The 57,671-nt window shown below is 58.6% G+C and carries 46 protein-coding genes, 2 tRNA genes and 1 pseudogene (1 of these 49 running past the window's edge); 26 read left to right on the top strand and 23 right to left on the bottom strand.

Going from position 1 to position 57,671, the window contains the following annotated elements:
* Both WBG04_RS04725 and WBG04_RS04720 read right to left on the bottom strand, forming a co-directional pair.
* Positions 1–2,251, bottom strand: a pseudogene (locus WBG04_RS04725) (arylsulfatase); it reaches 725 nt to the left of the window's first position.
* A 1,116-nt stretch (positions 2,252–3,367) separates the two neighbouring features.
* Complete coding sequence (locus WBG04_RS04720; RefSeq protein ID WP_424313227.1) at positions 3,368–3,772, bottom strand: RrF2 family transcriptional regulator; 405 nt, start codon at positions 3,770–3,772, stop codon at positions 3,368–3,370.
* A gap of 197 nt (positions 3,773–3,969) precedes the next feature.
* Between WBG04_RS04720 and WBG04_RS04715 the strand changes: the two genes are divergently transcribed.
* The 3 genes from WBG04_RS04715 (at position 3,970) to WBG04_RS04705 (ending at position 6,168) form a co-directional block, all read left to right on the top strand.
* The gene (locus tag WBG04_RS04715; protein ID WP_424313226.1) at positions 3,970–4,419 is read left to right on the top strand and encodes a group III truncated hemoglobin; all 450 of its coding nucleotides are present in this window, start codon (positions 3,970–3,972) and stop codon (positions 4,417–4,419) included.
* 487 nt (positions 4,420–4,906) lie between these two features.
* On the top strand, positions 4,907–5,590 hold the full coding sequence (gene ric, locus WBG04_RS04710) for an iron-sulfur cluster repair di-iron protein (RefSeq protein ID WP_424313225.1): 684 nt from the start codon (positions 4,907–4,909) through the stop codon (positions 5,588–5,590).
* Positions 5,591–5,718: 128 nt separating this feature from the next.
* Positions 5,719–6,168, top strand: coding sequence for a hypothetical protein (locus tag WBG04_RS04705; RefSeq protein ID WP_424313224.1), 450 nt, complete (start codon positions 5,719–5,721; stop codon positions 6,166–6,168).
* A gap of 110 nt (positions 6,169–6,278) precedes the next feature.
* Here WBG04_RS04705 and WBG04_RS04700 read toward each other — a convergent pair whose 3' ends face one another.
* The 10 genes from WBG04_RS04700 to WBG04_RS04655 form a co-directional block, all read right to left on the bottom strand.
* Positions 6,279–7,526, bottom strand: coding sequence for an NnrS family protein (locus tag WBG04_RS04700; RefSeq protein ID WP_424313223.1), 1,248 nt, complete (start codon positions 7,524–7,526; stop codon positions 6,279–6,281).
* Positions 7,527–7,558: 32 nt separating this feature from the next.
* The gene (locus WBG04_RS04695) at positions 7,559–8,824 is read right to left on the bottom strand and encodes a hypothetical protein (protein WP_424313222.1); all 1,266 of its coding nucleotides are present in this window, start codon (positions 8,822–8,824) and stop codon (positions 7,559–7,561) included.
* Positions 8,821–9,468, bottom strand: a complete 648-nt coding sequence (locus WBG04_RS04690; RefSeq protein WP_424313221.1) for an SCO family protein — start codon at positions 9,466–9,468, stop codon at positions 8,821–8,823. The genes WBG04_RS04695 and WBG04_RS04690 overlap by 4 nt, the downstream gene beginning before the upstream one ends.
* A complete protein-coding gene (locus WBG04_RS04685) occupies positions 9,465–10,271 on the bottom strand; it encodes a formylglycine-generating enzyme family protein (protein ID WP_424313220.1) in 807 nt (268 codons plus the stop codon). Before WBG04_RS04685 ends, WBG04_RS04690 begins: the two co-directional genes overlap by 4 nt.
* A 26-nt stretch (positions 10,272–10,297) precedes the next feature.
* Entirely contained in the window at positions 10,298–11,728 is a 1,431-nt protein-coding gene (gene nirK / locus WBG04_RS04680) for a copper-containing nitrite reductase (protein ID WP_424313219.1), read from the bottom strand.
* A gap of 361 nt (positions 11,729–12,089) precedes the next feature.
* Positions 12,090–15,332, bottom strand: coding sequence for a glycoside hydrolase family 9 protein (locus WBG04_RS04675; RefSeq protein ID WP_424313218.1), 3,243 nt, complete (start codon positions 15,330–15,332; stop codon positions 12,090–12,092).
* Between the two features lie 119 nt (positions 15,333–15,451).
* Positions 15,452–17,380, bottom strand: coding sequence for a hypothetical protein (locus tag WBG04_RS04670; RefSeq protein WP_424313217.1), 1,929 nt, complete (start codon positions 17,378–17,380; stop codon positions 15,452–15,454).
* A 150-nt stretch (positions 17,381–17,530) separates the two neighbouring features.
* Complete coding sequence (locus WBG04_RS04665; RefSeq protein ID WP_424313216.1) at positions 17,531–18,178, bottom strand: response regulator; 648 nt, start codon at positions 18,176–18,178, stop codon at positions 17,531–17,533.
* A 49-nt stretch (positions 18,179–18,227) separates the two neighbouring features.
* Positions 18,228–20,309, bottom strand: coding sequence for an ATP-binding protein (locus WBG04_RS04660; protein WP_424313215.1), 2,082 nt, complete (start codon positions 20,307–20,309; stop codon positions 18,228–18,230).
* Between the two features lie 97 nt (positions 20,310–20,406).
* Positions 20,407–21,171: a DeoR/GlpR family DNA-binding transcription regulator gene (locus tag WBG04_RS04655; RefSeq protein WP_424313214.1), complete on the bottom strand. Its 765-nt coding sequence runs from the start codon at positions 21,169–21,171 to the stop codon at positions 20,407–20,409.
* Positions 21,172–21,259: 88 nt separating this feature from the next.
* On the opposite strand from WBG04_RS04655, the gene pduL reads away from it, so the two are divergent.
* The 11 genes from pduL to WBG04_RS04600 are packed head-to-tail and all read left to right on the top strand — an operon-like array spanning position 21,260 to position 28,500.
* The gene (gene pduL, locus WBG04_RS04650) at positions 21,260–21,931 is read left to right on the top strand and encodes a phosphate propanoyltransferase (RefSeq protein WP_424313213.1); all 672 of its coding nucleotides are present in this window, start codon (positions 21,260–21,262) and stop codon (positions 21,929–21,931) included.
* A 34-nt stretch (positions 21,932–21,965) separates the two neighbouring features.
* Positions 21,966–22,238 carry a BMC domain-containing protein gene (locus WBG04_RS04645; RefSeq protein WP_424313212.1) on the top strand — a complete coding sequence of 91 codons (273 nt, stop codon included), beginning with the start codon at positions 21,966–21,968 and terminating at the stop codon, positions 22,236–22,238.
* Between the two features lie 35 nt (positions 22,239–22,273).
* Positions 22,274–22,546 carry a BMC domain-containing protein gene (locus WBG04_RS04640; RefSeq protein WP_424313211.1) on the top strand — a complete coding sequence of 91 codons (273 nt, stop codon included), beginning with the start codon at positions 22,274–22,276 and terminating at the stop codon, positions 22,544–22,546.
* Between the two features lie 21 nt (positions 22,547–22,567).
* Complete coding sequence (locus WBG04_RS04635) at positions 22,568–23,749, top strand: acetate/propionate family kinase (protein WP_424313210.1); 1,182 nt, start codon at positions 22,568–22,570, stop codon at positions 23,747–23,749.
* A 25-nt stretch (positions 23,750–23,774) separates the two neighbouring features.
* A complete protein-coding gene (locus WBG04_RS04630; RefSeq protein ID WP_424313209.1) occupies positions 23,775–24,080 on the top strand; it encodes a BMC domain-containing protein in 306 nt (101 codons plus the stop codon).
* A gap of 22 nt (positions 24,081–24,102) precedes the next feature.
* The gene (locus WBG04_RS04625; protein WP_424313208.1) at positions 24,103–24,405 is read left to right on the top strand and encodes a EutN/CcmL family microcompartment protein; all 303 of its coding nucleotides are present in this window, start codon (positions 24,103–24,105) and stop codon (positions 24,403–24,405) included.
* 18 nt (positions 24,406–24,423) lie between these two features.
* Positions 24,424–25,905, top strand: coding sequence for an aldehyde dehydrogenase family protein (locus WBG04_RS04620; RefSeq protein ID WP_424313207.1), 1,482 nt, complete (start codon positions 24,424–24,426; stop codon positions 25,903–25,905).
* A gap of 4 nt (positions 25,906–25,909) precedes the next feature.
* Positions 25,910–26,170 (top strand): EutN/CcmL family microcompartment protein, encoded by a 261-nt coding sequence (locus WBG04_RS04615; protein WP_424313206.1) that lies wholly within the window; start codon positions 25,910–25,912, stop codon positions 26,168–26,170.
* Positions 26,170–26,475, top strand: coding sequence for a EutN/CcmL family microcompartment protein (locus tag WBG04_RS04610; protein WP_424313205.1), 306 nt, complete (start codon positions 26,170–26,172; stop codon positions 26,473–26,475). Before WBG04_RS04615 ends, WBG04_RS04610 begins: the two co-directional genes overlap by 1 nt.
* A gap of 14 nt (positions 26,476–26,489) precedes the next feature.
* Positions 26,490–27,566, top strand: coding sequence for a class II aldolase/adducin family protein (locus WBG04_RS04605; protein WP_424313204.1), 1,077 nt, complete (start codon positions 26,490–26,492; stop codon positions 27,564–27,566).
* 7 nt (positions 27,567–27,573) lie between these two features.
* Positions 27,574–28,500, top strand: a complete 927-nt coding sequence (locus WBG04_RS04600) for an L-lactate dehydrogenase (protein ID WP_424313203.1) — start codon at positions 27,574–27,576, stop codon at positions 28,498–28,500.
* A 23-nt stretch (positions 28,501–28,523) separates the two neighbouring features.
* Here WBG04_RS04600 and WBG04_RS04595 read toward each other — a convergent pair whose 3' ends face one another.
* Together WBG04_RS04595 and WBG04_RS04590 are read right to left on the bottom strand one after the other, a co-directional pair.
* The gene (locus WBG04_RS04595) at positions 28,524–29,510 is read right to left on the bottom strand and encodes a sialate O-acetylesterase (RefSeq protein WP_424313202.1); all 987 of its coding nucleotides are present in this window, start codon (positions 29,508–29,510) and stop codon (positions 28,524–28,526) included.
* Positions 29,507–31,909 (bottom strand): DUF6288 domain-containing protein, encoded by a 2,403-nt coding sequence (locus tag WBG04_RS04590; protein WP_424313201.1) that lies wholly within the window; start codon positions 31,907–31,909, stop codon positions 29,507–29,509. Before WBG04_RS04590 ends, WBG04_RS04595 begins: the two co-directional genes overlap by 4 nt.
* Positions 31,910–32,199: 290 nt before the next feature.
* On the opposite strand from WBG04_RS04590, the gene WBG04_RS04585 reads away from it, so the two are divergent.
* Positions 32,200–32,922, top strand: a complete 723-nt coding sequence (locus WBG04_RS04585) for a glycerophosphodiester phosphodiesterase (protein WP_424313200.1) — start codon at positions 32,200–32,202, stop codon at positions 32,920–32,922.
* A gap of 128 nt (positions 32,923–33,050) precedes the next feature.
* On the opposite strand, the gene WBG04_RS04580 is transcribed toward WBG04_RS04585, so the two are convergent.
* Positions 33,051–33,860 carry an SDR family NAD(P)-dependent oxidoreductase gene (locus WBG04_RS04580; protein ID WP_424313199.1) on the bottom strand — a complete coding sequence of 270 codons (810 nt, stop codon included), beginning with the start codon at positions 33,858–33,860 and terminating at the stop codon, positions 33,051–33,053.
* A gap of 207 nt (positions 33,861–34,067) precedes the next feature.
* Here WBG04_RS04580 and WBG04_RS04575 point away from each other — a divergent pair, with 207 nt between their 5' ends.
* The 5 genes from WBG04_RS04575 (at position 34,068) to phaC (ending at position 38,080) form a co-directional block, all read left to right on the top strand.
* Positions 34,068–34,625, top strand: coding sequence for a polyhydroxyalkanoate synthesis regulator DNA-binding domain-containing protein (locus WBG04_RS04575; RefSeq protein WP_424313198.1), 558 nt, complete (start codon positions 34,068–34,070; stop codon positions 34,623–34,625).
* A 51-nt stretch (positions 34,626–34,676) separates the two neighbouring features.
* Entirely contained in the window at positions 34,677–35,135 is a 459-nt protein-coding gene (locus tag WBG04_RS04570; protein ID WP_424313197.1) for a hypothetical protein, read from the top strand.
* A gap of 91 nt (positions 35,136–35,226) precedes the next feature.
* Positions 35,227–36,408, top strand: a complete 1,182-nt coding sequence (locus WBG04_RS04565) for a thiolase family protein (protein WP_424313196.1) — start codon at positions 35,227–35,229, stop codon at positions 36,406–36,408.
* A 24-nt stretch (positions 36,409–36,432) separates the two neighbouring features.
* Positions 36,433–36,954, top strand: coding sequence for a poly(R)-hydroxyalkanoic acid synthase subunit PhaE (locus WBG04_RS04560; RefSeq protein ID WP_424313195.1), 522 nt, complete (start codon positions 36,433–36,435; stop codon positions 36,952–36,954).
* 46 nt (positions 36,955–37,000) lie between these two features.
* Positions 37,001–38,080, top strand: coding sequence for a class III poly(R)-hydroxyalkanoic acid synthase subunit PhaC (gene phaC, locus WBG04_RS04555; protein WP_424313194.1), 1,080 nt, complete (start codon positions 37,001–37,003; stop codon positions 38,078–38,080).
* Between the two features lie 132 nt (positions 38,081–38,212).
* On the opposite strand, the gene WBG04_RS04550 is transcribed toward phaC, so the two are convergent.
* The 3 genes from WBG04_RS04550 to WBG04_RS04540 all read right to left on the bottom strand — a co-directional run bounded on the left by WBG04_RS04550 (position 38,213) and on the right by WBG04_RS04540 (position 44,842).
* Entirely contained in the window at positions 38,213–40,315 is a 2,103-nt protein-coding gene (locus WBG04_RS04550; RefSeq protein WP_424313193.1) for a DUF5722 domain-containing protein, read from the bottom strand.
* 94 nt (positions 40,316–40,409) lie between these two features.
* Positions 40,410–42,623: a sulfatase-like hydrolase/transferase gene (locus WBG04_RS04545; protein WP_424313192.1), complete on the bottom strand. Its 2,214-nt coding sequence runs from the start codon at positions 42,621–42,623 to the stop codon at positions 40,410–40,412.
* Positions 42,624–42,643: 20 nt separating this feature from the next.
* Positions 42,644–44,842, bottom strand: coding sequence for a bifunctional rhamnulose-1-phosphate aldolase/short-chain dehydrogenase (locus WBG04_RS04540; RefSeq protein ID WP_424313191.1), 2,199 nt, complete (start codon positions 44,840–44,842; stop codon positions 42,644–42,646).
* Positions 44,843–44,966: 124 nt separating this feature from the next.
* On the opposite strand from WBG04_RS04540, the gene WBG04_RS04535 reads away from it, so the two are divergent.
* The 3 genes from WBG04_RS04535 to mqo all read left to right on the top strand — a co-directional run bounded on the left by WBG04_RS04535 (position 44,967) and on the right by mqo (position 48,871).
* Positions 44,967–45,728, top strand: coding sequence for a DeoR/GlpR family DNA-binding transcription regulator (locus WBG04_RS04535; protein ID WP_424313190.1), 762 nt, complete (start codon positions 44,967–44,969; stop codon positions 45,726–45,728).
* Between the two features lie 26 nt (positions 45,729–45,754).
* Entirely contained in the window at positions 45,755–47,239 is a 1,485-nt protein-coding gene (locus WBG04_RS04530) for a rhamnulokinase (RefSeq protein ID WP_424313189.1), read from the top strand.
* Positions 47,240–47,374: 135 nt separating this feature from the next.
* Complete coding sequence (gene mqo, locus WBG04_RS04525) at positions 47,375–48,871, top strand: malate dehydrogenase (quinone) (protein WP_424313188.1); 1,497 nt, start codon at positions 47,375–47,377, stop codon at positions 48,869–48,871.
* Positions 48,872–48,883: 12 nt separating this feature from the next.
* On the opposite strand, the gene WBG04_RS04520 is transcribed toward mqo, so the two are convergent.
* From WBG04_RS04520 to WBG04_RS04500, 5 genes are all read right to left on the bottom strand, one after another.
* Positions 48,884–49,087, bottom strand: coding sequence for a hypothetical protein (locus WBG04_RS04520; RefSeq protein WP_424313187.1), 204 nt, complete (start codon positions 49,085–49,087; stop codon positions 48,884–48,886).
* Between the two features lie 23 nt (positions 49,088–49,110).
* Positions 49,111–49,192: transfer RNA gene (locus WBG04_RS04515), tRNA-Leu, on the bottom strand.
* A 96-nt stretch (positions 49,193–49,288) separates the two neighbouring features.
* On the bottom strand, positions 49,289–50,254 hold the full coding sequence (locus tag WBG04_RS04510) for a hypothetical protein (protein ID WP_424313186.1): 966 nt from the start codon (positions 50,252–50,254) through the stop codon (positions 49,289–49,291).
* Between the two features lie 3 nt (positions 50,255–50,257).
* Entirely contained in the window at positions 50,258–51,823 is a 1,566-nt protein-coding gene (locus WBG04_RS04505) for a sulfatase (protein WP_424313185.1), read from the bottom strand.
* A 221-nt stretch (positions 51,824–52,044) separates the two neighbouring features.
* Positions 52,045–52,130 (bottom strand) — tRNA-Tyr (locus WBG04_RS04500).
* A gap of 391 nt (positions 52,131–52,521) precedes the next feature.
* Here WBG04_RS04500 and WBG04_RS04495 point away from each other — a divergent pair.
* The 3 genes from WBG04_RS04495 to WBG04_RS04485 form a co-directional block, all read left to right on the top strand.
* The gene (locus WBG04_RS04495; RefSeq protein ID WP_424313184.1) at positions 52,522–53,580 is read left to right on the top strand and encodes a M42 family metallopeptidase; all 1,059 of its coding nucleotides are present in this window, start codon (positions 52,522–52,524) and stop codon (positions 53,578–53,580) included.
* A 748-nt stretch (positions 53,581–54,328) separates the two neighbouring features.
* Entirely contained in the window at positions 54,329–55,423 is a 1,095-nt protein-coding gene (locus tag WBG04_RS04490; protein ID WP_424313183.1) for a ribonucleotide-diphosphate reductase subunit beta, read from the top strand.
* 274 nt (positions 55,424–55,697) lie between these two features.
* Positions 55,698–57,671 (top strand): ATP cone domain-containing protein (locus WBG04_RS04485; protein ID WP_424313182.1); only part of this gene is annotated, 1,974 nt, incomplete at its 3' end.

Raw genomic sequence — 57,671 nt, 5'->3', positions numbered from 1 at the left:
ACTGGAGACGGAGCACGAGTTCGCCGTCACCGAAGAAGGGTTTGCTGACGAAGGTGAAGGCGTCGCTTGTTCCGCCGATGCCGGCACTTGAAGTACTAACGGTCCAGTATTCATGGATCTCGGAAGTGTCTGATGAGGTTCCTGTTCCGATGTCGGAAACGGTGAAGCCGACTGGCACCGGGCTGTAGAGTTCGCCGGTGGCCGGGGCTTCATAGCGCATGTGCTGGTTTCCGAGTTGAGAAAGCGTCTGACGATTCGGGTAGGTGCGTGAATTGTTGCCGTAGGTGTCGATCGCCCATTGGTCGTAGAGGGCGGACATCTCGTCGACTTTCGCCGGGAAACGACGAGCAAGATTTCGGGTTTCGGTGCGGTCGTCGGTGAGATTGTAGAGCCTCCATGGACCGCTGCGGAAGGAGACGAGTTTCCAGTCGTCCTTGATCACGGCAAAGCAGTTGTCGCTGAATTCGAATCCCCAGAAATCAGGTGCCGGTCGTCCCGTGCCGTTGAAGATCGGCAGCATGCTCTTGCCATCCATCGGTGGAGCGGGAGCCCCGGTGTTGGTGGTGAGGGAGTCGTAGTCGCAGGAACCGATGTCGACGAGTGTCGCCATGATGTCGACGACGTGGGCAGGTTCGTCGGTGGTGCGGCCGGGCTCGATCACAGCCGGCCAGCGGGCAACGAATGGCGCGCAGATGCCGCCCTGGTCCTGGGCCTGCTTGTAGTATTGGAACGGAATGTTGCTGTAGGCGGCCCAACCCGATCCGGGGTCCCATCGGGAGTTCGGGTTGTTCGGATCGACCTGGCGTTGAGCCAGGCTCGCGTTGTCGAAAGCCTGGGCACCATTGTCGCTGCAGAAGATCACGAGGGTGTTGTCGACCTTTTCCAAGGTCTCTAACAGGTCGAGAACCTTGCCGACATTCTGGTCCATCGAGTCGACCATGGCGGCGTAGACGGCCCGGCGGTGATCCTCACGGTCCTGCGTCACCGCATCGAGCTCATCCCATGCGGGAATGTCTTCGCGACGGGTGGGAAGTTGCCATTGGGGGTCGACCAGTCCGGAGTCGATCTGGCGCTGCTATTTCTCCTGTCGCAGAATGTCCCAGCCTTTCGCTTTGTAGCGGTTCCGGTACTTGTTGATGAGCGGAACGGGAGCTTGCAGGGGTGTGTGTGGAGCGTTGAAGGAGAGGTAGAGGAAGAAGGGCCGGTCGGGATGCTTGGCGACGGAATCATTGATGAAAGCGCAGGCATGATCGCCAATCGCATCGGTCATGTAGTAGCCCGGCGGGAATGAAGTCTGGTAGCTGAACTGATTCGAGCGCCGAGTGAAATGGGAGGAGTCGTGAGGCGAGATGAAGTTCCCGGCTTCCTCGGTATCGAGGGACACGGTAGTCGGCGAAATGGCGGTAGGGAAATAGTTCGAAGACCCGCGGTAGAGTCCGTAGAAGTGATGGAAACCCCGATCAATCGGAGTCCTGCCACTGTCGGCGTCTCCGAGATGCCACTTTCCTGAAACGTAGGTCCGATAGCCTCCGCTGCGCATTGCCTCGCCAAGGGTCGCACCATTCTGAACCTGCAATCCTGAGCGACCGTGATAGAGGCCGGACATCAGGCAGGAGCGCGTGGTCTCGCATTTGGCGTTGTTATAGAACTGCCGCATGCGGATGCCTTGGGCGGCAAGACTGTCGATGTGGGGCGTCTCGATTTCGCCGCCATAACAAGCGAGGTCGGAATAACCCATATCGTCCGCAATAATGAAGATCACGTTGGGGGCGGAAGGGTCTGGGTCAGGATCGGTGGTTCCGCCGGAATCGCCAAAGTCGATCTGCTGGAGTCGCGACCCGCCGACACCGGACGACTGGTCTTTGATAGTGATGGTGGGGACTTCGATCGGTGGGTTGAATTCAATCCGGCCTTTGCCATTTGCAGCGGTGGGGTCCAGGTGGATGTAGGTCCATCCGCTTCCCGTGGCGGCGGTGTTTCCGGTGACACTGATCGCAGGCAGTGCCTCGGATTCGATCTGGACGGCGTCTTCCGCGGCGGCAGCCGCGGTGCCACCAAAATTTCCGAAGGTGATCCCATCCAGACTGATGTTCACCGGGTTTCCTCCGCTTGCGGCGTCGAAGAAATCGAGTCGGATCGATTCCCCGGCGCTGAGTTGATTGCCCCCGGGGTTGCCGACGACTCCAAGGCCCGAGTCATTGACGTGACCGCTGACTTCGGCATTTTCGGTATCGGTCAGAGTGATCTCCATCCAGACGCCCGAATCGATCAGGGTGCGTGGCCGTGCATTGACGTCGATCTCGGCGTTGGCAGTGACACCTTGGAAGACTTCAAGGTCGGCTTGGGAGTCGTCAAAATCGAAGTTGATTGTTCTGGCGGAACAGAGGCCGGCGAGAAGCACCGAAAGAAGCAAAGTGAGTTTGTTCATGGCCTCCATCAGGGAATATCGACTTTTACTCGGAAGAACGCCGGGTCACTGCCAAGGGGTGTCGAAAACTCAATGGTTTTGTCATCGGAGAGGGGTCCGATCAATCCACCTGAATCCCAATTCAAGAGGTCAGCGATGAATGGCACTGTTTTAAGCCCAGCTTCGGGTCGCAAGGTCCAAAGTCTGAAAGTCTGAAAGTCGGAAGGTCCGAACTGCCGAGCGCTTGGGATGATAGCCGACGCACGAACCAAGGGACTTTCGACCTTTGACCTTAAGACTTTGGACCTGTCCCCGGAAGGGCGGTAGATTCTTGAGAACCGGCTTAAAACAGTGGCATTCAGGTCAGTGATTTGTTCTAGGTGGCATCTTCGCCCAGCCCGCCCATCGATGCCTGGCGTGAACTCGGAGTCGGATGAGTCGACGATCAGGGCATGGAGGCGATCGGTGGCTGCAACCCACCCATCGCAAATCCTAGAGGAGTCGCTACCAATATCGGCGGCCGAGAGCCCTACGGGAATCCGTGCTATCTCCGACCAACTCATTTCCAGAGGTTAGTTCCTATCCTGTCTGGCTCCAGCGTATTCTGCGATTGCTTGCCAAGCGTCAAGCCGCCGGAGCAGATTTCTTGAAGACGGGAAACTTGGCTCGTGGTGTGGAGTGCGGAGAGTCTTCAGTGCCGTCCAGAGGCAATCCGCTACTACTGTTTCCATCGTAGGCGAAATGGCTTGTGCGTGTTTTCAAAGACCAGACCAGACCGGACGCCACCCCTCGTTCAGCATGGGATTTCCCGTACAACTTCGAGATTTTGTCGAAGTGCTGATAGATCGAGCTTCGTCCGGGCTCGGGGGGAAGAGCGTGGGTTCGGAAGCAGCCATGTCAGCATGGCGATGCTTGGGCTTAGGGCTCAAGGAGGGGGGCGACAAACCTGTTCTTGGCGCCTCAGGAGCTCTCCTTGGGATGATCGACGAATGGCGCGAAGGTCACCTTTTTGAGAGTGGCCGCCGACTTGTCGGCCATGGCGACCAAGGTGTCGTGGAGGGGGCAGGGCTCTCCGATTCCACACCAGCCGGGGCCGAATGGGCAACTGCTCGGGTCACGATGGCCTTCGAAAATTTCGACAACCTCAAAGACTGAGATTGCCGCCGGGTCGCGAGCAAGTCGGTAGCCGCCGCCGGGTCCGCGTGTACCGTGAACGAAGCCATATTGGGAAAGCTGGGTCAGAACCTTGGCCACAAGAGGCTGCGAAAGGTTCCGATTCTCGGCGACTTGGGCGGAACTCAATCTGATGCCCTTGGGAAACACCTCTGCCAAGGCGCTCATTGCGGCCACGGCGCAGCCACTCATTTTTCCGTATCCGAACATTTAGGAGGTGGTTTGCTTGGGTAGACTCTAGTGTGGGAAGCGATGGTGATTCGAGTTGATCAGCCCGTTACTAGGACCATCAGAACCATTGGTGACGGGATGGATTAAACAAGAAAAAAGAATTTTTATTCTTTAATAAGGTTGATGCTGCGATGGCGTGGCTTTAGGGTGCCCTTGCTATGGCACTGAGCGATATTCGAGGACGGGAAGAGATTGTTCGACTCGTTGACAGGTTTTACGACAAGGTGCGTGAAGACCAGCTGTTAGGGTTCATCTTTGACGACGTGGCTAGTGTCGATTGGGACACCCATTTGCCGAAGATGTATGCTTTTTGGCAGACGGTTTTGTTTCGCGACGGTGGCTTCAGGGGAGATCCGATTGGCAAGCATGCCAAGCTGGTTCCGCTGACGATGATGGGTCGAGAGCAGTTTGATCAATGGTTGCAGGTCTTCGAGTCCACTGTTGATGAGCTTTTTGTGGGTGAGAATGCGACCCATATCAAAGCCTGTGCCTCCGATATGGCGAACGTGATTCACTCGAAGATCAATGGCATTCCCAATGAGAAATTTGATCCCTCGAAACTGACGGACGGGCAGCGAGCGAAGTATGCGGCGTATCGGAAAGAGTAGTCGCTAAGTTTCCGTGCGGCGTGTCAGCCGTAGGCAGGTGCTCAGCGATGTCATGGACCTGTGGCTATCAACGGAGGCTTGGCGCCTGACCCGCAGACTGTGGAATTGCTCCGCAAGCTCTCGCCGCCTGAGTATTGGGATCTGGAATCTGCGCTGCGTGTTATTACACGTGGCGGCGGTCTTTACGGGCGAGAGCCGTTGGAAACTCGGCTGGTATCGAAAGTTGTGCGTTCTGCTGATGAGAGTCGTAAGTCCGGGCCAATTTGGCCGGAGCGAGGATGATGGTTCCTCTGGGGATCGAAGCCACAAGTCTGGGATTGTGAACGCATGGTGTTGGGTTGCCGAGTTCCTGTCCGCATGAATGGGAATGATCCCTTAACAAAAAAGGAATTTAAACTCTTTTAATCTTGTAAAGTAATCTACAGCGGAAGAACGTGCTGCCGATATGAGTCATTCAGCAGTAGTATTTTCTCCGGCGGGAACGCCGATGTTGGAGCGGACGGTGGGCGAGATTGTCGCCGAGCGTCCTTCGCAGTCGCGGGTCTTCCAGTCCTTCGGGATCGACTTTTGCTGTCAGGGCGGGCGCACGTTGCGCGCGGCCTGCGAGAAGAAGGGAATCGATCCCGCTGCGGTCGTTGATCAGCTCGAGGCCGAGCTGCGCGACAAGCCTGCCCCGGAGGTGAATCCCGCGGATTTTCCGCCGGTCGAACTGGTCGATCACATTGTAGAGACCCACCACCGATTCTTGCGGGATGAGCTGCCCCGGATTCACGCCATGGCGCAGCGAGTGGCGCAGGTTCACGGGCCGCACACGCCATCACTGGTGACGGTGTTGGAGGTTTTCGAACCGATGATGATCGAGCTGGCGCATCACATGATGAAGGAGGAAGACGTGCTTTTTCCAGCTATCAAGACGATGGCCTCGGGGGGCTCGGCGGGGATTCCGCTGGACGGGGCCATCGCCACGATGCTCGAGGAGCATGACGAGGCCGGTGCCGCGCTGGCGAAGATGCGCGAGCTGACGAACGGCTTCACGCCGCCGGCCAAAGCCTGCAACACCTACCGGGCGCTGTTTGCCGGGCTGGCTGAGCTTGAGGAGGACCTTCACCGGCACATCCATTTGGAAAACTCGGTGCTGTTTCCGGCAGCACGGCAAATGGCGGAAGCCTGACGATTTCTGATCAGGCAAGGTCGGGCAAGGTCGGGGGCGCGCCACGGTTGGTGGGCGTTCCCGTTCCTTCTTTCATGATGGCAGCGAAGCAGAGGTGAAAAACTTTCGAATCAGCCTCGCAGATCAAGATGAAGATTCACTCCACACCGCTGGTCCTGGCACTTAGCACGGCTTTGCTCGCCTGCCAACGCCCCTCCAAAGACGAAGACATCAGCGCCGATAACAAGGCCTCCGGAAGTTCCTCGGCGTTGGCGTCTCAGTCCGGACAAGCTGCCAAATGGGCCATGCCGGAGACCATGATGCGACACATCCGCAAGCTCGAAAAGGATGTCAGTATGCTTGAGTCATCCGGGGAAAAGGACCACGCGGGGCTCGCGGTGAAGATCGACGGGCACACCGGGCAGTTGATTTCCGATTGCACCATGGAAGGCGAGGGCCACGACGCGCTGCACGACTGGCTGATGCCGTTTCTGCAGCTCAACAAGGACTATGCCTCCGCACCCGATACGACCGCCAAAGCGGCCAGGTTCAAAGAGATTCAGGATTCGCTCACGGCGTTTCGCGAGCGCTTTGAATAGGGGGATGCGGGACAAGAACCCGTAACTCAAGCGTCGCCCTGCCGGGGTGCCATCGTTGGTCTCGACTCAGTTGGGGATCCCGGGCGGAGAAGCGGCTCCGAATCCGTCGCTCAACAGCGGGAAGGATCGGTGGGCGGGCGTCCGGCGCGTTCGAGGGATTTCCTCTTTCGCGGGCAGCGGCTTTTGAGCACGCCTTCTTCAAAGACGGGCTGGCGGAGTTCGCGGCGGAGCTTCCAGGACCAGAAGAGCAGCACGAACAGCCACATCAGGGCGGCGTAGATGAAGTGCGAGACGCGGACCTTGGGGATGAACTCGGAGGTCAGGCGGGTGGCGGCGGTGAAGAGCACCATTGCCCACAGCGCGTGGCACCAGCGCAGCGGGGAACTGAGGCGGTCGTGGCGGTTGTTGTGGCCGAGGATGACCCGGGTGGCGGCAGCGAGCATGAGCAGGCCGGCACCGCCGATGAACATGAGGTGCAGGCCGCCAACACGCAGATGGGGAAAGGCCACGGCAAGCAGCCAGCCGCCGGCGGCACAGGGGACGACCCACCGGACGGCGAGGCCGAGGCCGTTGACCTTGCCCCAGGCGAACAGCCCGGGGACCGAGCGGGCGAGGTGGAGTGTGACGACCACGGCGCGAAGAATGTGTCCGGCGCGACCGTGGCCCCAGGCCTCGAGGGCGAAGCTGGCGATGAGCAGGAGTCCGGCGGCAAGGGATTCGAGGAAGGGACGCATCCAGCCTGCGGGGATCGTGAGGCTTTCGTCGAAGGAATGCGGCGAGGGTTTTCCGAAGAAGCGGGGGAGCAGGTAGGGCGCGACGCCGAGGATGGGCAGCCACAGGAAGCCCTGGAAGTAGAGCAGGCGCAGGAACTGATGGACGGCGAGTGACGTAGGAATGCCGAGGCCTAAAATGATCGCGGCGGTGGCGGCACCGGCGATCCCGAGGACGGCGAGCGGCAGACCGGGCGGCGGGACGTCCTGGCGGGCGAAAAGGAAGCGTCCCAGCAGGCTGGCGAGCAGGCTGATGAGCCAGATGCCGGTGAGCCCGTCGGCGGTGGTGATGCGGTTGACGCCGAGCGCGACCATCACCGCCAGCGAGAGGGCGAGGTGGAGGAGGAGTTCGGCGCGGTGGAAGGGTCGGGTGCCGAGCAGACGCGGGCCGGCGGTGCCGAGGAAGCCGGTGATGAAGCAGCCGCCGAGGCCGATGACCATCCAGCGGGCATGGGCTTCGAGCGGGTAGTAATCGATCCACCCGGCGAAGACGGCGGGCCATAGCAGCACGCCGATGGCGGAGGCGAGGAGTCCGAGCGGAAAGAACAGTCGGAAGGGCTCTTCGGCGAGGCGGGTCAGCTTGATCATGGGATGTTACCCGGTGGATTCGCTTTTTATTGTTAGAAGTGATAGTTGAGTTCGAGGGAAACCCGGGTGGTATCGAAGGGTGCGGGATTCGGGATCGGTCCGGCAGTTGGGCCAGCAGAGTCGAAATAGGCCAGCTTGGTGATGGCGACGAAATGTTCATTGAACTTCTTGGAGAGCGTGAGGTCGTATTCCCAGCCATAGTCGAAGCGTGAGTTGTTGTCGCCGAAGAGGTGGATGGTTTGGGTGAAGTTGAGATCCCAGAAGGGGAGGGGCAAGGCGTGGCGGAGGTGGAGATCGTTGAGGCCAGGATTGGTGACGAGGCCGATCCGGGGGTTGATGAAAGCGTCCGCATATCCGTTGAAACTATGGACGGTTGCCAGGGGAGTGACGAAGCCTGCGCCGAGGTATTCCCAGCCGAGGGTGAAGGTGCTTTCTCCCGCCTCCGCGGAGGCGTAGAGATGGGCATAACCGGTCTCGTCCGGTTTGGTGGGAGGTGAGCTTGAAGTGTTGGTCTGGAGCGCGAGCTCGGCGTAGAGGGTCACGGGGCCGAGGGGCGAGGTGGCGATCAGGCCATAGGTGTTGTTGCTGATGTAGCCTGCATTGGCGGCAGTCTTGTCGAAGTTCATCAGGTAGGCGTAGGCGGTGAGTGTGGCATCGCCAAAACCGGTGTAGGACGCATTGAAGAGATTGATGTCGCCAGCGAAGCTACGCAGGGCACCGGTGGCATACGAACCGAAGATTCGGTTGGCACGGTTGGCGTAAGCGTAGAAGAGTTTGAGGTCGTCGATGCATTCGTTCTGGATACTGAAGGCATCGTAGGTTTGCTCGTTCTGGCGCCAGCCGACGTTCCCCACGAAGGCTGCATTGTCCAAAATGATGCGCTGGCGACCGGCGCGGATGAGTGTGTCCGAGCTGTCGTATTGTAGGTAGGCTTGGTTGAGTTCGTTGGTCTTGGGGTCGTAGATTCCTGTTAGGTTGGGATTGTTTGGGTAGGTGGATGCACCCGGCCCGGAGTCGTATCGATTGGTGATGACTTGCAGGAATTCGCCTTCGATGAGGGCGCTGAAACCGTAGATGTCACGGGTGACGAGGCCGATGCGTTCGCGGACGGTGAGTGCGTTGGCGGACTGGAGAGCTGGTGAGTTGATGTCGCCGTATTCGTAGCGGAGGCGGATATCGAGGGTGGGTGTGACCCAGGGCTCGCTAGGGGTAACGATCGCGGGTGAGGGCGTGGTGTTGCCAGCGTGGGCGAGAAGTCCGAGGCACAAGAAGAGAGCGAGAAAGTGTGCAAATTTCATGGTTTCTCGAGCGGTTTGCGAAGCGCGGTAATGAGATCGGCGGGATCGGTGCCGAGTCCTTCCTGGCGGTGAACGATTTCCCCGGTGGGGGAGAGCAGGGCGATGATGTTGGAGTGGGCGAAGTCGGTCTCGGTGGTCTTTCGGTAGCGGATGCCCAGGGCGACGGAGAGTTCGAGGATGGCGTCCTCGTCGCCGCGCAGGCCGAACCAGCGCTGGTGGTCGACTTTGTACTGGTCGAAGAAACTCTTGATCTGTTCGGGGGTGTCGCGCTCGGGGTCAATGGAGACGAAGACGACCGCAAGGTTTGCGCGTTCTTCGGCGGTGAGTTTTTTCTCGATGCCGAGTAGGTCGGTAGCGAGTCGCGGGCAGGCGAACTTGCAGGTGGCGTAGCCCATGGTGATGAGGACCGGGCGACCTTTGAGGTCGGCGAGGGTCATCGGCTTGCCAAGCTGTGTGGTCCAGGTGGCGTCGAGTTGATAGATCGATTCGGCGGTGGCGGCGTCGGCGTCCTCCTTGTGCTCGCAGCAGGATGGGGTCGCTTCTTTCGCTGGAAGCGCGGTGCAGACGGCGAGACTGAAGAGAAGCGCGAGGGCGATGCGTCCGCCTGAAGGCGGGACTACGAACAGATTGGGTTGAAGATTCATGGTTTTGGTGGAGCGGTTTCGGCATCGCGGGCACCGCGGAAGCCGAGGTTGGTGACGGTGAAGTTGCCTTCCAGGCTGGAGCGGAAGGCGTAGCGCATGAAGGCGGCGTAGTTGGCGGCGTCGGTGGCATTGAGCGCGCCGCCGGCGCAGAAAAGTGCCCGGTCGAGCGAGGCGTCGTTGCGGGCGGCACCGGTGACCATCTGGTTGTTGAAGTCGCGGACCCATTCCCAGACGAGACCGTGCATGCCGGTGACGCCGCGGAAGTCGGTCTCGGCGGTGGTGACGGCGGGCAGGACGGGTGGGTTGGGCTTGCCATACCAGGCGAGGATGCGGGCAAGAAAGGCGGGGTCGGTGGAGGCGTCGGCGCGGGTGGCATCGGCGCGGGCGGCCAATTCCCATTCGTCCTCGGTGGGCAGGCGTTTGCCGTGGGCCTTGAGGTAGGCGCGGGCGGCGAACCAGGAGACTCCAACCACGGGTGCGTCAGGCGGGGCGGACGCACCGAGTTCAAGATCACCGCGCCAATGAGACAGGTAGCTTTCCGCGGCGAACAGGCGGCTGACCTTCGAGCGTTGCCATTTTGGGTGCTCGCGGACGAAGTCGAGGAACTGGGCGTTGGTGACCGGGCGGCGGTCGAGCAGGAAGGGTGCGACGCTGCGGGGTTGGTCGCGGTCGCCGAACATGGGCAGGTAGTCACCGCCCTCGACTCTGGCCATTTCCGGCGGGATGGCCGGGAGGTTACCAGCTGCTTCTTCCCCCCGAAGGAAGCAGCTGGCGAGAGCGAGGATGAGGGCGGCGGTTTTCATCGTGGGATGAAGGTTCGGGTGAGGGGTTATTTTTTCGCAGCGCGGACCTTGGCGACCTGCTCCGGGGTGACTTCGACGCCCTTGTTGTCCCACTCCGAGTAAACGTAGGTGAGGACGTTGGCGACGGCTTCGTCGTTGAGGCCGAGGGTGGGCATGATGGAGTTGAACTCCTGGCCGTTGACCTTGATCTTGCCTTGCAGGCCGCTGATGACCACGGCGATCGAGCGGTCCACGTCCTCGTTCAGGTAATCGGAGTTGGCGAGGGGCGGGAATGCCATGGGTACGCCGCTGCCGTCGGGCATGTGACAGGCGGCGCAGTTGGCGCCGTAGATGGCCTTGCCGGCGGTGATGCGCTCTGCCTTGTTGGCTGCGGGAGGATTCGCAACGACATCGCTCGGGATGGTCTGGAGAGCACCGCCTTCGGGCAGATAGACGGTGTCACTTTTCTGGCCAGAGAAGACGGTGAGATCGGGTTCGCCAGGAACGTCGAGGATGCCGAGGGCTCCTTTGTTGAAGGCGCGAAAGATGGAGTGGTCGACGAGGATGAAGTCACCGGAGGTTTCCAGCCTGAACTCGCAAATTGCGGAGCCACCGGCGGGGATCAGGGTGGTCTGGACGTTCTCGTTGTAACGGCTGCCACCCTCCTGATAGACGCGGTCGAAGATCTCGCCGATCACGTGGAAGGAAGAGACGAGATTGGGGCCGCCGTTGCCGACGAAGAGCCGGACGGTGTCGCCTTTGGAAGCGACCAGTGCCTTTTCTCCGGTCATCGAGCCGACCGAGCCGTTGAAGACGACGTAGTCGGGATTCTCGGCGACCGCCTTTTCCATATCGAAGCCCTGCAGTCCCGCTTCACCGTACTTGCCGGTGGTGTAGAAGTCGCCCTGAACGACGTAGAACTCCTTGTCGACGGGAGCCATGCCTTCCTTTGGTTCGACCAGGATCAATCCATACATGCCGTTGGCGATGTGCATGCCGACCGGGGCGGTGGCACAGTGATAGATGTAAAGGCCGGGGTTGATGGCCTTGAAGGTGAAGTTTGTCTGGTGGCCGGGAGTGGTGAAAGTGGCCTTGGCACCACCGCCGGGACCGGTCACGGCGTGGAGGTCGATGTTGTGGGGCATCTTGCTGGAAGGGTGATTCTTGAGTGTGAAATCGACCTCGTCGTTCTGGCGCACGCGGATGAATTTGCCGGGGACGCTGCCGCCGAAAGTCCAGAAGGTATAACTCACACCATCTGCCATACGCTTGACGACTTCGGTCACTTCGAGGTCGACCTTTACCCGGGTTGGGTGGTCGCGGGTGATCGGTGGCGGGACGTTCGGGGCGTCGGTGAGGACAGCGATTTCCTCGCCCTTGAGTGGTGTATCCTCGGCTGCAGAGGGTGGTTCGGGTGGAGCTCCGAGTATCGGTGTGCCGATCAGTAGAAGGGGAAGAAGGAAGAGTGGTGATTTCATAGTGAGTCAGACGGTTGGGTTGCTTTCTGGTCTTCGAGGACAAATTAAAGCGGATTGGGTCAGTTATAAAGAAAAAAAGAAGAAGAATTCATTAATAGGTTTCAGGCGTGCCGATTGGTTGCCCGCATGAATGGGGTCTGCCCCGAAAAACAAGCTTTCGCAGTTCAAGCTACGACAAATCGAGTAGAAGTGAATGGTCTCTGGATCGCTTCAATGTAGATCAAAATGCATTCACCTCAGCAAGGGGGTGATGCTGGTGTGCTGTCGCGTGAAGGCAAGAAAGGACAGGTCTTTTGACGACTGCAGGGAATAGGGTTCTGGAAAACGTTGGTGCCGTTGGCAGGTCTGACTTTTTTCAGCTTCAGGGAATCTCCACTTTCACTCGGAAAAACTCCGGATCAGTTCCTTTGGGCGCCGGGAAATCGATGGGCCCGTCCTCGGTAAGAGGGCCGACATTCTCGCGTGGACTCCAGTTCGAAAGGTCGATGCTACGTTCCAGACAGTAACTTCTTCCGGCTCGGCCGTCCACTTGGAGGATGAGTTCAGAATCCGCTGGTTCGATGAGCCTGGCATGGAAGCGATCTGCCGCGTTCATGGGGTCCGTGGCGGCGATAAATTCGTCGTAGTTGCTGAACGAGTCTCCATCGCTATCGATCAAGGGGGAAGCGGCGCTGTCGCTGCCGAAGTGGGTGCTTTCCCATTCGTTCGGCAGCTTATCGGAGTCGACATCATCGGGAATGCCAGGATAGCCGATCCGGCTGTGAGAAACCGTGAACTCATCGAACCAGGCGTATTCGTTCTTGCGGGCCTCCCAGATGCTGCTGCTGCTGCCGCCGAAGAAGGTGCTGAAGAACACCCAGGCGATGCTGGCGTTCTGGGTCGGAGCATCGCGGAAATAGAAGTTCGGGTAACTGGCCGCCTTGACGCCGTCGAACCATCCTTCCATCAGCCCGTCGAATTCCCCCGGCGTATTCATCCGCATGCGGAGTTCGATGTGGTGCCAGCGACCGGGAATGAAGGTGGCTTGGAAGCCCTCGGTATTCCACCAGAAGCGATCGCCGGGGTCGTAGTTGTTCTCGGAAGGAACATGAACATAAAACTCGGCCTTGCCGTCCTCGCGCCACATCAGTCGGCCCGACCATTCATGCGTGCGGTCTTCGAAAGACACGGCACCCCCCAGGCCGGGAAGCTTGCCACCCAAAACGAAATCGAAGTTTTCGTCGAAGCGCACCCAGTAGCTCATGTGGAGGTCCTCATATTCTCCATTCAGATTGGCAAACCACTGGGCACCGCTGTTGCCGGACTGTTTTCCTCCTTGAGGATAAAGCGTACGGATCGACTTGCCGCGACCGTCGTGAGAGATGGCATCGTCGACGGAGAGGCGGCCTTCATCGGGACCATTGGCCCATTTGGTTCCCGGCCAAAGGGGGAGCCATGTGTCGTCGGTTTGTGGGCCGGAGGGAAAGTCGTCGGCCGTGACGTGGAGCAGATGAGGTGAGCTCAGATCGGCGAGTGCGTAGCCACCATACTTCCTGTAGAGTCCGGCAAGCGCGCCGGTGAAGCCGGCGTTGAAATCGAGGGCGACTTCATTGGTGGTGTAGTTGCTACGATCATCGACGTAGATATCGTTTTTGTCCGGACCTCCGACCAGCGCTCCAAAGAGCACATGCCGGTTTTGCTGCGGTTGTTCGATGCTTTGGGTCGTCGAGCCGTGGGCGTTCCGGTGATGGGGATTGACGGGCGGGTTGTTGCCAAAACCGCAAACGTAGCTGCGGTTTTCGGGATTGTTTCCCAAGGCGTAGTCGATCTGGCTACGTGCAAAGACGGCGTAGTCGTCTGCCGAATCGCCGACGTGATCGGCATAGACCATCGCGCAGAAAGCCGCATTGGCGGCGTAGCGGAGCGAACCCCATTGATCGAGGTGGGCGAGTCCTCCGGGAGTGTAGCTGATCCGTTGGCCTTCGAAACCGTCGGTCCAGAAATCCAGCCATCGTTCGGCATCGCCGCGGTAGCTGGGAGAGTCATCGAGACAGGCCATCAGGATGTAGCAGCCGTAGCTTTTGTCGTCCCACGAGAGTCCCCAGGTGAATGGCTTCCGGCCCTGCCCGTCGCTTGGAAGAAGGGCGTATTCCGCCCGGGCTTTCTGGAGCCATGTAGGGTCATTGGTGGCCCGATGAAGCCAAATGGCTGCCCACACGAGTTCGTCCTGATAGCCACTCCACGAGTTGTAAAAGTCGGCCGCATTCGGGATCGCATCGCTGTATTTTCCACGATGCGTGTCGGCGAACTCGTAGAGGGCGAGCGCATGGTCGATCAGGGTTTCGGCGTATTCGGGATCCTCCGAAGCAAAGACCATCGAACTGGCGGCGAGTGCGGCGGCCGTTTCAGCGGCGAGGTCGCTGCCGGGCGAACTGGCGTCAATTTTATAGGAAGGACGAGACATGCTCATCGTCTCAGCGGGTGACCACACGGCGTGGTCGAGGTGACCGTCGCCCACCTGCCCGTAGAGTGCCGAGGTACTGCCGTCGGACTCACGCAGGTGGCACTTGATGAAGTAGTCGCAGCCCCATCGAAGGTTCTCTTTCAGGAAATCGATCTGGCCGGTTTCCTGATAGGCCGCGGGGTATTCGATGGCTCCCCATGACAGCATGGTCATCGAGAAGGCCATCGGCAGGCCGAACTTCACATGGTCGCCGGCGTCGTAGAATCCACCTGAGAGATCGATTCCGACATCGCTGCCATCGTCGAGCGCCGAGGAGGAACGCCAGGGAACGCGAAAGCCATCCGGAAGCGCGCCAGAGCGTTGGGCATCGTAAAACCACATCGATTTTTGAAGGGCTTCGGCGTAGTTGAAGGCTCCCGTCTGAGGTTTGCCGGGAAGCAGGTTGTCGCCGTCGTCATCAATGATGGTGGCCGTCGCTTCAGCTCGTGAGATGCTCGCGTTCGAGGGATTGGAAAGCGTGAAGGCGAAGGTCTCGGCGGACTCCTCGATCGCATCGGCCACGATGGATACGCTGACGGTGCGCGTCGTCGTCCCGGGCGGAAAGCTCAGTGTGCCACTGGCATCGATGTAGTCGTTTTCCGCTTCGGCACTGCCCGCGCGGAGCGTATAGGAAACGGTGACCGTGTCATCATTTGCGGCAGGTGAGAGGTTGATGGTGAAAGTGGCGACGGTGTCGGATGCGGTTCCTTCGACGACGGTGAGGTCGTCGACGCGAAGTTCAGGTTCGCGCGTTGGCGTCCAGCCTGGGATCACCGTGCCAGAGAGGGGGAGTGAGGCTCCGTCGTCGGCATCGACAATCAAACCAAAAGTCGTCTGCTCACCGGGCAGCAGTCGCCCGTTGTAGGATTCGTTGGAAACGCCGTATTGGAAGCTGGATAGGAGGCTCTCGTCGTTTTGAATGAGACCTCTCCAAAGACTTCGGACCGGACCTCCCAGGTCGAGCTGGGCCAGCCACGAGTCGATCGTCTGCGATGTGTCGTTGGTGACCGTCGCGGTGGCCTTGTAGGAAACACCGTAATTCTCATCGAGAGTCACAACCACCGTCTGCGCGTGCAGTGGAAGAGCCAGAGCGATCGCGCAGAGGAGTCGCTGGGAAAACATTTTTTTAGGGAGAGAATCGTGCAAAGAAAAAGCCCGGCGATTCCTCATGGAATGGCCGGACTTGAGATTTCCGAACGCCACGCGGAACTCGTCGAGTCCCGCGTAGCTCATATCCACATTCAGTCTTCCGCACGGACGAAGCTCTTCGGCGAGGTCCCGAGGTTGAACTGAACGGTCGCATTGCCGCTCTCGTCGGTTTCCACGCCTTCGCCGCTCAGCATTCCGATGCTGGCACCGGTGAGGGTGATCGGGGTGGGTGTGGTGAAGTCGAGATCCGCCGAACTGGCGAAGGTGTAGACCGTGGTTGGGTTGCCGAGCAGAACGGCTTCCGAAGCTCCGGTGGTGGAATCATACGAAAATGAAGTGATTCTTGGTGCCTCGGTGCTGACGGGAGGACCGTTGGTATAGATACGGACGGCGTCGATGCCGTAGTAGTCACCCGTAGCATCGGTCGAATCGATCCGAAGTGCGCGGAGGGTTCCGGCAACGTTGTTCGTCATGGTGATGCGGACGGTGCCGCCGGCAAAGGGTACCAGAGGAGTGCCTGCCGAGCGTGCGGGTGCCGGGCCCCCGTTGTCGTCGGTCCAGAAAAACTGTCCGGCAGAATCAGGACCGAAGTTATCGGCATAGTCGATTTCGATCACGAACTGCTCCGAGGCCGGGTTGTTGATGGCGAAGGTCGGAGAGGTGAGCCAGGAGTCTCCGCCGGTGGCCTCGACGAAGATACTGCCATCAAAGACTCCGGTGAACTCGTCGTTCGGATCAGCAAGGTTGAGATCTTTCGGAGTCCATCCCTCCGCGTCGTCAGTGATTTCAAAAGTCCACTCTTGTTGGAGCAGGAACTCCGGTCCGAGCGGTGTCTCAGGATCGAGTTCCGTGACTGGAGGTGGGAAGAAAGGAATTTCAGGACCTTCGGAATAGATTCGGATGTAGTCGATGTTCGTAACGACGTCTGTCGTATTACTCGGGTCATAGCGCAGGCCGGTGAGTCGACCGTTGATGACGTCATCAAAATTGACGCGGACGACGTGGAGTTCACCGTCGTTGGGAACGGTCGGGAAGGTGACTCTCTGCGCGGCAGCAGCGCCACCTCCGTCGAGTTTCCAGAAGAGTTGTTTTTCCGCAGTGTCGTTGACGTCGATGACGATCCCAAGCTCGACGATGAAGCGGCCGCTTTCCACATCGAGCACCTCAAAAAGGGGAGATTCGATAAAGGGATCTCCTCCGGTACTGGTGCCGGTGAGGAGCCCTCCCGAAACACCGTTGGGTGGAGTTGTTGCGTCAAACAGTGGGTTTGGCACCCAACCTAGTAGATCGCCATCCGCCGTCCATTCCCACTCTTGTTTGAGGGTGAATTCCGCGGGGATCGGATCGACCGGATCGACTACGACGAATTTTGATTCCTCAATTTTGAAGTAGTCGACTTCGAAGGACGCTCCAAGGTTGCCATTGACGGCGTCGAGGCGCCATGAATTGACGAGAGTGCCCACGCCGCCGCTGAGTCCACCCTCGTCGTTCCAAATGAACAGATGCCAGCCGTCGGCTTGCGCGACGACTTCATCCGCACCCTGAAGGGTGGTGAAGCTGACGTTCCCATTGCCATTTTGTGCACCGGGTGTGACGTAGCTGTTGGTCCCCCAAAAGAGCGAGAGGTTTGGCGCGGTTAGAGCGTCGTCGTAGATATCATTCTGGTTGAGATCGATGCGGGCGCGGATCTCGATGCGACCGACGGAACCTTTTTCAATACCGGGAGCGAAATCGGATCGGACTTGAAGGTCACCGGAATTCGATCGTCCGGCGAGGACGGTTTCGCTGCCACCAACGGCTGTGAAGTAGCCTTCATTGCCGCTGAAGTCGTTATCAATCCGGTTTTGAAAGTCGACCCAGTCGTCATCGCCGATCATGGCGGTGGTGGAGTCGGGATTGTAGCCGTTGCCGGTGCCGTCGAATTCTTCGTTGTAGACGAGGGTCTGGGCTTGGCCGGAGCCCGCAAATGCGAGCGTTCCCAAGAGCGAAAGGCTCAGGAGTTTGGTTCGATAGTTTTTCATGGATGGGTTTGGTCTGGTCTCTTTCTGAAGACGATGGATCGAGAAAAAATCCACCGCCCTTACAGAGAACGTTTCTTTTCGATCTCAGAATGATCCTTCGACAGGATTTGTCATGAGACACGTTCGTGTGTCAGGAGGCTTCGCGGGGGATCAGGAAAGATCGAGGAGGCCGCGGCGGATGGCCGCGCTGACGGCGGCGGGAAGGCTGTGGACGTGGAGTTTGTCGAAGGCGCGTCTGAGGTAGCCCGAGACGGAGTGAGGGCTGATTTCCAATTCGTCGGCGACCTGTTGCTTGGTGAGGCCTTTGGCGACGAGTTGGAGAATCTGTTTTTCGCGCGGAGCAAGTTTCTCTTCTTCGGCGATGGGGCTCAGTTTCTGGAAGGTGCTGAGGACCATCCCTGCAATCTGGGAGTCGAGAGGCGTGCCGCCGTTGATGACCTCGTCCATCGATTCGAGCAGCCGCTTCGTTGAGCCCGCTTTGACGAGGTAGCCATGGGCTCCTGCTTCAAGCGCCGCGAACACGCGGCTGCGGTCGGTGAATGCCGTGAGAATGATGACCTTGGCCTCAGGAAGCAGTTCACGCAGGTGCCCGATGCCATCGATCCCGTCCATCGTTGGCAGGCCAAGATCAAGGAGGACGATGTCCGCTTCCAGGCCATCGGAAACGGCTTCGAAGGCATCCTCAAGATTTGAGAACTGGCCGACACAGTCGTAGTTTTCCGCGGACTCCAAGGTTTTGCCGACCGTTTCACGATAAATCTGGTGGTCTTCGATCAGAAGGATGCGGTGTCGGTCCATGAGTTTGGTTCCAAGGTCTTCAGTAAGCGGTATACCTCAAGCCTAGGGTTTAACTTCGGTTGGGAAACGGATAACGCAAGGAGCGCCTCGATGAGGGTGGCTGAGGTGTGAAGAAGAGCTTGAGTATCGTGCCTCGACCGACTTCGGAATCGACACTCAGTTTGCCTCCGAGTGCCTTGCTGCGTTCCTTCAGGGCACGCAGGGTGCCTTCTTGGTGGAGGCGGTCTTTTGGGATGCCGCAGCCGTTGTCTTCGATATGCAGGCAGAGTTCATTACCGATGCGGTCAATGCTGATCTCGGCGCGGGTGGCTCCGGAGTGGCGGATGAGATTGTGGAGTGCTTCGCGAAAGAAGAGCACGAGGTCTCTGCCTCCTTCATCGCCGACGGCAAAGTCCTCCAGGGTGCTCTCGAAATTCCACTCGATCGAATCGAGGAGGAAGGAAGCGCTTTCCCTGAGATGGGCGATGGTGGAGACGCGGTCCCCAGGCTTTGGGCGGAGTAGCCAGACGATGTCCCGGACCGAAGTGACGGTTTCTGCCGCGATCTGATCAATCAAGCGGAGTTCCTCGTCATTCCTTGGCTTTGATCGGGCGGTTCCTGAAAGCAGCTGGATGCTTCCCAAATTACTACCGACATCGTCGTGGAGGTCGCTGGCGATCCGGTCCCGGATGGTGCGGATTTTCCGGCGCTCGCGCAGCCGGAAGCGGATGGGTAGGAACACCACGGCCAGCAGGCCGCCCACTCCAAGGACGGCGAGCCCGATCGAAGTGCCGACACTCCAACGACGCTCGATGTTTTCCAGCTCGGCCAAAGTATCACGACGGCGAATCTCCAGCTGCTTGCGCTGGTCGAGAAGGTCCAGCCAGGCCTTTCTCGTGAGAAGCTTTCCTTTGGGCCCATAGCCGTCCGTGAGGCTTTCGGCACTCCAGAAGTGTTCCCCGTGGGCAGCAAAAGGGGTCTTGTTTTCGGAGACCCTGAGGGGCTTGCCGAGGGCGAGATTCTCTTCTCCACGGAGGACTTGGATTTCACTGGAAGCCATGAACGCGGGGTAGTGCTGGAAGGGTTTCCAGAGCTTCTCGGCCCGCATGCGCACGAAGCGGGCTCTCACAGGAGGGAAACGGACGGTGATGGGATTGTCTCCGGGATTGGGAAGGTCGAGGACGGTGGGCTCGACCACCACGGAGTAAGAGTCGCGAGCCCCGGTTTGGGAGACTTCGATCCAATAGCGCTGGGGAATTCCAAATCCAGGGACGGTCACCAGCGATGGTCTTTTGGCGGGAAAGAGGCGCAGGCCGTCGACAATTTGCGGGGATTCCAGGTCGACGGTGATCCATTCATTGAAATTCTCAGTGGGCTTTCCGTTGGTGATCCAGCCGATTCTTTTCCATGTCTCGCCGTTAGAAAGGGGTTGCTCCGGGAGGCCGAGCGGAGTGAGTTCATCGGAAATGAAACTTGGATTCCAATAGGGCGTTGAATTCGTGGTTTCATCGTAGTTGAAAGAGATCTCGGCACCCGGGATGAGGTTCCTTTCTCCGGAAAAGCAGAAGAGCTCCGAAATCGCAAAGAAGTGGATCGGGGGACCGCCAGGTTGTGGTGGGCGGAGACGGGTGATGCGCAACTCCACTCCATGAGCTTCCATCGGCTTTTCAAGCCGGTGCACAAACGGGAAGCCCCGGTTGAGCGATGACGAGAGCGTGCCGCGTTCTTCAGCGATTGTGGCAATGACTTTCCCGGAGGAGTCGATCAGCGAGATGTTGTAGTTGTCGGGAAAGCCATACTCAGGAGCGAGGCCCTGCGGTGTGAATTTTCGTGCGGGAATCAAGGCGACGAGATCGACAGGAGCGGATTCTTCCCAAGTAAAGCGGATGGCTGAATCGATCTCCAGATCATGGGTCTGATCGATGGAGGCGTAGTGGCGGGCGTAGGCTTCCATGCCTCCGGAATCGTCCTGAGGGATGTCGGGCAGCGTGAGCAGCTCGCGGTCGATTTCGGCAACCTGCTCTTCGAGGTCGCGGAAATATTGGGAAAAGCGTTGAGCGATCGAAGTCTCAGCGATCAGCGATTGCGCCAGCAGCAAGAGCAGGCTGGCCGCAAGCAATCGCGGCGTGGCAGTCGCGACGCGTGGAGTCATGTCGGAGAGTCTGTCCTTTCTCCCAGACGGGAACAAGCGTGCAGCTCGTACCAATCCGATGCTTTCATCCATGAACTGGGAATGGCGGGCTGCGTTGTTAGAGGGGAGGTGCCTGGACGACTTCGATGTTCAGTTCCCGAACGACCCGGATGAACTGGGGATCCGCATCTTCATTGGTAATCAAGGTGTTGATCTCACGGGACTGGGCGAAAAAGAAGGAGGCCTTGAGGCCGAGTTTGCTGGAATCCGCGAGGAGGCAGACTTCTTCCGAGCAGGCGATGACGCGTTCCTTGAATGCCGCCTGACGGGAGTTGGTTTCGGAGACACCCCTGTCGAGGTCGACGGCACTGCCCGAGAAGAACATGCGGTGGATGTTGTGCTTGCGCAGGGCGAACTCGGCGGAGAGGCCGATGTAGGAGCGTGATCGTTGTTCGTAGAGGCCCCCGGTACAAAAGATATCACCTTCACGGCCAGCCAGAGCGGTGACGACATTGTGGGCGTTGGTGAGAATGGTGATGGGAAAGTCCGGCAGGAATTCTGTCAGAGTCAGGGCGGTGGAGGAGGCGTCGATGAAAATGGTGTCGTTGGGCTGGATGCGCGCCGCAGCGGCGCGGGCGATGGCGCGCTTGGCCTCGCGATTGACCATCTGCCGCTCGGTGAGGGTGAGTTCCGTGCGGGTTCGATCGGGTTTGACGGCGCCGCCGTGGATGCGCTGGAGTTCACCGCGCAATTCGAGGGCCTCAAGGTCCTTGCGGATCGTCTCGTCGGTCACTTCGAGGGCGGCAGCGAGCTCGATGGTTCGGACAGATCCGTGATCGGCGAGGCGCTCGAGAATGACAGTTTGACGTTCAGGTGGCAGCATTGCGACTTGGGAGTTTCTGGGATTTTTCTAAAAATAATTGACTTCCCAACCAAAACCAAGCAAAACCGACCCGTTCTCAGCGAATTTGATGACAAAACCCAATATTCCCCGAGCCGTGGTCGAACACCTTGTCCGAGAGCAGGTGTATCAGTCGATGGGTATTCCGCTTCCGACAGCCGCTTCGGCGCCGAATCCTTTGGTCGTGAACGTCAGTGCCCGCCACTGTCACTTGTCACAGGCGACGGTTGAGAAGCTGTTTGGGAAAGGCCACACGCTGACGCCGATGAAGTCGCTCTACATGGACGGCCAGTATGCGGCCAAGGAGACCGTGACGTTGGTGGGTCCCCGCAGTCGGGTGATTTCCAATCTCCGGATCCTCGGTCCTTCGCGGGATTTTGATCAGGTCGAACTGGCTTTCACGGATGCGATTTCCCTTGGCTTCGATATTCCGGTCAAGGCGTCGGGTGACATCCAAGGCACGCCGGGTGCGATGCTGATGGGTCCGAATGGTTTTCACGAAATGCCCAATGGCGTGATCCGGGCGATGCCCCACGTGCACATGCATCCTGACGATGCCGCCTACTACGGCGTGAAGCACATGGACATGATGAAGATGAAGGTCCACGGCGTTTGCCCGGTGACTTTTGATGGCATCCTGGTCCGCGTGGACAAGAGTTTTAAGCTGGAAGTGCACATCGACACCGATGAGGGCAATGCCTGCGGACTGAAGTCCGACACTTTCTGCGAACTGATCAAGTAAGCAAACAACGACAATCCAATAACAAAACAAGAAGATGAGCCAAGCCCTTGGACTGATTGAAACGAAAGGCTACGTAGGCAATGTGGAGGCCGCTGATGCGATGTCCAAAGCCGCCGACGTGGATCTGGTGAAGCAAATACAGAGTGGAGGCGGATTCCTCACCATCCTCGTGCAGGGTGATGTCGGAAGCGTCAAAGCGGCTGTCGATGCAGGTGCGGAAGCTGCAAGTCGCGTTGGCGAATTGCTCAGCGCGCACGTGATTGCCCGCCCGCACAGCGAATTGCTCAAGCAGTTCGGCCTCGCCTGAAGCCCGAATCCATTAACTTACAACTAACTAATACCATGGCAAAACAAGCACTTGGAATCATTGAGGTCAAAGGCCTGGTCGCCTTGATCGAAGCTTCCGACGCGGCTCTCAAGGCTGCAGATATCACAATGGTCGGCTGGTCGAAGATCGGCTCCGGAATGGTGACCGGTTTCTTCGCTGGTGACGTGGCTGCATTGAAGGCCGGCATCGACGCCGCTGCCGACGCTGCTTCACAAGTCGGTGAAGTCAAGGCGGTGCACGTCATCCCGCGCCCTCACGACGACCTCGAAGGTCTGGTCGAACTCTGATCGTTTCGAAAGATCCGCGCCATGCTCGTTCTCATCGCCAATCTCGGCTCCACCTCCTTCAAGTACCGCCTGTATGACATGGCGGCGGGTGAAGGTCGTGTGCTTGCGAAAGGTGGATTCGAACGGGTTGAGGACCACGGAGTCGTGATTGAAGCCGCCTTGAAGGAACTCGAGGAATCGGGTGCCGTCGGGTCGCGCGGCGAGATCGATGCGGTGGGCTTCAAGACGGTGCTCGGGCGGAACCTGAGTGGCTGTGTGGAGGCGGACGAGCAAGCGCTGGCGGCGCTCGATGGGTTTGCCGAAGTGGCGCCCGCCCACAATCCGCCCTATGCGGCAGGGATCCGGCAATTCGCGCGGATTTTGCCTGACGCACGACTGGTCGCACTTTTCGAGACGGCCTTCTATCAATGGATGCCTGAGAAGGCTTTCCGCTACGCCGTGCCACAGAGTTGGTTCGACGCGGGAATCCGCCGTTACGGTTTCCACGGAGCCAGCCACAAGTTCGTGGCGGAGCGTTCTGCGGAACTACTAGGTCGCGATGACGTGGCGGAAGTGGTTCGCGCTCTTTACCAAAATGGTCCATCGGCGGTCGAGAAGCCGCTGCGGGTCATTTCCTGCCACTTGGGTGGTAGTAGTTCGGTAACCGGCATCCGCAATGGAGTCGCGATCGGAACCAGCATGGGATTTTCGCCTCAGAGCGGTCTCCCGCAAAACAATCGGGTCGGCGATCTCGACTCGGGAGCGATCCCCTATGCGGCGAAAGCACTGGGCCTGGATCTTCCTGAAATCGAACGCCAGCTCACCAAGGAAAGCGGACTACTCGGTGTTTCCGGTGTCAGCAATGATCTCAGGGATATCGAAGACGCTGCAGGAAGTGGCAATGTGAACGCCCAACTGGCGATCGACATGCTCATCCACGAAACCCGTCGTTGGGCCTCGTCCTTCCTTTTCGATCTCGGCGGGCTGGACGGCTTGGTCTTCACCGCCGGCATCGGCGAAAATGGAGCGGAGCTGCGCGCGGCGGTGTGCGAAGGCCTCGAAGGCTTCGGATTGAAAATCGATTCCGAAAAGAATGCCGCCTGCAAGGGCGAGGAAATGGAGATCAGCACGGCGGATTCGGCGGTGAAGGTTTTCGTGATTCCCGCCAACGAGGAACTCGTGCTGGCGCGCGAAGTAACTCGCAAGATTTCATCTCTCAATTAATTCAAACTCACAACCAAACAGAACCATGGCAAAACAAGCAATTGGACTACTCGAAACACGCGGACTCTGCTGTCTCGTGGCGGGCATCGATGCCGCCCTCAAATCGGCGAACGTGCAACTCGCAGGACCGATGAAGAACGTCGGCAGCGCGCTGTGCAACGCGGTCATCGTCGGTGACGTCGCCGCAGTGAAAGCCGGCATCGACGCCGCCGCTGAAGCCGCCTCCCAGTTGGGTGACGTCGTCAGCGCACACGTGATCGCCCGTCCGGACGACGCCATCGACTCGGTGATTCCATCGAATACAAAAACCGCAGCCCGCGCGAAGAAGTAATTCGGTCTGAACGCTCACCGAGATGTTTTTGGCAGAAGTCATAGGTCAGGTCGTGGCCACCAAGAAGGACGAGAGCATGGTGGGGCAGAAGCTCCTGGTGCTCCGTCCCCAACTGGTGGATGAGGCCAATCCGGCGAAGTTCCGCAACGGCAGCAACACCATTGTTGCTGTTGATACGGTTGGTGCCGGAGAAGGTGATCTGGTGATGTTCGCCCAAGGCAGTTCGGCACGACAAGCGAAAGGCATGAAGACCATCCCCGTCGACGCCGCCGTGGTGGCGATCGTCGACAGTGTGGATATCCTCGGGAAACGGATTCACGGTTAAGGCAGTTGATATAAAGCAATGAGTACACTCGACCAAGCAGCCCTGAAGGGGGTGGTGGAAAAAGTTCTGGCGGAACTGAGCAAGACAGGCGCGGTCGCTGCGACCCCGGCGGCAGCTCCAGTGGCGGAAAAGAAGAACTGCGGTTGTTCCTGCAATGGAATGGGCGTGGGCAAGGAGGGTGTGTTCGGTTGTGTGGACAAGGCGGCGGAAGCCGCGGATCTCGCCTTTCATCAACTCAAGGCACTCGGTGTCGACGGAAGACGCCGGGCGATCGAGATCGTCAAGGGTCTCTGCGCCGCCAACAAGGAAGCCTGGGGCAAGTTCGAACTCGAAGAGACGAAGATCGGCCGCCTCGATCACAAGATTGCCAAGCTCGACATCATGGACCGGGTGCCCGGAGTCGAATGGCTCCGTCCCGATGCGATGAGCGGCGACTTCGGCATCACGCTCGAAGAGTATGCTCCCTACGGTGTGGTCGGCGCGATCCTGCCGGTGACTCACTCGGTTCCGACGCTGACTGGCAACGTGATCAACATGGTCGCTGCCGGCAACTCGGTGCTTTTCAATCCCCATCCCGGCGGTGCCAAGAGTGCGGCCATGGCGGTCAGGGAATACAACCGCGCGATCAAACGTGAGCTCGGTATCGAGAACCTGATCTGCACCATCGAAGAGCCTTCGATCGAATCCTTCAATCAAATCTGCGGCAACGAGCAGGTCGCTATCTTGGCGATCACCGGTGGTCCAGCCGTGGTGAAAGCCGCGATGAAGTCGGGGAAACGCGCGATCTGCGCCGGTCCGGGCAATCCCGTCGTCGTAATCGATGAGACGGCTGATCTGGCCAAAGCCGCCCGTGCCATCATCGAAGGGGGTGCCTTTGACAACAACCTCCTCTGCATCGGCGAGAAAGTCGTCTTCGTCGTCAGCTCGGTCTACGACCAGTTCATGACCGAAATGGAGCGTGCCGGTGCGGGACGCCTGAATGCCGGTCAGCTCGAGCAACTGACCGCCGCCGCGTTTACCTACAAGGAGGACGATGGCGGATGTTCTCATGCCGCCGTGAACCGCGACCTCATCGGGGCCGACGCCGCCGTGCTTGCCCAACACGCCGGGGCTTCAATTCCAGCCGGCTGTGAGCTTCTTTTCGCGGAGACCGATGCGGATCATCCTTTCGTCCAGGAAGAGCAAATGATGCCGATGATGCCGATCGTCTCGGTGCCCGATTTCGAAACCGGCGTGGAACTGGCCAAGCAGGCCGAACACGGCTATCGCCACTCGGCGATCATTCACTCCACCAACGTCGCCCACATGACCCACATGGGCCGTGAGATGGATACCACGCTCTTCGTCAAGAACGGTGCCTGCGTGACCGGGCTCGGTCTGGGTGGAGAGGGTTACCTCAGCTACTCCATCGCCACGACAACGGGTGAGGGAATCACCACACCAAAGACTTTCACGCGGATTCGCCGCTGTGTGATGGTCGAGAACCTCCGAATCGTCTGAAATCATGTTGCTGTGCCGAGTCGTGGGAAAGGCAGTCGCGACCTGCGCTCATCCAAGCTTAAAAGGACATACGATGTTGTTATGCCAGAGAGAAGATCAGAACGGAAAGGCCTCGGACGAGCCGCCTTTCGTGGCGATCGACCTCTTCGGAGCAGGGATGCATCAGCGGGTCTTCGTCAGCACGGACGGGATCGGCGCGCGGCACATCGTTCACGACGAGCACTCACCCATCAGAAACTTCGTCCAAGGGGCGATCGACGACTAATGAGAATCGGGCAAGTCATCGGAAAGATCACCATGAGCCGGCAGGACCCCGCTTTCAAAGCGGCGCGTTGGTTGATGGTGAGTCCTGTGGATGCCCGTGATCTCAATACCTGCTGCAACAAGCCGCCGCGCCTCGGCAAGGGATCGTCGGTGGTCGTTTACGACCGGCTTGGAGCAGGCACCCATGACATCGTGGGCTTTGTTGAAGGTGCGGAAGCGACCGCGCCCTTTGATGAGCCCACCCCGATCGACGCCATCACCGTCGCACTTTTCGACCAAATCAACTATCAGCCTTACAAGGGCTGACACTTTTCAAACTCATGAAGAAAGTATTCACCGGTAAAGATGTGGAAGCCCTGCTCAAGCAGGGAAAGGGCGCGGAAGCGATCCCCAAGGGAGCCCTTCTAACACCTTCAGCCAAGGATCTCCTCAAGGGAGGCTACTCCGCTGATCTGTCAGCAAGTGCGGCGCCTCAGTCTTTCGGCGAACCGATCATTCCCGACTACGAATTTCACTGGAAGCCCGGCTCCGATGCCAAGACTCCCGCTGAGATCCAGGCTTTCTTCCATTCCCCCGAGATCGAACTGATCAAGGAGCGGATGTGTGACATGGGCCGCCGGATGTGGGCGAAGGATTATACCGACGGAAACGGCGGCAACCTGACCGTCCGCGTAGGCGACAATTTGGTGCTTTGCACCCCGACCCTGATTTCGAAGGGCTTCATGAAGCCGGAGCAGATGTGTCTGGTCGATATGGAGGGCGTACAACTTGCCGGCAAGTTCAAGCGGACCAGCGAGTGCATGACCCACCTCGCGATCATGAAGCGTCAGCCAAAGGCCAAGGCCTGCTGTCACGCTCACCCACCGAACGCGACGGCATTCGCCGTCGCGGGTGTCCAACCGCCGACCTGCATGATTCCGGAAGCCGAAGTCTTTCTCGGCCAGATCGGCATGGCTCAGTACCAGACTCCTGGTACTCCAGAAAACGCGAAGGTCGTCGGCGATGCCGCCGTTGATCACATGTCCGTGCTGATGCTCAACCATGGTGTCATTACCTGGGGCAAGGACATCGAGGACGCCTACTGGAAAATGGAGAACACCGATGCCTACTGCAAGACGGTGCTGCTCGCGACCCAGTTGAAGGGCACCGACCTTCTCACCATCACCGGTGGCCAGGCCAAGGAATTGATCAAACTTCGTGGTGTTCTGGGGATGCAGGACAAGCGTGAAGGATGGAAGGAATGCGAGCTCTGCGACAACTCGGATTTCCAGCCGGGAGTCGTCTGCCAGGTGCCCAAGGGTGGCGCTTCCCAACCGTCTGGCGCTGCGCGCAACAGCGAGGCCGAAGCCGTGGTGGATGCGGTGACGGCGGAAGTGCTCAAGCAACTGAAACTCTGAAACGACCATGAAAGTCACCATCATCGGCGGCGGAGGCCGCGTCGGATCGAACGCCGCTTTCTGCCTGCAGTGCGCGGGAATCGTTTCCGAAATTCAGATTCTCGATGCCAACAAGGACCTCGCCGACGGCGAAGCGCTCGATCTGCTGCACGGAGCGGCGTCGCTGGCGGATCAACGGATTTATTCGGGCGACTACGCCCGGGCCAAGGACTCCGACATCTTCGTCATCACGGCGGGTCTGAGACGAAAGCCGGACGAAAGCCGTCTCGACCTGGTGAACCGCAACGTCGGTCTCTTTTCCCAGATCATCAGTGATGTGAAGAAGGCCGGGATGAAGAAGGACGCGATCGTTTTCGTGGTCTCCAATCCGGTTGATATCCTGACGCATCTCGCCGTGAGTTTCCTCGGTCTGCCATCAAGTCAGGTCATCGGTCTTGGAACGATGCTCGACACCGCGCGTTTCCGTTCGCTCATCGCGAACGATCTGGATCTTGCTCCGACCCAGGTGCGTGCCTTGATTCTGGGTGAGCATGGCGATTCCATGCTGCCGGTTTGGTCCTCTGCAGCTGTCGGCGGCCTTCCTCTTGCGGAAGTCCCCGGCTGCGATGCCAATTACCAGCGTCAGATTTTCGAACGCACCAAGAAGAGCGGTGCGGAAGTGATCAGCCGCAAGGGTGGTGCTGGCTGGGCTGTCGGAGCGACGATTGCCGAAGTGGTGCACGCCATCGCCTTGGATCGCAAGCAACTGTTGCCGGTGTCCTCACTTCAAAATGGCTGCTATGGCCTCAAGAATGTTTGTCTCAGTGTGCCGACGGTCGTGGGTCGTGGTGGTGCCGAGAAGCACATTGAACTCAAGCTTTGGCCGAAGGAGGAGCAGGCCCTCAAGGCGTCCGCGAAGGCGCTCAAGGAAATGCTCGCGAAGGTCGCGGGCTGAGATCCTGTTAGAGGACCGGGTGCTCAGGGGTTCTCGGGCTCCAGTTCGAGGAGAGCCTCTGCCATGCCATCTCCGATCAGGTAGTAGGTTTCCCAATTCCGCATCCAGTGGAAGCCCTGCTTTGAGGGCGACTCTTCAAGTGAGCGTTGGAAGTCGCGGGTTTCCACGCCTGCGACATTGCCTTTGAACTCGGGATGTTTTTCCGCGTCCGCCAGTGCCAGCTGAGCTTCCATGTGCTTTTCGGTCTTGGCTTTGTAGCGTGCCGGGATGTCCCAGCCGCCGATGCCCGTATTGGCGATGACAAAGGGAAGGTTCTCGATGCCGAGGTCCTTGCGAATGTCCTTCACGAAGCGAACCATGTTGTCTTCGTAGGCGTCGACCGCGTCCTGATTGATGCGGTCGTTCCAACCCTGATGCCAGCCGAAGCCGACGATCTCGTAGCCGTTTCCGGCGTAGTCCGGGAAATATTTCTTCAGGTTGCCGGTGACCTCGCGAACATGCCTGAGAATCTCCGAGTAGTGAAAACCCTTGTCGCCGTCCTTCGCTGGCGTGGGATAGTCGGCCGAGCTTGGTGAGAGGAAGTCGTTGTAGAGGGATCTTCCGCCCCAGGCACATTTGATCAGCAACACGGGGTCCTCGTAGTGGTCGCCAACTTCGAAGCCGAACCCATACTCGGGCCCGATATGGCCATCGCTCGCTCCGAAGCCGGTGGTCAGCCAGCCTTTCTGCTCGCCTTTGGAAAGATTCACGATCCAGACGTCGTCGCGAACGATGGGATCACCTTCCTTGTCGACGAGCTGCCCGTAGTCCTCCGGCTTCTCTTCAAGATAGTATTCCATCGTGCCCGGAGTGCCTTTGACCTGCCCGAAGCCAACCATGTTTGATTGGCCGGCGAGGATGAAGATCTTGAGCTTGCCGTCGGCGGGGACCGGTTTGGCCTCGACCAGAGCTGGCCATGAAATCGTCAGGGCCAGAATCGGGAGGAGGAATCGAGGATGTTTTGCGTTCATTGGTTTTGGAGATGACGGAGTTCCACGCTGTCGGTGGCGCTTTCGATGTCGCTGATGAGCAGCTGAAGCTGTTCGATGGAGGACTTCAGGTTTTTTGCCTCACGGTGGGCGAGCAGATCTTTTTGAAGTTGATGGAGTTCGGGAAGCATCGGCTTGGCGGCGGCTCCGTACTTGGCGAGTGCCTTCAAGCAGCGGGGGATGCGTCCACCTTTGCCCCACTTGTCGATGTCCATGACCTCGATACAGAGCGGCATGCCTTCAGCGATGCGGTGCTTGGCCAGTAGTTCGATGCCGGCGAGGCGGACGCTGCTGGCAAACATGATGCCGCTCGGGGCGGGGGTCACGATGGCTTCGTAAATGGCGGGAAGCAGAGCTTCGATTTCCTCGTAGCTGAGCTTCTTATAGATTTCACCGACCGATCCTCGAGCGCGACCGTCCTGGTTCTGAAGCCCGGCGGCGACGGCCTCGCGAAGTTTGTCACGATCGACGCCTTCGACGGATCCCTTCAGCATTTTTCCGAAGACCGCAAAGCAAAGGTAGCGCTGCTCCATCGCCCGTGGATCTTCTTCTGAAGGCCCCTTCGCCAGCATTTCGAGAATTTCAGGCAAGGCCGGCATCGCGGCTTTGCCCATCGAGGCGAGGGCTTCGGCCGCTTTGACGCGCAGCCAGAGGTCCTCGTGCTTCAGATTCTTTCGTAGAACAGGAATCGCCGCCGTCACCGGGGGGGTGACCAAAGCGAGCGTCTGGCACGCGCCGTAGCGGGCCTCGACATCGGGCGAATCAAGGAGCTCGATCAAGGCATCGACCGGCGGGTTCTTCCGGCGTGCGATGGCCATCGCGGCGCGTTCCCGAACGACCGGTGACCAGCTGGCGAGGCTCTCGAAGAGGATCTCGCCGCTCAGTTGGTCGTAGGCACCGTTGCGATTCTTGTTCGACCAGCCGCGCCCGGCATTGACGACGGCCTGTGCCTCATCGGCATCGAGCTGGGCCGCTTCGCTCGGTCGTTTGCCGGTAAGCCAGAGATTCCGAAGCGGAAGGGCATAAGCGAGGAGATAGCCGCCGCTGCTGTCCCAGTTCGGATAGCTGTCGTTCTTCGTTTGCGGAGGTCCCTGATGAAGGAAGGTGCCATCCCAGCGGCGGGCGAAATCGAAGTAGCTGGCACCAAATTCGGCCATCCATGCGCCACTGGCCTGGGGGCCGGATTGGGCCAGCCCCGGCATCGCCCAGAGAAGGTTGAAGAAGTTTCCCGTATGCCCGGTATCCCGTTCCGAGCCATGCGAGGCGAGGCTCATGCGGGAAAAGAACTCCGCGCCCTCCCGTTCCCCGAGAAGATTGAAGAGCACGGCGGCCATCCCGCACTTGCCGTTGTCTTCGTGAGTTTGAATCCAGGGGTGGTGATCACCGTAGGGGATCGCGCCCTTTCCGATGTAGAAGCGCAGCAACCTCGCGCTGCGTTCGATGGCCAGCGAGATTTCCGGATCCTTGACACCTGCGGCCCGGGCCATCACCAGCGAGATCGTGAGAGGAATCCCCGGAGCGTTCATCATGCCGTAGCCGATCAGCCGGTCGTCGGGGCCGGCAAAGCGGTGGCCCCACGAGCCCACCATGCTTTGCCCCTCGGAAGCTTCCAGGGCGAGCCGTCGCAGTCCGGGCATCACCGAATCGTCGCCGGTCGCCATCACATACTCGGCGAGGAGCATGATCGTATAACCATAGTACCAAGTCTGGAAGCTCTCGGCCGAGAAGTCCGCAGCCCACTGAGCTTCCCGCTTGACGGGCGGAAGGTAGGACGGATCACCGCTGGCAAGCAGGGCGAGGGCATTGAGCGAGCGGGTGATGGGATTCTGCTTGTAGCCGGGTTCGGCAAGTCGCTTTGCGAGGGCTTCACATCCCTGTTCGAGAATACGCTTGGATTTCGGGCAGTCATAGGGCGCGGTGGCGCTGTAGCTGCCCAGCACCGGAAGATTCACAACGACATTCTCGCGCTTGCCATCTCGCCAGCGGATCAATGAAAGCTTTCCGCCGCCTGCCTCCGACTCGGCCTTGGTAAGCGCCTCGCCCATTTCCGTGCGCGGATCGAATGAGAAAGGTTTGCCCCCAACGCCAAGGACCACATCGCCAGGCTCCAGAATGCCTTCGCTGGGTGAGCCTTTGTCGACCTTGGTGATCGCGATTTGCCGGGCATCGGTGGTTTCAAGCTTGTCGCTGAACATCCAGCCTCGGGTTCCCGTGGCACCGAGCGTCCAATCATGTTTCGCCTTGTTGGGGATCGAGTCGCCCTTGGTGAAGTCGGGCATGCTCATCCGCTCTTGAGGTCCCGCGGCATAGCAGGGGGCAAGGGTGAGCGCGGTGATGATCAGGGGCGCAAGCGCCGAAAAGGATAGGATGCGCGACGGCATAGTGATTTTTTGGGTGGTTTCGGGGCGGTCTGAAAGGGATTCAGGAGAACGCACCTTGGCCCCGCTCATGGATACCACCCTGAACGCAGCTTTGTTGCATCGAAAGGTCCTGCTGATACCCGTGGTTCGGAATCTTCGATGGGGCCAATCGCTTGCGTGGCTTTGCAAGATTGCCGAGGGAGGCGCGATCTGCTTTGCTCGCTCTGAAATCGCTGCGATGGGCTCACAACGATTTTGAAGGAGTTCCCATGAAGTCACCTGGCAGCGTTCGCTTAATCATCTTCCTGCTGATGGCAGGGTCCGCTTTTGGGGTCGAGTGCATTGCCCACCGTGGGCTCGCTTCCGAGCATCCGGAAAACACCCTCGGGGCCATTCGTTCTGCCTGGAAAGTCGATGTCGACATGGTTGAGGTCGATGTGCATTTCCTGAAAGACGGTGAGCTGGTTCTGTATCATGATTCCAAAATCGGCGGTGTGGACCTCAGCGGCCTGACCTATGCGGGTCTTCAATCGTTGGTGTCCGGCTTCCATGTCCCCACTCTGGCTGAGGCCCTTCGCGAGGTTCCTCGCGAGAAGGCAATTCTATTGGATCTCAAGTCAACGTCCAACGATTCGCTGAAAGCGTTGATCAAGTTGCTCGATACAGGGTCATGGATGTTTCCAATCCGCGTCCAGAGCTCCAGTTTTGAGGCGCTATCCTATCTCTCGTCGCATCTGCAGACGGACGTTTCATTTCATCTGGTGACGAAACTCAAGAGGGCGGGGTGGTTTGGCGGCCCGCCCAGCGCGGACGCCCTTGCCAAGAAATTGGTGGCCGCAAGGATCGACGGAGTCACGGCAAAAGGTCGGGGCTTTGTCGACAAAGCCTTTGTCGAGGCGTTCAGAGCGCAGGGGATCCAATACTACGTCTGGACGATCAATGACCCGCAGCGAATGGCACACTATGCGAAGCTGGGTGTCGATGGGATCATCACCGATAACCCTGTCGGACTCGCTGAAGTTGAGATTCAGTGAGGTTCAGAAAACCGGCCTTGGGGAGTAACGCATCAGGCGCCGAATCTTTGTCCCCGTCAAACGGGAGATTCGGCGCCCAAGTGTGGTAATGAAAGTGAGCTGGCTCTCCGAAAAGAGAGCGATCCACCTCAAGGCAGTGGATGCCAACCGGCGTCGGCCCAGATCGGTCCGCTGACGATGGGGTTCTCAATCATGAAGCAGATGGTGCGGGCGATTTCGGCGGGTTCGATGAGGCGCTTCAACTGAGTGTGGGGAATGACGACCTTGTCGATGAGGTCCTGGCCCATTGCCTGAACCATCGGAGTGTTGGTGAAGCCGGGATGAATGACCGTGGCGCGATAGCCGTGGAACATCCCTTCCTTGGTCAGCGTCGATGCGGCGGCCACAAGGCCGGCCTTGGTCGAGGAGTAGGAGACCTGGCCGACGTTTCCGCCGGAGGAAATCGAGCCAATGAAGACGGTGGTGCCTTCGATCTCCTGATCGGGAGTCCAGCGTTTCATCCCTCGGGCGAAGCGGTCCTCGGCGATACCGGCCATCACTTCGGCTGCCCAGAAGACGGGGGCGGTGAGATTTACCTCAAGCACCAGTCGGAAGTCAGCGAGCGGGTAGACTTGGGCTTCACCGCTTTCCTTGTCGACTTTCACCACCATCCGGTCGCGAGTGATGCCGGCGCAGGGCACGCAGATCCGGACGAGGCCGACTTCCTCTTTGGCGCGCTTGAGGGTGTCCCTGCGGAAAGCCTCATCGGTGGTGTCGCCGACGGCCGCAATCGTCTTGCAGGTGGAAGTGGCGAGGTCCGCAGCGACAGCTTTCACCTCATCGGCGAGGTCGACAAGGACCAGGCCTGCGGCTCCTCTTTCGATCAGTGCTTTGGCGACGGCGAGTCCGATGCCGCTGGCGGCACCGGTGACGAGGGCAGTTTTTCCTTCAATATTCATGGTAGGTTTTCGGTCAGGGTTGGCCAGTGGTGTGCGGTTTGAATGCCGACTTCACTGGAAAATCGGGTGCCATCTGGTCTGGTGGCAGGGAAGTCGTCAAAGGAATGAGAGTGCATGCGCATAAAAACATAAAGATTGCGTAATAAGCAGAAATCTCTTGATTTTTGTGCACTCGCATCATAATAAGTATGCGTAACCACACCGTTCATGATCGAGCCTCTTCCATTCCCATCCGCAGCCGCGGACGTTCTTGAGATCCGCCGCTACCCGAACCGTCGCCTCTACGACGCGACGCGGTCCAAAGCGGTGACGCTTGATGAGCTTCATCGGCTGGTGGTCGAAGGGCATCGCATTCAGGTGACCGAAACCGCGACCGGCGAGGATATCACCGCGCGGATCCTCACCCAGATCATTCTGGATTTGGATATCGGTAAGCTGGCGATGTTTCCGGAGGGCTTACTGCACGCCGTGCTGCAGGTGAACGAGACGGTCATGACCGAGTTCATGGACACCCATTTTCATCAGGCGCTGGCGCTCTTCGCACGTTCACGTGAGCAGTATGAGACGCACTGGAAACAGAAAATGCCATCGAGCGATCCGCAGGAGTGGATGAAGGCATGGATGGCTCCGTTCATGCAATCGGTCCAAGCGGAACCAAAAGCGCAAGATGATGATCTTGCGGAAGTGGTCAAGAACCTGAGCAAGCAGGTGGCTGAGATGCAGAAGGAAATGGCCAAGCAACGCCAGGACGACCCCGCTGAATGAAGGAGCACGCTCTACCGCAGCCTACAAATTTTAACCCCAACCCGAAAAACAATGAGTACTAATAACAAAGAAAAGCCGGTCGATCTTTTTGAGAAGGCCGCAGAAACCTGTTTTCAATCGATGAAAGAGGCGATGAAGATTCAGGAACAGTTCGCTGAGAAGTGGCTTAAGACGGTCAAGAAGGCACATGACAGCGAAGATTGGAGCAAGGAGCTTGAGAAGGTTGCCACAAAAGTGACCGAGCAGGCTCAGAAGAATGCTGATGAGGCGACCCGCCTGATGGAAGAAGGTGCCCGAGATGGCATGGCTCTGTTCAACAAGGCGATCGAAATGGGCAGCATCGCTACCCCGGGCGAAGCCCAAGTGAAAGGACAGCAATTGTGGCAGGAGTCACTCGAGCTGCTGAGCAAAAATACTAAGGCTGTCGTACAATCGAACGCCAAGATGCTCGAAGCATGGGGTGAGATGGCCAAGGCAAATATGGCCAAAGCCACTTCGAAGCATTCCTGAATCCTCCCGAACCGTCCTGCGGCGGCGACGACCATGGGTCGGGTTCTTCCCGACCGATGAGATCGTCAGTCCGTCTCAGGCTTAAAAAACCATGAAGGAAAATGTTTATCTGGCGGGTGCGGTGCGCACTCCGATCGGACGTTTTAACGGCGGTCTGGCCGAGGTGTCGGCCGCCGAACTGGGAGCGAGCGTGCTGCGCGAGTCCCTTCGACGGGCGGATGTGGCGCCCGAGATGATCGATGAAGTGATCTTCGGCAACGTGGTCAGCGCCGGTCAGGGCCAGAACCTGGCACGACAGGTGACGATCCGCGGAGGATTGGCGGAGAGTGTCGGTGCGACCACGATCAACAAGGTCTGCGGCAGCGGCATGAAGTCGGTGATGTTTGCCACGCAGGCCATCCTGTGTGGCGACGCGGCCGTGATCGTGGCCGGCGGAACGGAGTGCATGAGTCAGGCGCCTTACCTGCTACCGAAAGCCCGTCAGGGTTATGGGCTGGGCAATGGCGTGCTGGTCGACAGCCTGATCCGCGATGGCCTGTGGGACATTTATGACGACTGCCACATGGGTAGTCTGACAGATGCCTGCTCGGCAGACTGCGGCTTCACTCGCGAGCAGCTCGATGACTACGCGGTCAACAGCTATCAGCGCGCCCAAGCGGCGCAGGCGAGTGGCTTCTTCGACAAGGAGATGATTGCCGTGGAAGGTGGCACCAAGCGCAAACCGGTGACGGTCTCAGCCGACGAGGAGCCGCAGCGTTTCGATGAAGAGAAACTGCGGCAACTGCGTCCGGCCTTTGGTCCGGAAGGTCTGACCACCGCGGGAAATGCCTCGAGCCTCAATGATGGAGCCGCCGCGTTGACCGTGATTTCGCAAGTGAAGCTGGATGAGCTGAATGTCACGCCGCAAGGGCGGGTGGTGGCTTACTGTTCAACGGCGCGTAAGCCGGGGCAGTTCACCCTCGCGCCAATCGATGCGGTCGCACGGGTGCTTGAGATGGCCGGCTTGAAGGTCGAGGACATCGACCTGTTTGAAATCAACGAAGCCTTTTCCCTGGTGCCTTTGGCCGCAATGAAGGATCTCTCGATCCCGCTGGAAAAGGTGAACCCTTACGGCGGTGGCGTGGCCCTCGGCCATCCCATCGGAGCCAGCGGAACCCGCGTGCTGGTGACTCTTCTCAACGGCTTGGCCGACCGCGGCGGCCGTTACGGCGTGGCTTCCCTCTGCATTGGCGGTGGTGAGGCCGTCGCCATGGTCGTCGAACGGCCGAACTAAACCAATCAACAAGCCATCAAAACCATGAACGGAACATCAATGAACCCTCCTGATCCCACCACGCTCTTCACCGAAAGTGCGGAGAAATTCACCAAATTCTGGAACGACTTCGGTGCCGATTTTGGCGGCATGGAGAACGCGGAAGTGCCGACGCCGGAATCGATGCGCAAGATGCGCGACGCATTCCTCAAAAAGCTCTCGGCCTCCTATGACGAGTATCTGCGGAGTCCCGATTTCACCGGGCAGCTTAGCAAGATGCTACAGCAAGGGGTGCAGGCCCAGCGCCAGATGAGCGAGATGATGGGGCAGGCAAGGAACGCCGTGCAGGAACCGTCGCGCCAAGACATGGATAGCCTGATGGAGGTGATGCAGCGGCTTGAACGGCGGATCAGCGACGGGTTCGAACGCCTCGACGAACGGATCGCCAGTCTGGAATTGACGAGCGAGAAGAAAGCCAAACCCGCAACAAAGCCTGTTTCCAGAAAAGCGGCGAAGAAAGCGGCGAAGAAGGCTGCGAAGAAGAGGGCGAAACGAACCAAATCCTGAATGAACCAAGCGCCGGGTGATCCGGTGCGCAACCCAAGACACGAAGATGCAAACTGCCAACCCATGGGCTGCGGCCCACCAGGCCATCCTGGACGAAACCACCCGGAACCTCGAGCGCTTCAAGAGCTTGCCGACGGTTCTGGAAAAGGCGAAGAAGGTCAAAAAAGGAGCGACGCCTTCCGAGGTCGTCTACGAGGAAGATAGTTTAAAGCTGCTTCATTACATTTCCGACAAGCCGGTGAAGCACAAGACGCCGATGATCTTCGTCTTCGCGCTGGTCAATCGACCTTACATTCTTGATCTGATGCCGAACAAGAGCGTGGTGTCCCACTTCGTTGATGCCGGCTACGATACCTACCTGATTGATTGGGGAGCACCGAAGCATTCCGACCGCCATCTTACCCTCGATAGTTATGTGAACGGCTACCTCTACAATGTGGTCGAGCAGGTACAGGCACGGACGGGTGCCAAGAAAGTAAACATCCTCGGCTACTGCATGGGAGGTGGCCTTTCGTCGATGTTTACCTCACTTCACCAGGACAAGGTGAAGAATTTGATGTTGCTGGCTGCGGGAATCGATTTTACCGACCGGACAGGTTTGTTGAACTTGTGGTCGGACAAGTCGATCTTCGATGTCGATTCCTTCGTCGATGCCTTTGGCAACTGTCCTGCAGAATTCCTCCAGGGATCCTTCCTGATGCTGAATCCGATCGGCAACTTCATCCAGAAGCCGCTGGCGTTCATGGAGAATCTCGACAACGAAAAGTACCTTGAGGACTTCCTAACCATGGAGACCTGGCTCAACGACAACATCCCCGTGGCGGGAGAAATCTACCGCGAGTATGTGAAGTACTTGTATCAGGAAAACCGTCTCGTGAAGGGGACCCTGCCGGTGGGCCGGCACGTGATCGATCTCAAGAACATCACCTGCCCGGTCCTCAACATCATGGCGACCCGTGACGATCTGGTGCCGTGTGCCCAAAGCAAGCCATTCAATGATCTGGTCGGTTCGAAGGACAAGGAAATCCTCGAACTGAACGCTGGACACATTGGCCTCGCGGTTGGTTCGCGCGCTCAGCGGGAGCTATGGCCGGATGTGGTTAAGTGGCTTAGCAAGCGGGACTGAGTCTCGTCCTTCGTCCCTCCTGCTCGTTTTCGAATCGATTGGCCCTTCAGGCTCGATATTTCGAGGAGGAGAACGAGGACGATTGGAGAGAATCGCTCAATCGCGTGCCATCCGGGACTGAGACCGATTTCGTTACTTGATCGGGCCGGAATAGAGAATCTCGGACCACGAAGCGCGTCCGACGACAGGGAGGTAAGGCGCGCAGGCGGCGTCTTCCTTGTCGGTGGCGAGTTGTTGGTAGAGTTTGAAGATTGGCTTTTCACCGAGGGGGTCGTTGGGGTCGTCGGGGAACTTTCGCAGACCGATGCGCAGGCCGCCTTCGTGGCGGTTGTCGATCCAGTTGTGGTAGTGCCACACTTTGATGGTATCAAGCCGAGCGATCTTTTTCCAAGCGTAGGCCATGCCGGCGGCTTGGTCGGTGAGCGACTTTTCGGAGTAGTCGGGCGAATTGAATCCGTTCTCGGAAAGGTGAACCGGCCGCGTCTTACCGTGCTTGTCGAGCATGTCCGGACGTCTCATCCAGGCGTCGAGCACTTCGATGTTCCGGGGGGTGATGCGATCGCTGTCGAAACTGAATGTGACCTTGTCTTCCCAGGTGCGGGGTTTCCTGAGGGAGGCGGGATAGGGGTGGTGGGCGAGTGCCCAGGGGAAGTCGCCTTCGGCTTTGGTCCATTTGGCGAGTTCGAGGAGCATGTACTTGGATCCGTAGAACTTCGGGTTACCCGGATCGGCCCAATGATGGGTGAGGGTAATGAAGGGGCGGGCGTTCGGGTCTTGGCTGCGGGTGACGAGATCAACGAGGCGCATCGAGCGATGGTAGAGGTCGAAGAAGTAGGCGAGTGGCTTTTCGCCGCAATTCGTCCACGACCAGCCGGCGTCGACTTCATTGTGAACGATGTAGTGATGGATGCGGCCATGCTTTCCGTCGGGCCGCGAATAGCGGGTGGCGAGGAGATGAAGGGCTGCGCCGTAAGCTGCGACGCCTTCTTCGCTGTCCATGGCCGGCATGGCGTAGACTCCTGATGGATCGGCGTCATGGTGGCCGATCAGTTCGGCGGTGCGTGATGGCTTCTTGTTAGGGTTTCTAACACCGGATTTGTTGGCGTTGGAGATCAGCAGGACGACGCTGACAAGGGCGTCATTCTTCGCGGCTTCGAGAAAGGTTTTGTCGAAGTTGGCGAGCGCGTTTTGGTTGGCGTGAAAGGTGCGGCCCTGCCACTTGAACGGGACGGTGTTCTTGCTTGGAGAGAGCGAGATGAGGCTGTCGACGATGATATTGACGGTGACGGCGGAGATTCCGAGTTTTTCGAGATCACCCCTTGGCTGTCGCATTGCGGACCATCCACCGAGGCCTTTTTTGGTTCTGGGTTCCAGGGCGGGAAGCTCGGGATAGGCGGCGGGGAACTCATCGGCATAGCGCGCGTGGGAGACGGGAAGCCTTTCGCCGTCGATGACTCGGACCAGCTGCCAGCGTGAGGTCAGGCGATCGTATTCCCTTCCGAGTCGATCGCGGGTCCGGGGGAAGGAGTGGGTGGAGGTGGTGTTCGGTTTGACGCTGAGTGGTGCCATGAACTCGAAGCGTTTGGGGTCGTCGATGCTGCGGTGAATTGGCAGTTCAGCGAGGAAGAGGTTTTGGGTTTCGGCGCCGGTGGTCAAGGTGACGGTGACCTGGTTGCTATCGATCACGACTTGATCGATCCGGGCATCGGAAGTGGTTTCAAGATACTTCTGAATCAGCTTGTTCCGGATTTCGACGGCAGCTTCGTTGGTGGAAGGAGACTTGCCAGTGCCTGGCGTGACGAGTCGGGCTTTTCGAATGTTGAGGGTGGCGGTCGGGGCAAGTGGGAGATTCAGGACCAGGCTCTTCCAGTAGGGTGAAGGTTCGCCTTTTGCTACGAGAGGTGCCGTATATTTCGTCCAGGCTTCGCTGTGTCCGACTTCCGGGAGGGCGCGTTTGCGTTTCACTCCGGAAGCCAAGGTGAGTTCAGCGCTGACGTTTTTGCAGCCGCCGAGGGAGAAGACTTCGAATTCAAGGACTGTCGCTTTCGGATCAATGGCGGCGGTAGGGACGAAGCGCAGTTCGACGGGTCCGCCCTCGGCGATCATGGCGTGATTGCCTCCGACCACATTGACCCGTTCGTCACCTGGTGCAGAAGCCTCGATCCGCAAGGCAATCTCCTTGGCATTGAGAAGCGGCAGAAGGAGGAGGCTGAAAAGTACGATAGGCAGTTTCAAGATAGAGCGATTACGAGCCCGAAAACGCTTTCTTACAGAATAAGGAAACGTTTCGTGTCGAGCTAGGCCTCGGCCGTGATCTGGCCGTCTTCGGCTACTGCTCTCCGTAGATCGGGGGTTTCCAATCCTTGGGAAGTTTCGCCTGCGGGCGCACGCCGTAGGCAGTGGCGGGGATCGGACTTTCCGAAGGGGAAATCAGAGGGAGGTCATCGGGTAAGTGTTTGATGCGGAAGTCCTTGAATTGGACTTCCATGGCGGGTCCGACGTGAACCTGGACGGCGAGGACACCATCGAGTGAGCGGCCTTTTTCGTCGAGATCGATCAGGTCGGCGGTGGGTTTGCCATCGATCCAGTGCTGGTGGTGATTGCCGCGGACCAGAATGCGGAAGTCGTGCCACTTGCCCGGCGCGGGGTCGAGGACCGGCATCTGGTCGATCACCCATGGCTGACCATCGGGATCGATGATCACCTTTTCGCCGGCGTGGGAAAGAATCCGTCGGCCCCGTTCTTCGTAGAGCATGCCATTGTATTTCGGGGTGTTGGCGACGACGTCGCATTGGTAGCCCGAGAGCACATCGAGTCCGAATTCGGGACGTTGGGTGCTGCGGTACTGGATGCCGCTGTTGCCGCCTGCTGTGATCTTCACTTTGGCTCGGAGATCGAAGTTCCGGATCGTTGAGCCGGTCCACGCGAGGAAGTGATTGCGTTTGAGGGATCCGTCGGCGGTGCCGGTGATGGCACCATTTTTGACCGACCAGTATTCTGGATCGCCGGTCCAGCCGTTGAGGTTCTTGCCGTTGAAGATTCTAACAAAACCATCCTTGTCGGCCTTGTGGCTGACCATCGCAGTCGACTCGGGGTTGGGAACGGTGGAGGGATTGAATCCTCCCTTGAGGGGCTGGAGTGGGCCGCCGAGTTCGTCGACCACCGCAGCGGTGCGGGCACGCAGATCTTTGAGGACCTTCGAGTATTCGGGATCCTTGGCGAGGTTGACGAGTTCGTCGGGGTCCCGCTGGAGGTCGTGGAGGAATTCTTCGTCGTGGTCGAAGTAGCGTCCGTATTTGAAGCGTTCACTGCGGATGCCTTCGAAGGCGGGGATCCGGTTGCGCACCGCGAAGTGTTCGTGGAAAGTCTCGGTCCGCCAGTCGTCAGGTTTCTTTCCATTGACGATCGGCTGAAGGCTGCGGCCCTGATAGCGCTCAGGTGGCTTGATCCCGGCCCAGTCGAGGAAGGTGGCGGGGAAGTCGAGGTTGAGGACGGGGGCGTCGCTCACCTGGCCGCGCTGGTTTTTGGGAACGCGGGGATCGGTGATGATCAGCGGAACGCGGGTGGATTCCTCGAAGTGCGACCACTTTCCGGCGAGTCCCCGGTTGCCCATCAGGTAACCATTGTCGGCGGAGTAAACGATGATGGTGTTGTCGGTGAGACCGGCCTCATTGAGTGCTTTGAGGAAGCGACCGATGGCACCGTCGATACCACTGACCATGCGGTAGTAGGCCCGGATGTTGGTCTGGTATTTTTCCGGCGTGTTCCATCGCCAGAAGTAGCGTTCGCGAGTGATCGACGTTTGAAAGCATTCCGGCAGCGCCTCGAAGATGGCCGGGTCGTTGAGGCGGGGAGGATCGATGGTGATGTCATCGTACATGCCATCGACGGCTTTTGGCCATGGGAAGTGCCCGATGCCAGGTCGCCGATCGCTGTCTTCGGCGTGGCAAGCATTGAACCAGAGGTTCAGGGCGAAGGGTTTACCCTTCGGCTGGTTCATGATGAAGTCGATGCCGCGATCGACGATGACTTCGGTTTCGTGGCGCAGGCTGCCGTCGGGTTGTTTCTTGAAGAAGGGATCGCGTCCGATGGCTTCAAACTCATCGAAGTGATCCTCGCGCTTCCAGCCCTTGGGCATCTTGGCGTGCCATTTACCAAAGAAGCCGGTGCGGTAGCCCTCCTCACGGAGGATGTCGGAGTAGAGCGTCTCGACCGCATCGGGGCGGGCGAGTTCGGGGTTGCCTTCGGTGCCATAGCTCCGACCGGTCAGACCGGTGAGGATGGTGGTGCGGCTGACCCAACAGATCGGCTGGCTGACGAAGGCATTGTCAAAACGTGTGCCCTGCTCGGCCAAGCGGTCGATGTTCGGTGTCTTGATCACCTCGTTGCCATAGCACCCGAGAGTATTGGTACTTTGATCATCGGTCAGAAAGAAAACGATGTTGGGGGGATTCTTCGCTTGAGAAGGAATGATCAGCAGGCACCAAGCGAGGGCGATGGCGAAGAGGGTTGAGACGGAGCTCGAGGGTTGCGGCGATTTCATGGGCTACGGCTCCGATCAAATCACCTAAGAAACGCTTCGTAAAGTCCTCCGTCGACGTTGATCACCTGGCCGGTCGTTTTTGAAGCCTTGTCGCTGGCCATGAAGAAGATTGCTTCGGCCTGATCCTCGGGGGTGATCGGGGATTTTGTCAGGGTTCGCTGGGCGTAGTATTCGGCGAGCTTGAGGCGCAGGTCGTCGGTTTCCTCGCTTTCGGAGAAGGCGATGTCGTATTTGGACAGGGACGCCATGACCCGGTCGCGTGGAAACATCAGCGAGCCTTTGACGACGGTGGCCGGTGCGACGGCATTGACCCGGGCGTAGGGGGCGAGTTCGACGGCGAGCTCGCGGACGACGTGGTTGGTGGCGGCTTTCGAGGAGTCGTAGGCCACCGAGCCTTTCTTTGAGACGACACCGTTCACCGAAGTCGTGATCACGACCGCGCTTTTCATGTGCTTGCCTTGCGCTTCGAAGATTGGTTTGGCGGTGTGGCCGATGAGGTAGGGGCCGATGGCGTTGATCTTGAAAACGAGCTCCATCTGTTTGGTGGAGAATTCGCCGTCGGAGCTCGGGGCGAGGAAGATGCCGGCGGTGAGTGCTACGACGTCGATGCCTCCGTAGGCATAGACGACTTCCTCATAGCAGGCCTTGATGCTTTCCGAATCGGTGATGTCCATGCGGCAGCCGATCGACATGCCGCAGTTGGAGACTCCCGTGCCGGCGACACCGATGCCTTTTCCGAACATGCTGGTGATCTCTTTCGCGGTTGCTTTGGCGGCCTCTTCGTCGAGGTCGGCGCAGACGATATGAGCGCCGTCGGTCGCGAAGCGGATCGCGGTTTCCTTGCCGATCCCGGAGCCGGCACCGACGACGATCACCACCTTGCGGGCGAATTCCTTCTCTTTCGGCATGCGTTGGAGTTTGGCTTCTTCGAGCAGCCAGTACTCGATGTCGAAGGCTTCCTGGCGGGGGAGGCCGATGTATTCATCGATCGCTTCCGCGCCACGCATCACACCGATCGCGCAGTTGTAGAACTCGGCAGTGACGCGGGACTCGGACTTGTTTTTGCCGAAGGCGATCATGCCGAGTCCGGGAATGAGGATCACGGTCGGGTTGGGGTCGCGCATCGCCGGGGAGTTGTCGTGTTTGCAGGCTTCGTAATACTCGGCGTAGTCGGCGCGGTACTGCTCGAGCGAGCTGGTGACGACGGCCTTGAGCGACTCGATGTCGCCACTTGCCGGGTCCCACTCCACGTAGAGCGGCTTGATCTTGGTGCGGAGAAAGTGATCGGGACAGGAAGTGCCGATTTCGGCCAGTCGCTTGGCGTCGTTCGAATTGATGAACTCAAGCGCCTGCTCGGTCCGGTGGACGGTGGCGATGAAGCGGGTCTGTTGGGACACCTGGCCACGCAGGAAAGGCAGCAGTTCGACGGTCAGCTTGCGAGCGCTGTCTTCATCGAGTGAACCGTATTTCTGACCACCGAAGGTGTCGGCACCACGGTCCTTGGTTTCGATGTAGCGGCCGGCCTTTTCGATGAGATCGAGGGTCAGTTCGTAGCACTCCTTGTCGTCGTCCGCCCAGTTGATCAGGCCGTGCTGGCCCATGTTGATGCCCTTGGCGTTCTTGTTGGTTTTATAGACTTCCTCCATCTTCAATCCGAGGTCGAAGCCGGGGCGCTGCCAGGGAAGGTAGGCCAGTTCGTCGCCATAGATTTCCTTGGTCAGGGCCTCCGAGTTCTTGGTTGCGGCAAGTGCGATGAAGGCAATCGGATGCATGTGGTCGACGTGCTTGGCCCCAATGAAGCTGTGCAGCGGCGTGTCGATCGAGGAAGGGCGGGGGTTGAGGTTGAAGGTGGTGTGCGGATACATGTGCACCATTTCGTCCTCGATCGGAGTCTTGACGCCGTTGGGAGTCGTCTTGGCGTAGATCTTCTGCAGGCCGATCAGTTTGTCCTGATAGAGCGAGGAGAAGTTCTCGACCTTCGAGGTGCGCAGGTCGCCGCCGGAACCCTTGACCCACAGGACTTCGACCTGCTCGCCACTGAGGGGGTCGGCTTCCTCGATCTTGGACGAGGTGTTGCCTCCGCCGGTGTTGGTGATGCGCTGATCGGAGCCGAGGATGTTGGATCGGTAGACGAGGCGTTCCACGGGGCTCAGAGCGTCGGCGGTGGTGTCATCCCAGAGGGAATTGACGAATTTGTAGTCAGTGTAACGTGAAGACATGATGTGGGATAAAAGTTGGTAAATTGCTTTGCTGGGGCCTCCTTAGGGTCGAATCCGAAGAAAAACCAAGAAAAATATTGCAAAAACCAATTAAAACACAGAAAAACCCACATCTGAACGCGACATGCTTGCTTCCGAACGCCATCAACAAATCCTACGCCTCCTCGATGAGAGGGGTTCGCTGCGAACCGTCGACCTCGCTCAGGAATTCAGCGTGACCGATGAGACTGTACGCCGGGATCTCCAGCTGCTTGCTGACGGCCATCATCTCACCCGGACTCATGGCGGGGCGACCTGTCTGAACGGCAGGCCGAAGTTGCAGTCCTTTGCCGAGCGTCGGGGGATTCGGGTGGAGCAGAAATCGGCGATCGCGAAGGCCGCGCTTTCCTTGATTGAGCCCGGAAGGACCTACGCCTTCGACAGCAGTACGACCTCCTTCGAGCTGGTCCGTTCGCTTCCGGATTTGTCCTACCGTGTGGTGACGAACGCCTACGCCGTCATCGACCACTTGATTCGCTTGGATCATGTCGAGCTGATTTCGACCGGTGGACGCTATCACCAGAAAACGCAGACGTTCGTGGGGAGCGACAGCGTCTCGGCGCTCCGGCGTTTCAACATCAATACCGCGTTTGTTTCCTGCGTGGGTCTGGATGCCAAACGCGGTGCCAGTGAAGCCTTTGAAGAGCAGGCGGGTTTCAAGCAGGTGCTCGTCGATATGGCGGATGACGTGGTGCTGCTGGCGGATTCGAGAAAGCTGGGAAAATGCTCCGAGTATTTCTTCGGGGAAACCCGGTGTTTTTCCCGGGTCATCACGGACCTTGCGGCGGATGTTGGAATTCTTGACCAGCTTCGCGATTGCGGTTGCGAGGTGATCATCGCAGAATAGGTCCTTTCTCCGACAGAAACTCATTTATGAATCAAAAAAGAGTCTACCTTGCCGTTGATCTTGGGGCTGGAAGCGGCCGTGTCCTCGCAGGCGAATTTGATGGCGAGCGTATCGAACTCCACGAACTCAACCGTTTTGAGAACACGCCTTTGGAGCTTCCCAGCGGCTGGCATTGGAATATCACCAGCCTCTATCAGAGCATTCTCGAGGGGTTGAAGCTGGCATATAAGAAATACGGCGATGCGGCCGTAAGCGTGGGTGTGGACACCTGGGGAGTGGACTACGCGCTTTTGGATAAAGGAGGAGCCATGCTTGGACTGCCTTTCCAGTATCGTGATTCGCGGACAGAGGGGATGATGGATCTCGCCTACTCCAAGGTCGGCAAAGAGGAGATCTACAAGAAGACCGGGATCCAATTCATGTTCTTCAACTCGATCTTCCAGCTTCTTTCGGAAGTGGAGTCGAAGAGCGGTGCTCTGGGCGAGGCGCAGGACATGCTTTTTATCCCGGACCTTCTTACTTACTGGCTTTCGGGCGAAAAGTCGCAGGAGCGGAGTTTCGTCAGCACCACACAACTCTACAACCCGGTCACCAAGGACTGGGACTTCGATCTGATCGAGCAACTTGGAATACCGAAACACTTGTTCGGTAAGATTTCGGACCCCGGGACGATTCTCGGAACGCTGCGCAAAGCCGTTTGCGAGGCGACGGGATTCAAGGATCTCAAGGTGGTCACCGTCGCAGGTCATGATACGGCAAGTGCCGTAGCTGCGGTGCCGAGTGAAGCGGCGACTCCGGCCTACCTCAGCAGTGGGACCTGGTCGCTTATGGGGCTGGAGCTGCCCGAGCCGATCATCTCGGATCAGTCCTTCGATGATGCCTTTACCAATGAGATTGGAATCGGCGGCAAGGTGCGCTTTCTGAAAAACATCTGTGGCCTCTGGCTGATTCAAGAGTCCCGGCGCTATTGGCAGAGCCAGGGCGAGGACTACTCTTTCGCGCATTTGGCGGCGATCGGGGTCGAGGCCGAACCTTTCCGCTCGTTCATCGATCCCGATGACGAACGATTTGCCCAAGCTGGCAAGATGCCCGAGAAAGTCTGCGACTACTGCCGAGAGACGGGTCAGGATGTGCCAAGGAATCCGGGCGAGGTCATTCGCTGTATTACCGAGGGGCTTGCGATGCGTTATGCTCAGGTCTGGAAGAAGCTCATCAAGTACGCGGACTCGCCTCCGGAGGTGCTGCATATTGTCGGTGGAGGTTGTCAGAACGAACTTCTCAACCAATTCACCGCGAATGCCCTCGGTGTCACCGTCAAGGCCGGCCCGGTGGAGGCAACCGGCCTCGGCAATATCATTGCGCAAATGATGGCGGATGGAACGATCTCCACGCTTGCCGAGGGGCGGGCGATCGTCGCGGCATCCTTCCCTGTGACAGAATACACGCCGGTTGGTGATGAAGTCTGGCAACAGGCGAGTGAAAAATTCTCGATGATCACGAATCGCCCCTGAGTTTTATTGAGTTTCTCACCAAGTCTACCTACTGATTAGAAACCTGCCCGAGGGACGTTGCTCATCTTGTTTTCGTTCCCATAAATCATTCCCAAATCAATCGCCCGTATTGGGGTCGCGACCCCACCACTTCTCATGAACTATTCCAGCCATATTGATAACCCTGATGTTGTTCTCATCGGTAGCGGCATCATGTCTTCAAATCTCGGAGCCTTGCTCAAGCGGCTGTCCCCCGAGCTGAAAATCCAAGTCTACGAAGTCACCGACGACGTTGCCGAAGAAAGCTCGAACGGCTGGAACAATGCCGGCACCGGCCACGCGGGAATCTGCGAACTCAGCTACACGCCTCATCGCGAACCCGATGGCAGCGTCGATGTTTCGAACGTGGTCAACATCTTCGAACAGTTCGAAAAATCCCGGCAGTTCTGGGGTTATGCGGTTTCCGAAGGAATGATCGACAAGCCAAAGGAGTTCATCAATCCCGTACCCCATCTCAGCTTTGTGCACGGCCAGGAACAGGTGGATTTCCTCAAAGCCCGCCACGCGGGAATGGCGGCCCACCATTTCTTCTCGGAAATGGAATATGCCACGGACCGCGAAACGATCGGATCATGGGCACCACTGCTGGTGGAAGGTCGGGGTGAGGTGCCGATCGCAGCCACCAAGATGGACTCCGGAACCGACGTCAACTTCGGCAACATCTCCCGCAAGCTTCTCGCATGGCTCGAAGGCCAGGACGGATGCGGAATGGCGACCGGTCATCGCGTTACCGATCTTACCAAGACGAGCCGCGGCTGGAGTCTGAAGATCAAGGATCTGGCAACGGGCGAGACCCGCACGAACACGGCCAAGTTCGTCTTTGTCGGTGCTGGCGGCGGAAGTTTGCCGCTCCTTCAGAAAAGCGGCATTCCTGAAGCCAAGGGCCTGGGTGGCTTCCCGATCGGCGGCCAGTGGCTGGTCTGCGAAGATCCTAAAATCGTCGAAAGACATCAGGCCAAGGTCTACGGTCAGCCGCTCGATGCCGCACCGACGATGGCGGTGCCTCATCTCGATACCCGGATTCTGGACGGCAAGAAGACTCTCCTTTTTGGCCCCTTCGCAGCATGGACCACCAAGTTCCTGCATAAGAAGGGAAGCATGACCGACCTCCCGCTTTCGGTGAAGCCGGACAACATCGCCACGCTGATCAAGATCGGAATCCACAATCTCGATCTGGTAAAATATCTCGTTCAACAGGGGACTCAGAGCATGAATGACCGGATGGAAGTGATGCATGTCTTCTACCCTGCCGCCGAAGCGAAAGACTGGAAGTTGATTGACGCCGGCATCCGGGTGCAGGCGATCAAGAAGACGGATGGAGAAGCAGGTATCGTCCACTACGGAACCGAAGTGATCACCAATGCCGATAAGACGATCTCGGCGCTGTTAGGCGCGTCACCCGGTGCCTCCGTATCGGTGCACATTGTCCTCGAGGTCTTGAAAAAGTGCTTCCCGCAATTGCTCGAAACGGCCGAAGGGGCGGCGAGGATGAAAGCAATGATTCCCACGTACGACGTCGACATCCGGCTCCCGGAAAACGCGGATTACTTCAAGGAAGTCTCCGCCAAGGCGACGAAGAATCTGGAGCTCTGAGCCGCAGGAAAATCAGAACAGGTCCTTCATCTTGCCCAGCAGGCCACCGGCTATCTGGGAAAGATCAGGGGTCTTGCCTTCGAGCATATCATCAACCATCGGTTGATACTGCTCGGGGAGTTTTTCCTTTACGAATCCGGCAACGGTCTCGATCGCTTGGTCGACTTGTTCCGGGCTGAGGCCGATGGCGGCGAGGCGTTCCTTGAGCTCGTTCATGGTTCGATGGTTTGCTGGAAAAGTACCGGGGACAGGACTCGAACCTGCACAGATTGCTCCGCCTGAACCTAAATCAGGTGCGTCTACCAATTCCGCCACCCCGGCGTTGGGAAATCTTTCGCAGCAGGATGGCCGGTTGGCCAGACAAAGCTCGATCACCTTCGAAATTCATCCTTTCAGGCTGCGGCTGGCAATCCGCGCTCAGTTGGCGGAGGGGTCACTGGAATTCGTGAGTTTTCCACGTTCTTTAGAGTAGAGGGCCCAAAGCGAGTCGAGCCTGGCGGTGATCGATTCCCGGTCGCCAACGATCAGCCAGTAGCGGTATTCGTAAGTCGATCGGGGTCCGAGATGGACCCTCGAGACCGGGGCGATGTGGACGCATGGCCCGCCTTGCGGATCATCAGACATCGTCGCCACGTGGGGACCGAAGTTCCAGGACTCCCCGGAGCTGGGGCTGAAGACCGCAATGCCCTGACCCTCGGCATTGAAGCAAGCCATCGCCCGGAGTGGCGGCCGTGCTTTTCCCCATGGTGGGCCGACCTTCTGTTCGACAGTTTTCCACTGACCTCCTCCAAGGTAGACCATGAACTGATCGAAATTGCGCGTGAAGTAGCAGGCGGGCACTTCCTGGGGGCTATGCTTTGCCGGGCCCCAGCGGTCGCCGGGTTGGCGCTTCGACACCAGACGATTCCGGACGACGACCACATCGGGCATATTGGGCTCGAATCCTGTCCACTGCTCCATCGTCGCCTCGGCCTCCTCATCGGGCATGTCCCAGAGCTTCGGGATCGTTTCCCCGTAGAGTGTCACTCCGTCGATTTTCTCGAAACGGCTGACGCGTGCCCACGAGCCGACGCCTCCCCCCTGAATCGGATTCCACGACCAGGGGCTCCAGCTCTTGCTTTGTCCGTCTGCCTGACGATCCAAACTACGGCCTGCATAGTAGGACTGCTGGATCAGTCGGCCCGGGTCATGGATGTTCACCACGTTTCCGGGATAATCTTTCCACGAAAGCCAGGTAATGGAAGCCCCTTTGCTGCGGTCGATACCGACCTTGATCTTGTCGTTTTCGATGAAAAGCAGCTCTCCGGGTTCTGACGATGGCTGAGCCATCACGGGAGAGAAAAGGCCGAGGATCAGCGTGATCGTTGGAATGCAGGTTCGCACGGATCAGGAATCCTTTTTGGCTTTCGCCTTCGGTGCGGCAGGCTTCTTCTTGGCACCGGGCTTCGGCCTTGAAGTTGGCTTGAGTTTGCCGACCCCCTCGCGCTCCGGATGATAGGCGGAAAGTTTGAAGTCGGGGTTGGGGATCGGAGTCACGGCTTTGGTGTCAGCAAGAAACCGCTCAATCAGAAGATCGAGTTCCTTCACCCGTTCCGGTTCCTGCTTGGACCGATCGTTCTTTTCACTCAGATCCTCCTTGAGATTGTAGAGTTTCCAGCGGTGACCGCCGTCTTCTCCCTCATGGAAAAGGCGGATCAGCTTCCAGTCGCCACGCCACACGGTGATCGATGGCGGCAGCCACTCTGGAATCGGGGGATTGTGGGGGAAGTAGCTGAAGATCGCCTCGCGATCGAGCGCTCCACCCTTGAGGGCTGGAACGATGCTGATGCCATCGAAGGGCTGATTCTTCGGTGCCTCGAGATCGAGCGCATCGATGAGGGTCGGATAAAAATCGCAGCCTTGGATGATGGCATCACTACGGCTTTCAGGAGTGACCAGGCCGGGCCACGCGACGATGCACGGCACACGGACTCCACCTTCGAAGACGTTGGCCTTGCCGCCTCGTAGCGGGGCGTTGCTCGTCGGAGTGGTGCCATCGACTTCGTTGTACATGTTTCCTCCGTTGTCCGAAAAAAAGATGACGATGGTATTGTCCGCAATGCCGAGGCGGTCGATGGCGTCGAGCAGGGTTCCCACCGCATCATCCATGCTCTCGATCATTGCAGCGTAGGTCGGGCTTCGTTGCGGATCCTCGGGATCGACGAGTTTGCGATATTTTTCAATCAGATCCTTCTTGGCATCGAAGGGTGCGTGAACACTAAACATCCAGTAGTTGAGGAAGAAGGGCTTGTCCCGGTTCGCTTCCATGAAGGCAACGGCCTCCTTGGCCATGCGGTCTTCGATGTGTTGGTTCGGCACGTCCGGATCCGGATCGAAGTTCGGGTATTTCCATGGAGCGACGAAACTTCCGGCCGGTCCCGGACCGGGCCAGTTCGGGATGTCGACATCAAAGCCGTGCTCCCGAGGAGAGTAGGGCTTCGTGCCGAGATGCCACTTGCCGAAATGCCCGGTGGCATATCCCGCCGCCTTGAGAGTCTTGGGCAAGGTGGCGTATGTGGTATTGAGGCGGCTTACCGGTGTGGGAGCAATCGCCTTGCTGCCTGCCGGTGCCTTCTTGCCTGGACTCGCCTTGAGGGTGACGGCGGGCAAGTGGCAGTTCGGCGTCGTCAACCCCGTCCGGGCCGGGCTCAGACCGGTGAGGATGGCGGAACGGGTGGGGGAGCAAAGGGGACTATCCGAGTAGGCGCGGGAGAAAGTCATTCCCCGCTTGGCCAGCCGGTCAATATTCGGGGTCTGATAAAGCTTGGTGTGGCCGTAGAGTGAGGTGTCCGACCAGCCAAGGTCGTCCGCCAGAATGAAGACGATGTTTGGCGGCTTCGTATCGTCTGCTGCAAGCAGTGCAGGCCAAAAAGACAAAGCCGCGGCGATGAAAATGGATCTGAGTCGTGTCATGGGTGGGAAAACAGGAATCGATTCCTGTGATTTAATACAGTCTTTTCGGGCGATTGTATCAGCGAAGTTGAGAAAAGGTGGATGCTTCGCTCGGTGCCGATCCCGGCTAAGTCGCGCTTCGAAGAGTACTGGCTCGAGCTTGGCGGGAAAATGCCGGGGAGCTTGGTCGAACCAGATCATCCCGTCCCTTTCCAGACCTCCCATCTCATTGGAAATGAAGATGGTGGGCAGAGAAGGATTCGAACCTTCGTAGGCTCACGCCAGCAGATTTACAGTCTGCCCCATTTGACCGCTCTGGTATCTGCCCATTGGTTGCGGAGGGGGCGGAGAAGTAGGAAGCAGGGATGCCTTTGGCAAGGGAAAAACGGTCCGCTCGCATCGGATGACCGGATTCTCCTGCGCCGCTCACTTGCTCGCTGGCAAATAGCGGTAATAGACCTCGAGCACCAGGATCGCCAGCGCGCTCCGGTAGTGGCGCCTTTCGAGATCATCGAGTCGCTTATCATTCATGCGGGAGCCATCGCCCGCCAGGAACCGGAATTGAGGCCGTTTCGTTTCGAAAGGACCAGGGGACTTCATGTTGATGCTTCGTCAGCCGAAATGGCCGGATCTCGAAACGAAAGACATCGGAAGCCTGGCGGCGTTCTTTTTCCAACTATGCCATCGCTCATCGGCCATCTTCCATCTATCGGATCCCCATGCCAATCGACGTCCCACTTCTCGCCCGCATCTGTGAGTCCCCCGGCGCTCCGGGATTTGAAAAGCAAATCCGCAAACTCGTCCTCAGCGAACTCAAGGGTCTCGCCGATTCGGTCAGCACTGACAACATGGGCAACGTCATCGCTTTGAAAAAGGGCCGCTCCTCCAAAAAGAAGACCATGGTCGCCGCCCATATGGACGAGATCGGCTTCATCGTCACCCACATCGACGACAAGGGCTTCATTCGATTCAATCCGGTCGGCGGCTTCGATCCGAAAACCCTCTCGTCGCAGCGCGTCATCATCCATGGAAAGAAGGACATCCTCGGCGTGATGGGCTCGAAACCCATCCACATCATGTCGCCCGAAGAGCGCGGCAAGAAGGCCGAGATCAAGCACTTCTTCATCGATACCGGCATGTCCAAGCAAGACGTCGACAAGCTGATCAGCATCGGCGACTCGGTCACCCGCTACACCGAACTCAAGGAGATGGGGGAGTGCGTGAATGCCAAGTCCCTCGACAACCGCGTCTCCGTCTTTGTCCTGCTGGAAACTCTCCGCGCCCTCAAGAAATCAAAGAAGAAGCCCGCCTATGATTTCTACGCGGCCTTCACCGTTCAGGAGGAAGTCGGCCTGCGTGGCGCCCACGTTGCCGCGCTTCAAGTGAAGCCCGATTTCGGTTTCGGCCTCGATACCACCATCGCCTACGACGTCCCCGGCTCCGTGCCTCAGGAACGTTGCACCGCGCTGGGGGAGGGGGCTGCCATCAAGCTGATGGATTCCTCCGTGATCTGCGACTACCGCATGATCGCCTACATGAAGGAGGTCGCGAAGCGGAACAAGATCAAGTGGCAACCCGAGATTCTCGCGGCCGGCGGCACCGATACCGCCAGCCTTCAGCGCATGGTTCCCGGTGGCTCGATATCCGGCGCCGTTTCGATCCCGACCCGGCACATTCATCAGACCATCGAGATGTCCCACAAGGAAGACATCGCCGCCTGCATCAAACTCCTCACCGCCTGCGTCTGCGAACTCGATCAAGGAAAGTGGGCCTTCTAAAGCGCGTAGCGCCCCCACCAGGAGCGATAACCTGCAGTCCGGAGCTTTGATGGGTCGGGCCCTCAGGGGATCGATTCGCGACCGACAAAGAGCGAGGACTCACGATCCCCGAGGGTCGATGCGTGGAGACACCGAGGGATAGATCCATCTCAGGGGCGCTCAGCCCTACCGCCGCCGGGGACGACAAGTCTCCCCCTTGACCTACCCGCCACACCACTCAAGTGCCTTTCACTGATCACTGCCAACTGATCACTCGGCACTCCCGCGAAGCGGGCTTAACTCCCTCAGTTTGCGCGATTTCCTCAGGAATCATCGCTGGGCTTTCCATCCATGCGCTCCGCTCATACCAAAGTTTTGCAATCCGTAAGCGGCTCATTTCCAGTCTCTCAAGTGAATCACCGCCAGCAAGTCGTCTAACATTTTAAAATTTGCGCGCCCACTTTCACCCGATGGAAGACCGCAAAATTTTTCTTGGCCCTAGGTGACCACTACGCCCCATGGCCCGGGTTTCGAAAGGGGCCTGATTTTCCGGCCTATGGCACACCGTGACGGTTTTGTCAAATCGTCTGTGAAAAACGAAGACACTACATGTGGTAGTGTTAATAATTTGTGGATACCATATGAGCAAAACAAACTTGTCCCAAAAGGCCGATTTCGGCATGGTTCACAACGCTGTGCGACACCAGCAAAACAACTTCACTGATCTAAAGCACTCCAGCTGCAACCCCTGATAACACGACTCCCAACCATGTCATCCACCACCACCGTCACCCTCGGCACCCGCACATTTGTTCTCGATAAGGAAAAAGCCGAACAGGCCTTCAACGCCAAGAGAGTCATCAACGGCAAGGACACCATGTTCTTCAACATCCTGCCGCTCAAATACCAATGGGCCTACGACCTCTACAAAACGAAGAAGAACAACCATTGGGAGCCCGAGGACATCCCGATGCAGAAGGACGTCGAGCAGTGGCGCTCCGATGAGATCTCCGACGTCGAACGCTGGATCATCAAAATGGGCATCGGCTACTTCTCCGCCGCCGAAGGCATCGTCGGAGACAACATCCTCCACGTCGTCCGCGAAGTCGTCACCGCACCCGAGCTCAAGCTCGTCCTCGGCCGCCACGCCCACGAGGAAAACATCCACGCTGATTCCCTGGTCTACATGCTCAGCTCGATCGGTCTCAACCCGCACGAAGCCGAAGCGATGTTCGAGGACGTCCCATCGATCACCGCCAAGAATCACTTCGTCACCTCGAACAGCAAGGCCATGCGCCGCGACATCGACCTGACAGTGACTTCCAACAAGCAGGACCTCGCCAAGAACATCTTCCTTTTCGGCCAGGTCATGGAGGGCACCCAGTTCTACGGTCTCTTCGGCATGATCCTCAGCCTCTACCGCCAGAACAAGTTCCCGGGCATCGGCCAGATGTTCCGCTACACCCTGCGCGACGAGTCGAATCACATCGAAGTCTTCCGCAACCTCCTCATGGATCTCATCGACGAGAACCCCGATATCTGGACCGAAGAGTTCCGTCAGGATCTCCGCGACACGATGAGAGAAGGCATTCGCCTCGAGAAGGAGTTCATCCGCGACTGCCTGCCCGTCGCCGGCATCGGCCTCAATGCCGCCGACTTCGAGACCTACATCGACTACATCGCCGACCGTCGTCTCGCCTCCTGCGGCCTCGCCCCGCTCAACGCCGAAGGCACCTGTTCGAACCCCTTCCCATGGCTCGCCGAAATGATGGACATCAAGAAGGAGCAGAACTTCTTCGAAGGCCGCGTCACCGAGTATCAGAAAGCTTCAGCACTCGGTGATGTCGACGACGACGACCTCTAGTGTGCCGAGGCGTCTGTTCTGGCTACTGGCCTTTTGGGGTCAGGATTCAGGATTCAGGGGTTAGGGGCTAGAATTACCAAAGGCACTCCGCCACAAAGCTCTACCTGCCTTTCTGACCCCCAGCCCCTAGATCCTGATCCCCAAAGCCCGCATTACCAAGCCGCTCCCTTTGCATCACCCGCCCAGAAAGTCGCTCCACATCCAGTCAAACCACTCCCGCCAGCAACACGTCCACCCGTTAAACAAAAAGACCACACCCCGCCTCCTCACACACATGTACACCAATCTGAACCTCGACGAAGATCTCAACCTCAAGCAAGTCATCACCGACCGTTTCGCCGTCACCAGCGACACCGCCGACTCACGTGGCAGCGCCTACTCCTGGCGTGAAGTCCTCCACGCCGACCGCCGCAAGCCGATCACCGACATCACCGTCACCCGCGGCAACGAAGAAGCCCACTTTTCCCTCGAAAACGTCGCCGATGCCATCGGCGAATCCCTCACCGACCTCCTCATCGCCCGCAAGCACGAGGACGAAACCATCTTCACCGAAGAGAACCGCAAGTTCGTCTCCGACGTCGCCCACACCGTTGCCAACTCACTCACCAAGACTCTCGACGACGGCGGCCGCCTCCGCCTTTCCGAAGGCGATCTTTATCTCCTCATCGAGAAAGCCCTGCTCGAGAATGATGCCTACGACGTCGCCAAATCCCTCGCCTTCCGCCGTTCCATCGAGAAGGGCGGCAGCATCTCCGCCGGCACCGCCCCGCACGCCCTGCCCGTCCGCCTGATCCGCCGCAATGGCAACGTCGTGCCTTGGAGCGAAACCAAGATCGAGATCGCCGTTAGAAAAGCCTTCCTCACCATTCACGAAATTCCCGAGCCCGCCACCGACATCGCCAAAGGCGTCACCGAGCGTGTCCGCAATGGCGACAACTCCTTCGTCCACATCGAGGACGTCCAGGACATGGTCCAGGAAGAACTCATGAAGCAGGGCCACTTCAAGGCCGCCGCCCACTACATCCGCTACCGCGACGAGCGCGCCCGCATGCGCATCGACCTCGAAGACAGCGCCGAAGACCCCTCGCAGGATCTCTTCATCACCGTCATCACCGACGACGGCGAAACCAAGCTCTGGGACGGCACCGAACTCAAGAAGCGCATCCAGTTCGCCTCCATCGGCCTCACCCTGACCCTCGACGAAGCTGAGATCGAACGCGAACTCCGCCGCTCCGTCGGCGCCGAAATCAAGGAAAAGGACCTCAAGAACACCATCATCCTCAACGCCAAGTCGCTCATCGAAAAAGACGCCGACTTCGCCAAGTTCGCCGCCCGCATCCTCCTCTCCTACATCTACGAGGAAGTCCTCGACTGGAGCATCGCCAGGGACGGCGTCGAGAAAATCAAGAAAGCCCACCAGGTCGCCTTCAAGCAATATCTCAAGCACGGCGTCGCCATCAAACGCCTCTCGCCCGAACTCCTCGAAGTCTACGACCTCGACAAGCTCGCCGAAGCCTTCGACCCCTCCGCCGACCTCGACTTCGACTACCTCGGCATCCAGACCCTCTACGACCGCTACCTCATCGTCGACAAAACCGGCGACAGGCACCGCCGCCTCGAGACCCCCCAGTTCTTCTGGATGCGAGTCTCCATGGGCCTCTTCAAGAAAGAGGAAACCAAGCGCGAAGACTGGGCCATCCGCCTTTACAACCTCTACAAAGGCCGCCGCTTCTGCTCCTCCACCCCGACCCTCTTCAACAGCGGCACCCTCCACAGCCAGCTCTCCTCCTGCTACCTCTACAAGGTCGATGACTCCATCGAGTCCATCATGATCCGCGGCGTCGCCGAAAATGCCTTCCTCAGCAAATGGGCCGGCGGCCTCGGTGGCTCATGGACTGCCGTCCGCGGCACCGGCGGCTACATCCAGGGCACCAATGGCGAAAGCCAGGGCATCATTCCCTTCCTCAAGCTGCACAACGACCAGCTCGTCGCCGTCAACCAGGGAGGCAAGCGCCGCGGCTCCGGCTGCGCCTACCTCGAGTCCTGGCACAACGACATCGAGGACTTCATGGAACTGCGCAAAAACACCGGCGACGAACGCCGCCGCTGCCACGACATGAACACCGCCAACTGGATCCCCGACCTCTTCATGAAACGCATGGAAGAGCGCGCCGACTGGACCCTCTTCCGCGCCAACGAGACCCCCGACCTCCACGACCTCTACGGCAAAGCCTTCGAGCAGCGCTAC

This window comes from Haloferula sp., assembly GCF_049672945.1.
Lineage (GTDB): Bacteria > Verrucomicrobiota > Verrucomicrobiia > Verrucomicrobiales > Akkermansiaceae > Haloferula.
The sequence above is the reverse complement of the archived record's forward strand: the minus strand, read 5'-3'. Positions and strand labels throughout refer to the sequence as shown.

Coding starts and splice junctions, on each gene's coding strand:
- WBG04_RS04720 (WP_424313227.1), bottom strand. CDS start 3,772: ATGAGTGGCTGCGCCGTGGCCGCAATGAGCGCCTTGGCAGAGGTGTTT.
- WBG04_RS04715 (WP_424313226.1), top strand. CDS start 3,970: ATGGCACTGAGCGATATTCGAGGACGGGAAGAGATTGTTCGACTCGTT.
- ric (WP_424313225.1), top strand. CDS start 4,907: ATGTTGGAGCGGACGGTGGGCGAGATTGTCGCCGAGCGTCCTTCGCAG.
- WBG04_RS04705 (WP_424313224.1), top strand. CDS start 5,719: ATGAAGATTCACTCCACACCGCTGGTCCTGGCACTTAGCACGGCTTTG.
- WBG04_RS04700 (WP_424313223.1), bottom strand. CDS start 7,526: ATGATCAAGCTGACCCGCCTCGCCGAAGAGCCCTTCCGACTGTTCTTT.
- WBG04_RS04695 (WP_424313222.1), bottom strand. CDS start 8,824: ATGAAATTTGCACACTTTCTCGCTCTCTTCTTGTGCCTCGGACTTCTC.
- WBG04_RS04690 (WP_424313221.1), bottom strand. CDS start 9,468: ATGAATCTTCAACCCAATCTGTTCGTAGTCCCGCCTTCAGGCGGACGC.
- WBG04_RS04685 (WP_424313220.1), bottom strand. CDS start 10,271: ATGAAAACCGCCGCCCTCATCCTCGCTCTCGCCAGCTGCTTCCTTCGG.
- nirK (WP_424313219.1), bottom strand. CDS start 11,728: ATGAAATCACCACTCTTCCTTCTTCCCCTTCTACTGATCGGCACACCG.
- WBG04_RS04675 (WP_424313218.1), bottom strand. CDS start 15,332: ATGTTTTCCCAGCGACTCCTCTGCGCGATCGCTCTGGCTCTTCCACTG.
- WBG04_RS04670 (WP_424313217.1), bottom strand. CDS start 17,380: ATGAAAAACTATCGAACCAAACTCCTGAGCCTTTCGCTCTTGGGAACG.
- WBG04_RS04665 (WP_424313216.1), bottom strand. CDS start 18,178: ATGGACCGACACCGCATCCTTCTGATCGAAGACCACCAGATTTATCGT.
- WBG04_RS04660 (WP_424313215.1), bottom strand. CDS start 20,309: ATGACTCCACGCGTCGCGACTGCCACGCCGCGATTGCTTGCGGCCAGC.
- WBG04_RS04655 (WP_424313214.1), bottom strand. CDS start 21,171: ATGCTGCCACCTGAACGTCAAACTGTCATTCTCGAGCGCCTCGCCGAT.
- pduL (WP_424313213.1), top strand. CDS start 21,260: ATGACAAAACCCAATATTCCCCGAGCCGTGGTCGAACACCTTGTCCGA.
- WBG04_RS04645 (WP_424313212.1), top strand. CDS start 21,966: ATGAGCCAAGCCCTTGGACTGATTGAAACGAAAGGCTACGTAGGCAAT.
- WBG04_RS04640 (WP_424313211.1), top strand. CDS start 22,274: ATGGCAAAACAAGCACTTGGAATCATTGAGGTCAAAGGCCTGGTCGCC.
- WBG04_RS04635 (WP_424313210.1), top strand. CDS start 22,568: ATGCTCGTTCTCATCGCCAATCTCGGCTCCACCTCCTTCAAGTACCGC.
- WBG04_RS04630 (WP_424313209.1), top strand. CDS start 23,775: ATGGCAAAACAAGCAATTGGACTACTCGAAACACGCGGACTCTGCTGT.
- WBG04_RS04625 (WP_424313208.1), top strand. CDS start 24,103: ATGTTTTTGGCAGAAGTCATAGGTCAGGTCGTGGCCACCAAGAAGGAC.
- WBG04_RS04620 (WP_424313207.1), top strand. CDS start 24,424: ATGAGTACACTCGACCAAGCAGCCCTGAAGGGGGTGGTGGAAAAAGTT.
- WBG04_RS04615 (WP_424313206.1), top strand. CDS start 25,910: ATGTTGCTGTGCCGAGTCGTGGGAAAGGCAGTCGCGACCTGCGCTCAT.
- WBG04_RS04610 (WP_424313205.1), top strand. CDS start 26,170: ATGAGAATCGGGCAAGTCATCGGAAAGATCACCATGAGCCGGCAGGAC.
- WBG04_RS04605 (WP_424313204.1), top strand. CDS start 26,490: ATGAAGAAAGTATTCACCGGTAAAGATGTGGAAGCCCTGCTCAAGCAG.
- WBG04_RS04600 (WP_424313203.1), top strand. CDS start 27,574: ATGAAAGTCACCATCATCGGCGGCGGAGGCCGCGTCGGATCGAACGCC.
- WBG04_RS04595 (WP_424313202.1), bottom strand. CDS start 29,510: ATGAACGCAAAACATCCTCGATTCCTCCTCCCGATTCTGGCCCTGACG.
- WBG04_RS04590 (WP_424313201.1), bottom strand. CDS start 31,909: ATGCCGTCGCGCATCCTATCCTTTTCGGCGCTTGCGCCCCTGATCATC.
- WBG04_RS04585 (WP_424313200.1), top strand. CDS start 32,200: ATGGCAGGGTCCGCTTTTGGGGTCGAGTGCATTGCCCACCGTGGGCTC.
- WBG04_RS04580 (WP_424313199.1), bottom strand. CDS start 33,860: ATGAATATTGAAGGAAAAACTGCCCTCGTCACCGGTGCCGCCAGCGGC.
- WBG04_RS04575 (WP_424313198.1), top strand. CDS start 34,068: ATGATCGAGCCTCTTCCATTCCCATCCGCAGCCGCGGACGTTCTTGAG.
- WBG04_RS04570 (WP_424313197.1), top strand. CDS start 34,677: ATGAGTACTAATAACAAAGAAAAGCCGGTCGATCTTTTTGAGAAGGCC.
- WBG04_RS04565 (WP_424313196.1), top strand. CDS start 35,227: ATGAAGGAAAATGTTTATCTGGCGGGTGCGGTGCGCACTCCGATCGGA.
- WBG04_RS04560 (WP_424313195.1), top strand. CDS start 36,433: ATGAACGGAACATCAATGAACCCTCCTGATCCCACCACGCTCTTCACC.
- phaC (WP_424313194.1), top strand. CDS start 37,001: ATGCAAACTGCCAACCCATGGGCTGCGGCCCACCAGGCCATCCTGGAC.
- WBG04_RS04545 (WP_424313192.1), bottom strand. CDS start 42,623: ATGAAATCGCCGCAACCCTCGAGCTCCGTCTCAACCCTCTTCGCCATC.
- WBG04_RS04540 (WP_424313191.1), bottom strand. CDS start 44,842: ATGTCTTCACGTTACACTGACTACAAATTCGTCAATTCCCTCTGGGAT.
- WBG04_RS04535 (WP_424313190.1), top strand. CDS start 44,967: ATGCTTGCTTCCGAACGCCATCAACAAATCCTACGCCTCCTCGATGAG.
- WBG04_RS04530 (WP_424313189.1), top strand. CDS start 45,755: ATGAATCAAAAAAGAGTCTACCTTGCCGTTGATCTTGGGGCTGGAAGC.
- mqo (WP_424313188.1), top strand. CDS start 47,375: ATGAACTATTCCAGCCATATTGATAACCCTGATGTTGTTCTCATCGGT.
- WBG04_RS04520 (WP_424313187.1), bottom strand. CDS start 49,087: ATGAACGAGCTCAAGGAACGCCTCGCCGCCATCGGCCTCAGCCCGGAA.
- WBG04_RS04505 (WP_424313185.1), bottom strand. CDS start 51,823: ATGACACGACTCAGATCCATTTTCATCGCCGCGGCTTTGTCTTTTTGG.
- WBG04_RS04495 (WP_424313184.1), top strand. CDS start 52,522: ATGCCAATCGACGTCCCACTTCTCGCCCGCATCTGTGAGTCCCCCGGC.
- WBG04_RS04490 (WP_424313183.1), top strand. CDS start 54,329: ATGTCATCCACCACCACCGTCACCCTCGGCACCCGCACATTTGTTCTC.